Genomic DNA, 54380 nt, shown 5'->3' on the forward strand with positions numbered 1-54380 from the left:
ACGTAGCGGTATTTTGTGTCGGGGACTTCATGAAGTTCGACGGTTTCGGGCAAGGTTGAGCCGATATTGAGCTCCACTCCAGGGATTTTCACCGATGCCAGCGGCTGCTTTTTGACATACTCCCTGATGACGGTCTCCTGTTCGATGACTACGTCCTGAGCGGCAGCGGCGCCGATACCGGCCAGCAACAGAAACCCAGCGGCTGCAGTGGAAAGACGCATACTCATAAGTGCCTCCTTGATGTGAGCTCTATTGCGCTGAACGGCATCGTCTTCGCGCTAGGCTCACCAAACCTCAGGCAGCCGCAAACGTTCCTTGGTTGGGCTTCGGTCTGATTCGAGACGGGACCTAAGTCTCACCTGTTTTCGCGTAATAGCCCGGACACCGCGCCACCCGGAACTGCGGCTGCTCGTAGCAGTTGCTTGCTGTGAGCTCACGCAAGGAGCCGATGGAAAATGGCGTCCACCAAGCCCGCTGGTTACTCGCTGCGGTCTTCGCCGTCTCCATCTCGTTCCTTGGCGAACGGTCGGTGGCCAGGGAAGCCGGACTTTGACGATTGGACCAAGAATGAATTGAGATCTGCGCAGCTACGTTCCTTCCTGCGCTGATACGGACTACCCGCCATTCCTCAATTTTGTTGGCGGGTGGTCCACAATCACGACTGGCCAACTCCGCCCGGGCGAGGCCTGTCAGCGGTTCGAAGGTCGCGCGGCAGCATCACTTCACATCAGGTCTTCGGCAACCCCGTCGAATTTCCTGAGGCCCGCGCTTGGAGGCTTTTGCTCAAGAAGGCATTGTTCAGATGCGGCCGCCTCGAAAGCGGCGAACGCAGCTTGGTGACTGCAATGTCCGGCCAGGCATTCCTCGATCATTCGGATTGCTTCAAGTCGGGACGGCTTGTCCATGGATGGCCATGGTTGTTGCAGCGCTTTCGCAGCGTCGGCTATCGACGCGATCGCCATCGCTTTGCCATTCAAGGTGATTGAAATCGGGGTGAACGCCGTCATTTTTAAAGCTCGCCGGGATTGAAAGCGGCTAAACGCAAAGACAAGGCAGTGGTTGCATGGTTGTGAATTCAGAGCGCCGCTGTCCGAAACGATCGAGGCTGAACACGCACGTCCGATAGCCTTGATCGTTTCGGCGGCGCCCGCGCTGAAGTCCTGCCTGGATTCGACCGGGAAGCCCCATCGTCCTTAACCGAACTGAAAACCAGCCCAGCAGCAAATACCGTGGAACCTTTCAAAGCCGCATGCCTTGTCCGTTCTTCATGGAAGGAGGTGCGAAATGAGCCTTGACATAGGAAAAGTCGCCATAGCCTTGCTTGGCCTGCTTGCCTACAAGAATAGGGACAAGATCGGCGAGTTAATCGCCGGTAGGAACTCGACAGATGCCAAAAACGCTGGCTCCACCGGCGGGCTCGGCGACATCCTGGAGCGTCTCAAGAATGCGGGTGCGGGCGATCAAGTCGATTCTTGGGTTGGTACAGGATCGAATCGCCCCGTTCAGCGCGACCAAGTCGAGAAAGCGATCGACCCGCAAACATTGAGCGATCTCGCCGAGCAAACCGGATTGTCCCGCGAGGAACTTCTCGACCGGCTCACAAGTGAACTGCCCGACGCAGTGGACAAGCTTACTCCCGACGGCCAGATGCCTGTGAGTAAAGGTCCAAATCTCCTCGACGAGGCACCTGGAGCTAGTCGCACTTAGCACCAAGCTGAAAAATCAAAGCCCGCGCCTCCGGGCGAGGACGCGGGCCGATCAGCGCATCGCCGATACTATGTCTCCGGGCTGGACACAGAAAATGCTGGCGATCCCGACAGGATTCGAACCTGTGACCATCGGCTTAGAAGGCCGGTGCTCTATCCAGCTGAGCTACGGGACCGCTGGCCGACGCCAAGGGCCGGCTAATTTATGCGCTGGGACGGCTGCCCGGCATTTGCCGGTCAATGCGTCCAGGGCGTCCTGCGGTCATAGCGGAAATTCTCCGCATAGGAAATCTGGCGGCGCTTGGATTCCTTCGGCTCCTCGACGCGATAGGCCAGCCCCTCTTTCTCCGCATAGGCCACCGCCTCTTCCCTTGTGTCGAAGGTGAGCCTGATCTGGCTCCGCATGTCACCTGACGTGGTGTAGCCCATCAGCGGATCGATTTTCTTGCGCATCTCGGGATCGAATTCCAGCACCCAGTGGCCGGTCTTGGCCTTGCCGGACTGCATCGCGGTTTTGGCTGGGCTGAAAATGCGCGCGGACATGAACACCTCGTTGCTACGTGCAAGCGGCACCGCCGCTGTATTCCCGTCATTACTGCGCAATGCTGCCGGCGGCAAGGCCGAGCCTGCCGTACCCCTTCACGGCGGGCCACCGACGATGATCGCGCGAGGTGACGGCCGTGGACAGGACGACCGAGATCGCGCCGGGCGTTTTCTTCCCGGCGGGGACGTTTTATCCGGGTTAACGGCAGCGTGCCGCTGGACAGCAACCTGGGTGCCTGAGGTGGCGCTGCCGCGAAACCGTTGCGCCGGCCGGCATTTCCGACTCCGCTCTCGACCCGGGCCTGCCGTTTGTTGCGTTTTCGTCTTTTAGGGGTTGCGCAGCCAAGCCCGTAACCCTATACGCCGCCAAGGACTCGGAGTGTAGCGCAGCCTGGTAGCGCATCTGGTTTGGGACCAGAGGGTCGGGAGTTCGAATCTCTCCACTCCGACCATCCATTCACCGGAAATCACCGGCCGTGCTGCCGGCGCACCTGCGCCGGACAGCATCTGCGACTGACGAGCACCCAAGCGACCAACGGGCAGCCCGGACTTCCCGGAGTGCCCGCCTGAAGCTTGCGAAGCGTCAGCCCTGGATGAACGCCAGGAGATCCGGATTGATGATCTCCGGGTGGGTAGTGCACATGCCGTGCGGCAGGCCCTTGTAGACCTTGAGCGTGCCGTGCCTCACCAACTCGGCGGCAAGCAGGGCTGAGTCGGCAATCGGCACGATCTGGTCATCATCGCCGTGCATGATCAGGACGGGCACGTCGATCTTCGTCAGGTCTTCCGTGAAGTCGGTCTCGGAAAAAGCCTCGATGCAGTCGTAGTGGGCCTTGGCTCCGCCCATCATGCCCTGGCGCCACCAATTGTCGACGGCCCCTTGCGAAACCTTGGCGCCCTCGCGATTGAAGCCATAGAACGGGCCGGCCGGCACATCCCTGTAGAACTGGGCGCGGTTGGCGACCAAAGCGGCACGAAAGCCGTCGAAGACCTCGATCGGCAGGCCGCCGGGGTTGCTGTCGGTCTTGAGCATGATCGGCGGCACCGCGCCGATCAGCACCGCCTTGGCGACGCGTCCTTCGCCACCGTAGCGGGCCACGTAACGCGCCACCTCGCCGCCGCCGGTCGAATGGCCGATATGGACGGCGTTCTTGAGATCAAGATGCGCGACCAGAGCCGCGACGTCGGCGGCATAGGTGTCCATCTCGTTGCCGGTCGCGGTCTGTGTCGAGCGGCCGTGCCCGCGCCGGTCATGCGCGATGACGCGATAGCCCTTGTCGAGGAAGAACAGCATCTGGTTATCCCAGTCGTCGGCGCTCAGAGGCCAGCCGTGATGGAACACGATTGGCTGGCCTGTGCCCCAATCCTTGTAGAAAATCTCGGTGCCGTCCTGGGTGGTGAATGTGCTCATCGTCGTGCTCCTTGCTGCAGTTGGCTGGCTTGGTGGGGGGAAGGTTCGTTCCTTCTGTGGACAAGCTATTGCAACGGAGTCATGGTGAGTATTGGCAAAACAGACGTTGAACGTGGCAAAACTGACAGATGCATGCGGGGCGTGATCGGGTCGAAATCGGGCTTGTTGTGTATCCCGGCGTTCAGCAAGCGGCAGTTCTCGGTCTGACCGACCTGTTCCAGCTGGCCAACCGGCTGGCTGCCGACCGTTCGCCGGACGCGCTGAGGCTTCGCGTCAGCCATTGGCAGTGGCAGGAAGCGAGCCAAACCGTCATCCGCAGCTTCGACAGCGAGCCCGGCCCCGACAATGGACCTGCCATGGTCATCTTGCCTCCGACCCTGGGCGATCCGATCGCTCGCGAGGCGGCCGCGCCCTATGCCGACTGGCTCAGGGCCCGCCACGCTGCCGGCGCGACGCTCGGCTCGGTCTGCGCCGGCGCCTTCGTGCTTGCCGAGGCCGGTCTGCTGTCGGGTCGTGCGGCGACCACGCACTGGGCCTATCGCGACGCGCTGGCGATGCGCTTTCCCGACATCCTACTCGATGCCGACAAGCTGGTCATCGACGACGGCGACATCATCACCGCCGGCGGCTATATGGCCTGGACCGACCTTGGCCTGAAGCTCGTCGACCGGGTGCTTGGGCCGACCGTGATGATGGACACCGCCCGTTTCATGCTGGTCGACCCGCCGGGACGCGAGCAACGCTTCTACAGCCCCTTTGCACCCAGGCTGAACCATGGCGACGAGGCCATCCTCAAGGTGCAGCACTGGCTCCAGGCGAGAGGCGCTCGCGATGTAACGCTTGCCACCATGGCGGAGCATGCGGCCTTGGAGGAGCGGACTTTTTTGCGCCGCTTTCGCAACGCCACCGGCCTCAAGCCGACCGAGTATTGCCAGCACCTGCGCGTCGGCAAGGCGCGTGAGATGCTGCAAGCGACGACCCGATCCATCGACCAGATCGCCTGGGATGTCGGCTATGACGATCCCGGCTCCTTCCGCAAAGTGTTCGCCAGGATAACCGGCCTGGCGCCGGGCGATTACCGCAGGCGCTTTGGCGCGGAACGAGCGGCGGTGGTGGGCGTAGGGAGTTGAGTTATCATCTCGTTGAAGGCAAGCTCGCCGGGAAGAGAACCCCAACCGCCTCATCTCCCGGCGAGCCTACAACCTGATTTGATACGCATCAGGACCGGGGTTAGCCGGCAAGCTTGCATGTGCAAGAGAGATGCCAGTCAATGTTTCCCGAAATGGGACACCGACCGGAGCTTTTTCCTTCTCTCCTTATAGTAGAAGGTGGATCGGCGCGCCGCGCCGAGCCGGATGAGGGGTGCTGGAAGAAATGAGGCGCTGGCGATCCTGTCGCAGTGCGCCCGATTTGGACGAGGGTGTTCGCCAAGCTGGAACACCCTCATCCGGCCGCTTCGCGTCCACCTTCTCCCACAAGGGGAGAAGGGAAGTTCTCCCACCGCCTAAATCTCGAACTCGCCCTGCCCCTCATCCATGGCGCTGACGGTTTCGGCGGCGAGCGCCCTCGTGATCGGCGTCTTGCGTTCCAGTGCCGTGCGGTCGAGCCGTTCGACCACGCGCATCGCGGTGGCCAGCGAGCGCTCGATGCGGCGCACCAGGTATTGCACGACATGCGGCTCGACCTCGACCTGGCGGTCGGCGAACAGTTTGGTGATGACACCGGCCAGCAAGAGATCGTCGGGCTCGTGGATCTCGACCATCGCCGCCGCCTTCAGCCGCGATGCGAGGTCGGGGAGCCTGACACCCCAGGCGGACGGAAAGCGCCGCGCGGTCAAGAGCAAGGTCGAGCCGGCCGCGCGCACCGCGTTGATCAGATGGAACAGCCCCTCTTCATCGACCGGACCGGCATCGACATCGTCGATCAGGGCCGGCCGCGCGCCGAGGCTCGCCATGCAGTCGCCGATCCGCCCGGCGTCGACCTTCACTGCGCCGGCGCGGGCGCGCCAGATCGACGCCAGATGGGTTTTTCCACAGCCTGCGGGGCCGGCGAGCACGACCACCGGCGACGGCCAGTCCGGCCACCGATCGACCAGCGCCACCGCCTGGCTGTTGGTGCCTGAGACGACGAGTTCGTCGCGCGAATAGCCGGTTCCGTGGCCGAGATCGAGCGGCAACTGGCGCGGCGGGTCGATCTTGTTGTCCGGCATCTGGCTCAACTGCGCGGCCCACCGCTCCCGCGGCGACGCGCCGGCAGCGGCGGCACAGGTTCGGTGTTGTGGCCCTTGTAGAGCGGCGACTCGAGATAGCGGGCGATGGCAAAGCGCACCAGGACGGCAACGGCGGCCGAGGCCGGCACGGCGATCAGCAGGCCGACGAAGCCGAACAGCGCGCCGAAAGCAAACAGCGAAAACATCAGCCACACCGGATGCAGGCCGACGCTTTTTCCCACCAGCCTCGGCTGCAGGATGTTGCCCTCGATGAACTGGCCGACGAAGAACACGCCGGCCACCGCCGCGACCATGGTCCAGTCCGGCCAGAACTGGACGAAGGCGACGCCGACGGCCAGCACCAGCCCGGTCAGCGAGCCGACATAGGGAATAAAGGAGATCAGCCCGGCGAACAGCCCGATGAGGATGCCGAAATTCAGGCCGGTCAAGGTCAGCCCGGTGGCGTACATGGCGCCCAGCACCAGGCACAGCGTGCCCTGGCCGCGCACAAAGCCGGCGGTGGCGGTGTTGATGTCGTTGGCGATCGCCCTGACGGTCTGGACATAATCGCGCGGCACCCAGCTGTCGACAATCGTCACCATGCGATCCCAGTCGAGCAGCATGTAGAAGGCGACGACGGGCGTGACGACGAACAGGCTGACCACCGAGACCAGCGCCACGCCGGAACTCCAGATCGAGGTGAACACCGTGGTCAGCAGGCCGAAGCCGGAGGTCAGCAGCGAGTTCAACCCTTCGCGCAGGCCATTGGCGTCGACGCCGAATTGCTCTTCCAGCCATCTCGGATCGAAGTTGGTGATCAGGCTCTGCAGCCGGGTCAGGTATTCCGGCAGCTTGCTGGCAAAATCGGCCATCTGCGAAGCCAGCACCGGAATGAGGATGACGAAGGCCAGCACCAGAACGACGATGAAGGCAAACAGGATGACAATCGTCGCCATCAGCCTGGACAGGCCGAGCCGCTGCAGCCGGTCGGCGACCGGGTCGAGAAAGTAGGCGAGCACCATGCCGGCGACGAACGGCAGCAGGATGCCGCTGAAGACATAGAGGAAGACCGCGAGGATGATGGCGCTGATCAGCCAGAAGCGGATTTGGCGCCGAAACACGCCAGACGCGGCCGCATCGGCAGCGGCAGCTTCGGCTGCCGCGTCGATGTTCTGGTCAGGTATCCGGTTTGGAGCCTTCGCCATAGCCGCTCATATGCCTCAGCCAAGCCACGAGATAGGCCGCGGCCGAAGCCACGGTCAAGACCCCGGACAGCAATATGAGCGCCGGCCTGAGCGGATCGAGATCGACGGCGAGGGCCAGTTCGCCCAGCACCACCGCCGCCAGCCCGATCTGGACGGCGGTGTTGGCCTTCGATACGAACAGCGGCTTCATCTCGACCGGGTGGGTCATGACGGTGGACAGAACGACGGCACAGACGATCAGCGCATCGCGCGACACCATGGTGACGACCAGCCACAGCGGCAATTCACCGATGAAGCCCAGCACCACGAACACCGAGACCAGCAGCAATTTGTCGGCCATCGGATCGAGATAGGCGCCAAGCTGCGAAAACTGGTTGAAATGGCGGGCGATGAAGCCGTCGACGCCGTCGGAAATGCCGGCGATCAGGAAGCCGGCGAAAGCCCAGTCCCAGCGCCCCTGCAGCATGGCCAGCACCACGCCCGGCACCAGCACGAAACGCATGATCGTGATCATGTTGGGGATGGTCAAACGCATGTCCCGTCGCTTCTGTTTTGATGATACATGATAGAGATGAGAGGCTACGGCAAGTCAGAGCGACGCAGATGCTGCCAATCTCCGCTCGTGGGGAGAGATTGGCTATCTTCAAAGCCTTCGCCATCGCCAATGTTGGAGATTTGCCCGAGGCCTCTGTCCACGATTTTGTGATGCCGAAAATGCCTGAGCCAGCCGTTATCCTTGCGAGGCGCAGCCGTTCATGCGAAGAGCCCCGGAAAGCAGGAAAGAGTGATGAGCAAGCGCAAGAACGGGCTCACCTATGCCGAGGCGGGTGTCGACATCGATGCCGGCAACCTCATGGTCGAGAAGATCAAGCCGCTGGTGCGCGCGACGCGCCGGCCGGGCGCCGATGGCGAGATCGGCGGCTTCGGCGGCCTGTTCGACCTCAAGGCCGCCGGCTTCACCGACCCGGTGCTGGTCGCCGCCAATGACGGCGTCGGCACCAAGCTGAAGATCGCCATCGATGCCGGCAAACACGACACGATCGGCATCGACCTCGTCGCCATGTGCGTCAACGACATCGTCGTGCAGGGCGCCGAGCCATTGTTCTTCCTCGACTATTTCGCCACCGGCAAGCTCGACCCCGACCACGGTGCGGCGATCGTCGGCGGCATCGCCGAGGGCTGCCGGCAGGCCGGATGCGCGCTGATCGGCGGCGAGACGGCGGAAATGCCCGGCATGTATCACGGCAACGACTACGACCTCGCCGGCTTTGCCGTGGGCGCGGCCGAACGCGGCCAGTTGCTGCCGACCGACGATATCGTCGAGGGCGACGTGCTGTTGGGGCTGGCCTCGTCGGGCGTGCATTCAAATGGCTTTTCGCTGGTCCGCCGCATCGTCGCCACCAGCGGCCTTGCGTGGACCGATCCAGCGCCCTTCAACGATGAAGCCACGCTGGCCGAGGCGCTGCTCGAGCCGACCCGCATCTACGTCAAGTCGATCCTCAAGGCGATCCGTAACACGCATGGCATCAAGGCGCTGGCCCATATCACCGGCGGCGGTTTCCCGGAAAACATCCCGCGCGTCCTGCCGAAGGATTTTTCGGCCGAGCTCGACCTCGACGCCATCGAGGTGCCGGCGGTGTTCTCATGGCTGGCCAAGACCGGCGGCGTGGCGCCCGACGAGATGATGCGCACCTTCAACTGCGGCGTCGGCATGATCCTCGCGGTCGCCTCCGGCCAGGCGGCACAGGTTGCGGCCGTGCTGCAGGAGGCCGGCGAGACGGTGACGCCGATCGGCCGCATCGTGCCGCGTCGCGACGCCGGCGTGATCTATCGGGGCGCGATCGGCCTATGAGCATGCGCAAACGCACCGTGGTGCTGATTTCGGGACGCGGCTCCAACATGACGGCGCTGATCGCCGCGGCCACTAATCCGGGCTATCCGGCCGAGATCGTCGGCGTCATTTCCGACCGGGCCAATGCCGCTGGTCTCGGCATCGCGGCGGCGCGCGGCATCGCCACCAAGGTGATTTCGCGGGCCGACTATACCAGCAAGGAAGCGCATGACGCGGCGATCGACGCCGCGCTTGCCTCGTTCGGCGCCGAGATCGTGGCGCTGGCCGGTTATATGCGCATTCTCGGCGCGCGCTTCGTCGAGAAATGGCTGGGCCGGATGATCAACATCCACCCTGCCCTGCTGCCCGCCTTCAAGGGGCTGGATACGCATGCGCGCGCCTTGCGCGCCGGCATACGCATCCATGGCTGCACGGTGCATTTCGTCACGCTGGATATGGATGACGGCCCGATCATCGCCCAGGCTGCCGTGCCAGTAATGGTCGGCGACAATGAGGACATGCTCGCCGCGCGCGTGCTGAAGGCCGAGCACCGGCTTTATCCGCTGGCGCTCGGGCTGGTCGCCGAAGGCAAGGCGCGGATGGAAGGCGGCCGCACCGTGCTTGCCCACTTCGCCGACGATGCCGACAACAGCACCTCCGTGATCATGGCGCCCGATCCGCTGCGCGAGGAGACCGACCTCGAGCATCTGGCGCGCATCACTCCCTGAGAACCATCCTTGCCAACATGGTAGCAAATGTTGCTACCATGTTGGCAAGGAGACAGGTTGATGGCGACAGTCGAAAAGGTCAGCGTGGCGCTTTCGCCGGAACTGCTGGACATTGGTCAAGGGCGCGGTGGCCAGCGGGCAATACGGTTCGGCAAGCGAAGTGATCCGCGAGGCGCTCCGCGAATGGCGCCTTCGCCAGCCCTTGCGCGAGGCGGAAGCGGAACGGCTGCGGAAAGCCTGGACGGAAGGGCTGGGGAGCGGCCCGTTCGCGCCTTTCGACATCGAGGACATCAAACTGAAGGCGCACAGCCGGTTCAGCGACGCCAGCAAAAAACAGCGGAATGGCTGACGTCCTCATTGTCCGCAGCCCGGCCCGGAATCGGCGCCAAAAACCCAACATCGGTGCCGAAGTGCGAGCATTGACGATCGGCAATTATCTCGTGCTTTATCGCCTGGCCGAACAGCGCGTCGAGATCGTGCGCGTGGTGCATGGCGCACGCGAAGTCTCAACATTATTTTGACAGATGCAGACAGGCAAATGGATCTCTTCGACAGCGCTATGCGGGCAAAAGGTGATCTGGCCGGCGCCCTCGAGTATGCAGACGATCCAACGAATGCCATGGCATACTTCTATCTGTATCGAATCGAGGACGGGCGAACAGGTTCTGTCATCGATGCAATTCACATTCGATCGGGCGATTGGGCCATTGCTGAAGCAGACATTTCGGTCAGGTGGGATAGGGATGAACGGCGCGTAGGTTGGTTCATCTTTGGTGCGCTTTGGGCGACCTTTGATACCGCCATGGGCACAAAACATGGCGGCGGATATGGGAAAGACTTTCAGCCCGACATTCCTTGGTCTTAAATTGAACTCATGAAGCAACTCCTTCTTCTGCGTCACGCCAAATCGAGCTGGGACGATCCTGACCTCATCGACTTCGACCGGCCGCTTTCCGGGCGCGGGCTGAAGGCCGCCCCGCTGGTCGGTCGCGAACTGGCCAGCCAGGGCTGGCTGCCCGATCTGGCGCTGGTATCGCCGGCGCTGCGCAGCCGCGACACATGGCGGCTGGTTTCGGCGGAACTGCCCGCGAAAACGCCGGCCAAATTCGTCCAGGCGCTCTACGAGGCCAGTGCGGCAGACGTTCTCGCCAAGGTACGGCAGGCAAATGCGGCAACGAGCAGTCTCTTGGTGCTCGGCCATAATCCCGGCCTGGAGGAATTCGCGCGCCGACTTGCCGGCGCCGGGTCGGATGCCGCAGCACTCAAAAAGCTTGAAGAAAAATTCCCGACGGCAGCGCTCGCCCGCTTCGTTTTCGACGGTGACTGGGCGCGGCTGGCCCTCGGCGATGCGCGGCTGACACACTGCGTCTGGCCGAAGGATCTGCGCTAAACGAGGGCTGTGACTTGATATGNAAAAGCAAGAACGGCGGGCCAAGCCCGCCGCTCTTTGCGTTCCGCAGCTTGAGGATTTAGCGGCCCCAGTTGCCCCGGCCGGACTGAGGCACGACCGGTTCAGTCGTGCCGGGCTGGGTCGTCGCGTTGGTATTGACGGTATTGTGCTCCGCCGTAAACGGCTTGCGAATCGAACCCGTGAACGTGCTGTCGATATTTCCAACAGCCGCATTGCCAACAGGCGCGGCCGGCTGGTTGACGCCGTCCGAACCATAGTGGTCGCTGCCGGCAAAGGCGCTGCCTGTGGCAATGAGGATGGCGGCAGCGGTAAGAGCAATCTTGGTCATTTCAGGTACTCCAGTACTTTCATACTTTCAGTGTTGTTGTCCGTCTCGTGGCGTGCCTTGGGAGGATTTCGCGTCGCTCGGACCACACCGAGGTGGGTTGGCCATGCAGCGGTTTCCAATCACAAAGATGTTCCGGCTACGCCCTGAACCGGGTGCTTGAAATCCGCCAAAGGCTTCCTTCGCCATAATTTTTCACATTCTCTTCAATGCGTTAGGCAAATACGCCTGCCGCGTGGCGCGGCCATCTGCTGAGCCAGCGTACACTGTGTCATGCACGATCCGTCAATAGAAAACGAACCGATCGGTTCGATTTTCCGCTGACGCGCGAAGTGAAGTCATACAGCTGCCGGCTTCGTTTGCCGCTTAGACGTGCACGTCGCCAAAAGAGAGTTCGCCGTCGTCGCTGGCGGTCAGGAACGCCGTGACCAGCAGACCGGCATAGAAGGCGGCGACCAGCACGACGATGACGAGGCCGGGAATGGGCCCCAGAGCAGCGCCGGCAACCGCCTCGCGCACCGAACTGACGAAGTCGATGCGGACACCTTCGGTTAGAAGACTGGGGGTCGACAGTTTCAGGATCCAGGCCAACAGCAGGATCAGCAGCATGTGGATGTAGTTTCGACGCAGACGGCGCGCCAACGCCGCTCGTTGCGAAATGAGGAATTTTGGAGTGCGCAGACTTTCTCCGACGACCAACAGCCAATCAGACGCGAAGTCCGGCTGCGGCGAGAATATCTGCGCGAAATAGTGCCGTTCGAACTGGCGCACGCGGGCCCGGTAAACGTCGAAGAAGCGATATCGCCGCGCTTCTATCCACAGCAGCAACAGGACAAGCAGCATGGCAAAAAGCAGTACGCCGTGATGCGCGCTGGCCGTCGAAAGCGAGATGGACAACATTGCCGCGACGACCGTTATCGCCCAATTGCTCGTCCGGTCCAGGCGGTCGCGCCACCCCGTCATGCGCAGAATCTCGGCGCGATGAAAATGCGCCATCGTGGTCACGAGTTCGCCGGGCGAAAGCGTCCTTCCAACGGGGGCCGGCGCTGCCAACGCTTCTGCCATCACCATGTCTCCACCGCCACGCAAAAACGGCTGGTTGGGAATATCGTTCCGACGCTTCACTTTGCCGGGCGCAGCCACACCTTGTTGTCGTGGAACGCCGCACCGCCATAGGGCGCCGGCGCGTCGGCGCCGGTCAGGACGTTGATGCCCTCGCCGCGCTCGTGGGCGCTGTTGGGCCAGATGCCTTCGGCCACCACGACACCGCGCTTGAGGCCGTCGAACAATCTTGCGTGCAGCACAACTTCGCCGCGCGCATTGCCGATCTCGACGCGGTCGCCATTGGCCAGCCCACAGGCTGCCGCATCGTCCGGATGCAAAAGCAGTTCCGGCCGGCCCTCCTTGGCCTTCGACACCGGCGTCTCGGAAAAGGTCGAGTTGAGGAAATTGCGCGCCGGCGAGGTGGCCAGCCGGAACGGATGCGCAGCATCCGCCACCTCGATCAGATCGACGTGGTCGGGAAATTCCGGCAGGCTTGCCACCGGCCCGAACAGGCCCATGCATTTCGGCGGCCGGTTGGGCGCCGCCTGCCCGGTCCAGTCGGCGCGAAAGCGGAATTTTCCGTCCGCGTGGCCGAAGCCGTCGATAAAATGCGCCGCTTCGAAAGCCGGCTGCAAATCGAGCCACTTTTGTTCCTTGAGGCTCGAAAAACTGCCCAGCCCGCGCTTGCCCAAAATGATGTCGATATGCTGCTGCTCGGTCATGCCGAAGCCAGGCCTGTCGCCAACACCGAGCCTTTTGCCGAGTTCCTCGATTACGAAATGGTTGCTGCGCGGCCCTTCCGGCGGGTCGATCAACTTCGGCCCGAGCGTGATGTGCTGATTGCCGCCGCCCTTGTAGATATCGTCATGCTCTAGAAACATCGTCGCCGGCAGCACGACATCTCCGAGTTTTGCGGTGTCGGTCATGAACTGTTCGTGCACGCAGGAAAACAGGTCGTCGCGCAAAAAACCCTGCTTCACCAGCCGCTGCTCCGGCGCGACATTGACCGGATTGGTGTTCTGGATCAGCAGCGCCGTCACCGGCGGGCCGCCATAGAGCGCATCCTCAGCGCCGGTCAGCACCGGGCCGATGCGCGAATGGTCGAGATGGCGGATCGCCGGGTCGCGCATCCGCGTGCCTTCCAGCAGTTCCTGGTTCAGCTTGAAGATGCCCGAATTGGAATGGAAGGCGCCGCCGCCCTCATATTGCCAGCAGCCGGTGACCGCGGCGATCGAGGCGGCGGCATGCATGTTGACCGAGCCGTTGCGCTGCCGCGAAAAACCGTAGCCGAGGCGGAAATAGGTTTTCTTGGTCGTGCCGACGAGACGGGCGAAGGCCTCGATCTCATCGACGGAAAGCCCGGTGATATCAGCCGCCCATTGCGGCGTCCTCGTCTGAAGATGCGCTTCCAGACCGTGCGGATCGTCGGTGTATTTTGCCAAATAGGCGCGGTCGGCCATGCCGTCACGGAACAGCACATGCATCACCGCGCAGGCCAGCGCACCGTCGGTGCCGGGCTTCAGCACCAGGCCGAGATCGGCCTGCTTCATCGTCGCGTTCTCGTAGACGTCGATGACGACGATCTTGGCGCCGCGCTCCTTGCGCGCCTTGATCGCGTGGGTCATGACATTGACCTGGGTGACCACGGCATTGGTGCCCCAGACCACCACGCAGTCGGACTTGGCCATCTCGCGCGGGTCGGGACCGCGCAGCGCGCCGGCCCCCATCATCCAGCCGGTCCAGGCCAGATTGGTGCAGATCGAACCGAAAAAGCCGGAATATTTTTTCGCGTGGCGCAGCCGCTCGATGCCGTCGCGCTGCACCAGTCCCATCGTGCCGGCATAGTAATAGGGCCAGACCGTCTCCGAGCCGTATCTTGCCTCGGCCGCGATGAATTTTTCGGCGACCAAGTCGAGTGCGGCCTCCCAGCTCGCGTCCTTCCAAAGGCCCTCACCCTTGGCGCCCGCCCGGATCAGCGGCTTCAGCAAGCGGTCGGGATGATGGACGCGGTCGGCATAACGGGCGACCTTGGCGCAGATGACGCCAGCCGTGTAGCTGTTGGCCTTGGCGCCATGGACGCGGCCGATGCGCTTGCTGTCGAGCAGCTCGACCTCGAGCGCGCAGGTCGACGGGCAATCATGCGGACAGGCCGAATGGCCGATCCTGAGCTTGGCGTGCTGATTCATGGGGCGAGATTAGCGGGTTCCGGACACGGCGTGTAGGGCCAGCGCGTGTTCCCTTCTCCCCTTGTGGGAGAAGGTGGATCGGCGCGCAGCGCCGAGACGGATGAGGGGTGTTGGATGGAATACGGCGATGCCAAGCTGGAGCACCCCTCATCCGACCGCTTCGCGGCCACCTTCTCCCACAAGGGGAGAAGGCAGAGGGGCGTCGCGCTACTCAGCCGTGCCTTCCTCATACTCTGCCGACATCGACAGCCATTTTTCCTCATGGCCGGCCAGTGTCTGGGCCAGTTGCGAGCGCTCCTTGGCCAGCCGTGTCGCCGTCGACGGGTCCTTTTCATAGACCGCCGGATTGGCGAGCTCGTCCTCGATCAAGTCGATGCGCTTGCGGATGCGGTCCATCAGCGCTTCGGTGGCGCGGATCTCCTTGGCCAGCGGCTCGAAGGCGGCGCGGCGCGCGGCCGCGTCACGACGGCGGTCGGCCTTCGAGGCTTTTTCGGCCTCGCGCTTGCCGCGGCGGTCGCCGGACACGCCGGTGACCAGCGTCTTGTAGTCATCGAGGTCGCCGTCATAGGGGTTGACCGTCCCATCCTTGACCAGCCACAGCCGGTCGGCCGTCGCCTCGAGCAGGTGGCGGTCGTGCGAGATCAGGATGACGGCGCCGGGAAACTCGTTCAGCGCATGGATCAACGATTCGCGGCTGTCGATATCGAGATGGTTGGTCGGTTCGTCGAGGATGAACAGGTTTGGCCCCTCGAACGCCGACAGGCCCATCAACAGCCGCGCCTTCTCGCCGCCCGACAGGTCCCTGGCGGCGGTGTTCATCTTCTCGGTGGTCAGTCCGAACTGGGCGACGCGGCCGCGCACTTTCGATTCCGGTGCTTCCGGCATCAGCCGGCGGACATGCTCATAGGCGTTATCACTCGGTCGGAGATCGTCGAGCTGATGCTGGGCAAAGATCGCCACCTTCAGGCCGGGCGCCACCGTCATGGTGCCGGTCTCCTGCTTCAGGCGGCCGGACAGCAATTTGGCGAAGGTCGACTTGCCGTTGCCGTTGGCGCCGAGCAGCGCGATACGGTCGTCGGCATCGATGCGCAGCGTCATCTTCTTCAGGATCGGCTCACCCTCGACATAGCCGACATTGACGTTGTTGAGCGCAATGATCGGCGAGGCCACCGTCTTCATCGGCTCGGGAAAGGAGAACGGCCGCACGTTGTCGTTCACAATCGCGGCGATCGGCTTCATCTTCTCCAGCGCCTTGATGCGCGACTGGGCCTGTCTCGCCTTGGAAGCCTTGGCGCGGAAGCGCTCGACGAAGGACTCCATGTGCTTGCGTGCGGCTTCCTGCTTGACCCTGCCCTTCTCCTGCAATTCGCGCTGCTCGGTGAATTGGCGCTCGAACTGGTCGTAGCCGCCGCGCCAAAAGGTCAGCTTCTTCTGGTCGAGATGGACGATCGAGTTGACGGCGCGGTTGAGCAGGTCGCGGTCATGCGAGATCAGGAGCACTGTGTGCGGATATTTCGACACGTAGTTTTCCAGCCACAGCGTGCCTTCGAGGTCGAGATAGTTGGTCGGCTCGTCGAGCAGCAGCAGATCGGGCTCGGCAAACAGCACCGCGGCGAGTGCGACGCGCATGCGCCAGCCGCCGGAGAACGACGAGGCCGGCCGCCGCTGGGCGGCGTCGTCGAAGCCGAGGCCGGCGAGGATGGTGGCGGCACGAGACTCGGCCGAATGGGCGTCGATATCGGCCAGCCGCATGTGGATGTCGGCGATGCGGTGCGGATCGGTCGCCGTCGTTTCCTCATCGAGCAATGCGGAGCGTTCGAGGTCGGCCTTGAGCACGATCTCGATCAGCGGCTCCTCGGTGCCGGGAGCCTCCTGCGCCACCTGGCCGATGCGCGTGTTCTTCGGCAGGCTAATCGAGCCGGTCTCGGAGGCGAGGTCGCCGGTGATCGCCTTGAACAAAGTGGTCTTGCCGGTGCCGTTGCGGCCGACAAGCCCTGCCTTGCTGCCGGCCGGCAAAGTCAGCGAGGCATGGTCAAGAAGCAGGCGTCCGGCCATGCGGAGCGAAAGGTCGTTGATGATCAGCATGGCCGCGCTTTTGCACGGGACGTCAGCGCTTCGCAAGACCTCGAGCACCGGTTGGCCGCATAAGGCATGAAAATGGCCGCCAGCGGCAGGTTGCCTGGTGCCGCGGGCGGAGAAAGAAGACGATTGATCCGATCGCCGGCCTCAACGGATCAACGGATCAGTTGCGGGCTGAGCCGGCAACCGCTGCGATGGCGTGGCGCTTGGCGAGCATCGGCTTCTCGCAGTCGAAAACTGCACATTTGTCAGTTAATTGCCGGTGCAAGGCCGTCGTCGTCATGACGCAAAGGCAAGACTCAGCTATGTCTAGGTGTGCGGCGGACCTGATACCCGCCTGGCCGGCGTCATCGCTCCCCTCCCAAGCGGCGCCGGCCATCTTTCCTACCGGCTTCCATCACTGCGCCGGCGGCGCGGCGGGTTGACCATCGCCTGGCGTCGAGTTGGGCGCAGGGTGGACCTGCGGGTTTTGATCGGCGCCGGGAGCCTTTGTCGGTGGAATGTTGTTGTCGCAGGCCGCGACAGCCAGCGCTGCGGCCAAAACGAGCCAGGTCGGGGCCAGCAAAGTTGAGAGCTTGTTCATCGAACCTCCTGTCACCGGGCAAACGAGACGGTGCCGATTTGGTTGCACGCTCGGGCAAGAGCTTGGGACGTTTTGGAACCCCGGGAACAAAACGAGAGAGGGGAACAAAACGCCGGCTCCTCGGTTGGTCCACACCAATGGAGAAAATCATGATCCGTCTGCTCATAGCCGGGGCCGCCGTCTATGTGGCCTACCGCATCGTCAGGGAAATCGTCGACGAGGTGCCCGACGACTTCGATCCGCTGTTGCTGCCGCCTCCCGATGACGACAAGTCGCTGCCGCGGCAGTCAGCGGCGATGGGCGTGGAGCCGCAGCGCTAGTTTCGGTTCGTCAGTCGGGCGCCAGTAGCATCGAACGCATCGGTCGCACGTACGAAAGCGTTGCGAACAAAGCAGAAACGATGCTTGATGGGCAATGAACCTCGCTGCCCGTGATTCGACCTTCCGGCCTGCCTATCTCGCGAAGCTGAATGCCGAGCAGTGCGTTGCCGTCGAGCATGGCGACGGCAAGGTCGCCGGGCCGCTGCTGGTGATCGCCGGGGCCGGCTCCGGCAAGACCAGCACGCTGGCGCATCGCGTCGCGCATCTGATCGTCAGGGGCGCCGACCCGAGACGCATCCTTTTGATGACGTTTTCGCGTCGCGCCGCATCGGAATTGGCCAAGCGCGTCGAGCGCATCGCCGGCGAGGTGCTCGGCCGCGACGCTTCCGTCATCACCGATGCTCTCACCTGGGCCGGCACGTTTCACGGCATCGGCGCCAGGCTGCTGCGCGACTACGCGCTGGAGATCGGCCTCGATCCGGCCTTCACCATCCATGACCGCGAGGATTCGGCCGACCTGATGAACCTCGCCCGGCACGAACTCGGCTTCTCGAAAACCGAAGGCCGTTTTCCGACCAAGGGCACCTGCCTGGCGATCTATTCGCGTGCCGTCAACGCGCAGGCGCCGCTCGGCGAAGTTTTGGGTTCGGTGTTCCCCTGGTGCGCGGGGTGGGCAGAACAGCTCAAGGCGCTGTTCGCCCGATATGTCGAGGCCAAGCAGGCGCAGAACGTGCTCGATTACGACGACCTGCTGCTCTACTGGGCGCAGATGGCCGGCGAGCCGGAGATATCGGCGCATCTGGGTGGGCGTTTCGACCATGTGCTGGTCGACGAATACCAGGACACCAACCGGCTGCAGGCCTCGATCCTCGCGGCGCTCAAGCCGGACGGATCCGGGCTGACGGTGGTCGGCGACGATGCGCAGTCGATCTATTCGTTTCGCGCCGCGGAAGTGCGCAACATCCTCGACTTTCCAAAACAGTTCGCCCGGCCGGCCGAGATCGTCATGCTGGAGCGCAACTACCGCTCGACCGAGACCATCCTGGCCGCCGCCAATGCGGTAATCGGCGAGGCCTCGGAGCGCTTCACCAAGAACCTCTGGTCGGAGCGCAAATCGACCGAAAAGCCGAAGCTGGTCAGCGTCCGCGACGAGGCCGAGCAGGCGAGTTACGTCTGTCAGGCGATCCTGACCGAGCGCGAGGCCGGCACGGCGCTGAAGGCGCAGGCCGTGCTGTTTCGCGCCTCGCACCACAGCGGGCCGCTGGAGATCGAACTGACGCGTCGCAACATCCCGTTCGTCAAGTTCGGCGGGCTGAAGTTCCTCGACGCCGCCCATGTCAAGGACGTGCTGGCGGTCCTGCGCTTCGCCGAGAACCCGCGCGACCGCGTCGCCGGTTTTCGCGTGCTGCAGCTTTTGCCCGGCATCGGCCCTTCGGCGGCTTCGCAGATCGTCGACACCATGGCGACGTCGCTCGACGAAGCGATGGGGCTGGCGCGCTACCGCCCGCCGCAACGCGCCGCCGACGACTGGCCGGGTTTCGTCGCGCTGTTCTCGCAGCTTCGCGCCGGGTCGGGAAAATGGCCTGTTGACCTCGAACAGGTCAGGCTCTGGTATGAGCCGCATCTCGACCGCATCCACGAGGACGCAACGACACGCCGGGCCGATATTCTGCAGCTCGAACAGATCGCCTCGGGCTATGCCTCGCGCGAGCGTTTCCTCACCGAGCTGACCCTCGATCCGCCGGATGCAACCAGCGACGAGGCTGGGCCGCCGCATCGCGACGAGGACTATCTGATCCTGTCGACCATCCATTCGGCCAAGGGCCAGGAATGGAAGAACGTCTTCGTGCTCAACACCGTCGACGGGTGCATCCCGATCGATCTCGCCGTCGGCTCGAAGGAGGATATCGACGAGGAGCGCCGCCTGCTCTACGTGGCGATGACGCGGGCCAAGGACGGCCTGCACCTGGTCATGCCGCAGCGCTTTTTCGTCCACGGCCAGGCGGCGCGCGGCGATCGCCATGTTTACGCCTCGCGCACCCGCTTCATCTCGGCCTCGATCCTCGGCGCCTTCGAACAGACATCGTGGGCGAGCGTCCAGGCCAAGGATGATCCGCGCCGCCAGCCGCAAGTGCGCGTCGACCTTGGCGCCCGCATGCGCGACATGTGGAAATAGGCCGCTCTTCGGCACGACGCTCATGCCACGGAGCCTGGTGGCGAAAATCAAATTTCGGCAACATGGAACCTGATGCCGCAATCCGCGTTTCTGGGCGTCCTACCCCCGGTCGGAGAGCGGCGTCCGCCCGTCACCTCCGCCCAATTCGAGAGGCCAGAATGCACGATAAGACATTTTTCACCCCGGTCGCCGTAACCGTCGGCGCCGGCCATAAGCGCATGATCGCTTCGCTGTTCGACATGCATGAGTTCCTGACCGAGTTCCCGCCATCGCGGCGACGCCTGAGCTATGGCGCGGCGGTGAAGGCCTGCGAGGCGGCACGCGCCGGCGAGATCTCGCCCGAGGCCGCGCGCGACGCCCTGACCACCTTCGCAGTTTCGGCAGGCATTCTCTGGCCCTCGGCGCAGCCGGCAGTCTCGGTCAAGCCGATCTCCCGCGGCCAGGGCGGATACGCCGCCTGACTGGCCAGGCCTGTTTGCGACTATAGCCCGTCGAAGTTGCTGTTCGCCTTCGACGGGTTTCCTGTCAATTCGATCCGGATGATCCCAAATCATGCGTAGGCGCGGCCCTCTTCGCTGCGCTGGAACAGCGTCAGGTCGAGCGGCACCGAAGGCCGGCCGAGAATGGTCAGGATCGCGTGCGCCTGGCCGCGGTGATGGGTCTGGTGATTGAAGAAATGATCAAGCGCCGGCGCCAATCGCTGCGAGACGGTGCGCATGTCGGAGACGGTCATGTAGGAGAAGCGGCCGGACAAAGCCTTGTCGCTTAACGCCCCAACCCAGTCGACGATCCTTTTGTCTTCGGCCTCGCGCGCCAGCCGCAAGCCCGGCAGGGCGCGGTGCAGGACCGTGTCGAGCCTGGCCGGCGCGTCGCCCTCGCCGGTAAAGCGCCTCATCCAGATGCGATCGGCAGTCAGAACATGGTTGAGCGTCCCCATCATCGAGCCGAAGAAGACCCCGACGTTGCGGTGAAAATCTTCCTCGTCGAGATCGGCGGCGGCATCGTAGATGCGGCTATTGGCCCATTGATTGTAGGCCGCAAACATCATGAAGTGCTGTTTCATCGTTTTCTCCGGCCCGCGAGACCCCGTTCCGGGTGCTTACCGCAAGGCCCGAACGTCGCTCTAGTAGACCGCAGGGAAGCTGCCGCCAATGACCATTCTGCTCTATGATCTCGTCGGACGCGATGGCGCCCGTCCGTTCAGCCCGCATTGCTGGAAGGCGACGATGGCGATTGCCCACAAAAGCCTCGATATCTCAACCGTGCCGACACGCTTTCTCGAAGTGCCCACCGTTGAAGGCGGCGTTTCAAAACTCGTTCCGGTGATCCGCGACGGCGAGAAGGTGGTCGCCGATTCATTCGCCATCGCGCTCTATCTCGACGAGGCCTATCCAGAGCGACCGACATTGTTTTGCGGCGACGGCGGCAAGGCGATGGCGCGCTTCATCGAACGCTGGTCGCAACTGACCATCCACCCCTATGTCACCACTGCGGCGATCATGGACCTGCACGCCATGCAGGACGAGGCCAACGCCGCCTATTTTCGCCAAAACCGCGAGCAGCGCTTCGGCAAGAGACTGGAAGAGGTGGTGGCGGCGCGGGATGCCGGCCTTGCTGCCTTCCGTGCCTCGCTGGAGCCATTGCGCTCGATGCTGGCCTATCAGCCGTTCATCGGCGGCCAATCACCGCTGTTTGCCGACTACATCGTCTTCGGCGCGCTGCAATGGGCGCGCATCGCCTCGCCCTACCGGTTGCTCGACGACAGCGATGTGATGGCGCAGTGGTTCGAGCGCTGCCTCGACCTGCATGATGGGCTCGGCCGCACGGTGGCGGCGGCTGCTGCATAGGGGAGTAAGGCAGTAGGGCAGTAGGTATGCGCGCCGCCGTGACTTCCGTACTTCCTTACTGCTGCCTTACTACTCCCTACCCCTAGCAAAGACAGTACGAACACCATGACCTCAGACCCGGAATTCCCGGACGATTTTCGCGCCGATCTGGTCAACCTCTTCCTGTGGCGGCGGGATGTCAGGCGATTCAGGCCGACACCGCTCCCCGAAGGCGCGCTGGAACGGCTGCTTGACCTCGCCAGCCTTGCGCCCTCGGTCGGGCTGAGCCAGCCCTGGCGTTTCGTCGTGGTCGAGAGTGCGGCGTGCCGCGGCGCCGTCAGGACATGCTTCGAGCGCTGTAATGCGGAGGCGCTCGCATCGTTCGGCGGCGAACGCGCCGCGCTCTATGCGCGCCTGAAGCTTGCCGGTCTGAACGAGGCGCCTTGTCAATTCGCGGTCTTCGCCGACCGCGGGACGGAACAGGGACATGGGCTCGGCCGCCTGACCATGCCCGCGACCATCGAATATTCGGCGGTGATGGCGATCCATACTTTTTGGCTGGCGGCGCGCGCCGAAGGAATAGGCATGGGCTGGGTCTCGATCCTCGACCCGGCCGAAATGGCGACGATCCTGGACGCGCCGCCGGAGTGGACGCTGATCGGCTACTTCTGCGTCGGCTACCCCTGCGAGAACCACAGCGTGCCGGAACTGGAGCGGGAAGGCTGGGAAGTCCGGCGCGCTTCGATGGTGATAAGGCGGTAGTGCAACGGCAACGCTGCCATCCTCATGTGCAGGGAAGAATGGATATTAGGATGATTTCGCCGATCGTCGGCGTTGCCGACAAGACACCATGGCAAAGCCAGCCGTGACGGCCTTGATCTGAGGAAGGGCACAAAATGTTTCGCTACGACGTGCAGGCCGAGATCTGGGTCTATCCAGGCAAGGGCGGCTGGCATTTCGTGTCGCTGCCGCCGGAGCTTGGGGCACGGATCAAGACGGCAATGGCGGGGATGGCACGGCCCTGGGGCTCGCTTGGCGTGGAAGCCGTCATCGGCCAGACCAGATGGCGAACATCGCTGTTTCCCGACAAGAAATCCGGCAGCCTGCTGTTGCCGATCAAGACGGCGGTGCGGGTCCGCGAAGGCCTTCGGGCTGGCGACACGGCCAATCTGACGATCGAGATGCAGTTATGACAACATTGGTTTTGGCTGACGGCGACACGCTTGCGGCGGTTAAAGCGCGTCGGCGACGCGCTTAAGTTCTTGTTTTTATGCATGTCGTTATCGCAAAACCGCTGCGCACTTTGGCGCGAGATGCATTAGCGCCAGCCCCTTGGCAAGCCGGCGGGCGGCTTGTATAGAGCCCGCCACCGTGAATTCCACCCTCCATCACAAGGACGACCCCATGGCGCTCGAACGCACCTTTTCCATGATCAAGCCGGACGCAACCCGGCGCAATCTCACCGGCGCCATTACCCAGATACTCGAAGAAGCCGGCCTGCGCGTCGTCGCCTCGCGCCGGGTGTGGATGAGCCGCCGCGAGGCGGAAGGTTTTTACGCCGTCCACAAGGATCGTCCGTTCTTCGGCGAACTGGTCGACTCGATGTCGTCGGGTCCAACGGTCGTGCAGGTGCTGGAAGGCGAGAACGCCATTGCCAAAAACCGCGACGTGATGGGCGCCACCAACCCGGCCAACGCCGCCGAAGGCACCATCCGCAAGCTGCACGCGCTGTCGATCGGCGAGAATTCCGTGCACGGCTCCGACGCGCCGGAGACCGCCGCGCAGGAGATCAAATACTGGTTCTCGGACACCGAGATCGTCGGCTGAGCCGATAAGTCACCACGTCATATGGAAAAGGCCGGCGCAATGCCGGCCTTTTTCGTTGCGGCGATCCGGCACCGGACGCCGGGCGCCGACACCCGCCAACTGCGCATGATGCTCAAAAACCGAAACCGGTTATCAGCTCGCGGCGTTGAAGCGCAGGATGACGCGGTCGTCTTTGTCGACGATGATGAGCTTGCCGGCGTCGACGTGATACGATGCCGCCTTGGCCAGCGCCTCGAACAGCGCCTTTTCCTCGGCCATAGTCTCGGGCGCGCAGGCCTTGAAGGTCGAACCGATGTCACTGATGGCAATCGTCGAACCATCGACTTTGGCGGTGGCGAAGTAGACGTTGCAAGGCCCGCTGCCGCCGGCCTTGCCGGCCTCGTCGATCCTGAACGTCGCCTGCGGCTCGGCGATCACACCGATGCCGTCGATATACTCGATCAGCCAGATCTGCCCGACCACCGGGGCCGACGCCGGCTGCTCGCTCGACGTCACCATCTTCAGCGTGATGGTCTGCGGCGCGTCGCTCAGTGGATCGACCTGGTGGCGCATATCGGAGATGAACAACAGCCTGTCGTCGACGGTGATGCGCGCCTGCAGCGCATAGGTCATATGGGGCCGGATCACCTGGGGATCAAAGCTGATCTCGAACTTGATCGGCACGTGGCCGGCCGGCGCCACCTTGCGCTCGCCGATGACAGCGGCCCTCGCGTCGGCCAGCGAGACATCGGCAAGCTGCACGGAAAGCACGGCGTTGGGCGGCAGAGCGATGCGCTCGCGATACATCACCTCGCCCTTCAGGGTCTTCTCGGCGGCGACGGACAACTCAGGCACCACCAGTATACCGACGACCAGCGGCACGACACCGAAGATGAAGAACTCGGCGATCCTGCCCAGCATGATCCTGCTCCCCATAATGCGCCAAACTGGTCGGAAGGTCTCGCAGGATTGCGGTGGTTCCGTGGCGCCCCACACGGGCTGTTCACACGGCGGTGCCTTCCGGCGGCTCGTTGCCCTGTGGTCGGCCTCCTTGGCGTGACAGGCGAAATATTGCTCACGCCAAGTCCCCTGGCGATCACGAAGTCGTGTTCCAAAAAGATGTAACGCAGGGAACCTCCGGACCGAACTGACCAATGCGCGCTTGAGGAATGGCGCGCGCAACAACCCAATCGGAGGTGAAATCATGTCAACAAGATCAACCGTGAGCGCGGCCTTCCTGGCCGGCGCCGTTGCCACGGCTCTTGCTTCTTTTGCGACGGCCGCGCCGCTGTCCGAGGCAGAGGCCAAGGCGGCGATGGATGCCGGCAAGGAGAAGTGCTTTGGCGTCGCCCTGAAGGGGCAGAACGACTGCGCGGCAGGACCTGGCACCACCTGCCAAGGCACCTCGACTGTCGATTACCAGGGCAACGCCTGGAAGTTCGTCGACGGCGGCACCTGTACGACGATGGACCTGCCCGGCGACCGCAAGGGCTCGCCCACGGCGCTGACCCGTGACATCCCGTCCTAAGCAATGCAAGCTACCCGGAAAGCGGAGACGAAGATGAACGGACTGGCCCCGGCATCCCGCATATCGAAAACCTCGCGCTTTCCGGCGCACCCGATCGCCGGCCTTGCCGGCACCAGTTTCAAGCACGAGCATCTGCACGCGATCCTTGGCGACGGCCCAAAGGACGGCTTCTTCGAGGTCCACGCCGAAAACTACATGGGCGCCGGCGGTCCGCCGCACGATGCGCTGGCCAGGATTCGCCGCGACTATCCCGTTTCGCTGCACGGGGTGTGCATGTCGATCGGCGGACCGCGGCCGCTCGACAAAGTGCATCTCGGCCGTTTCAAGGCGCTCGTCGACCGCTATGAGCCGGCGCTCGTTTCCGAGCATCTCGCCTGGTCGACCCACGACACCACCTATTACAACGACCTGCTTCCCCTGCCCTATACGCCGGCAACGGTTTCGCGCGTGGCGGATCACATCGATGAAATGCAGGAGACGATCGCCCGCCCGATCCTGCTCGAAAACCCCTCGACCTACGTCCTTTTCGCGGAATCGACGATGAGCGAGACGGATTTCATCGGCGCGCTGGTGCAGCGCACCGGTTGCGGCCTGCTGCTCGACGTCAACAATGTCTTCGTTTCGGCCACCAATCACGGCTATTCAGCCCTTTCCTACCTCGCGGATTTCCCGCTCGATCATGTCGGGGAAATCCATCTGGCCGGGCACGCCGAGCAGGAGGATGACGAGGGCGACCTGCTGCTCATCGACAGCCATGACGGGCCGGTCGCCGACGCGGTCTGGAAGCTCTTCGATATCGTCATCGGCCGATGCGGACCGCTGCCGACGCTGATCGAGTGGGACAGCAACATTCCCGACTGGTCGGTGCTCAAGGCGGAGGCCGCCGCCGCCCAAGCGATTCTCGACCATCATGGCGACAGCCACCAAGTGTTCGGAAAAGCCCATGCCGCAGGATGAACTCCAGTCGGGCGATCTTGGCCACCGGTTCGACTATGCCGCGGCATTCACCGCCGGTTTGCTCGATCCTGACCGTGTCCCGCCCGACGCTGTCTCGGGGCCGAACGGCAAGGCAGCGGTCAAACGATACGCCGTCTACCGCAACAACGTCGCGGTCAGCCTGATCGATGCGCTGGCCGCCAGCTTTCCAGCGACGCTGCGCATCACCGGCCCGGACTTCTTTCGGGCGATGGCGCGCTTCCATGTCCGCGAAACGCCACCCACTTCGCCGCTTCTGTTCGAATACGGCCACGACTTTCCCGACTTCATCGAGCGCTACGACTATGCGCGGCCGATGCCATGGCTGGCTGACGTGGCGCGCCTGGAGCGGGCCTGGCTCGACGCCTATCATGCCGCCGACGCGGAACCGCTGGCTTGCGTAGCACTGGGCTCGATCCCGCCTGAACGGCTGGCCGATACCGTGTTCGTGCCACACCCGGCAACGCGTGCGATGCGCTCGCGCTATCCGGTCGTGACGATCTTTGCGGCGAACCGGCGCGACCGCCCTGTCGGGCGGATCGAGGCGGACCGCCCTGAAGATGCGCTGGTCACGCGGCCCGGGCTCGAAGTCTTTGTTCGCCATCTGCCGCCCGGCGGCGCAGCTTTTCTGGATCGTCTGATGGCGGGCGAGCCGCTCGGCGCGGCGGCCGCGGCAGCATTTGCGGAAACTGCCGAATTCGACCTTGCCGCCAACATTGCCGGCCTGCTGCAAGCAGGCGCCTTCACAGCGGCAGACCAGGGAGGGTGAGCATGACGAACCATGGATGGAACGCCAGCACCGAGCCGCGAGGGGCTGCCACCCTCGTCGAGAGGGTGAATGCCGCGCTGCGCACGAGCGCCAGACCGTCGCTGACGCAACTCGTCCTGCGCTGCGCCCTCGCTGTCCCGTTCTGGCGGTCCGGCGTCAACAAATGGGACGGTTTTTTGCAGCTGAACGATGTGGCCGTGCTGCTTTTCAGTTCGGAACTCAAGCTGCATCTGCCCGGCGGCCCCTACAATTTTCCGGCGCCTGGGCTGGTGGCCTTCGTCTCAGGATCGGCGGAAATCTTGCTGCCAATTCTCCTCGTTCTCGGCCTGGCGACACGCCTGGCGGCATTCGGCCTGCTCGTGATGACGCTGGTCATACAACTCACCGTGCCGGACGGCTGGCCGCTGCACATCACCTGGGCGGCGATGGCGCTCGGCATCATGGCGTGGGGACCCGGCCGGGTTGCGCTCGATCACTGGATCGGCACTGACAAGGCTGATGGGGGGCCGAGGGGTGATCGGGGTTGATGTGAACCTCGCCCTCCAGCGGTGACGCGACGCATCAATTTCGTTTCGGCACGGCCTGCTTCCAGCGGCTTGCGGCCTCGTCGTCGGCCTCCTTGGCGTCGACCCAGCCGCCTTGCGAGCCGTCGGTGTGGTGTTCCTTCTTCCAGAACGGCGCGCGCGATTTGAGATAATCCATGAGGAAGTTCGCCGCCTCGAACGCCGCCTGCCGGTGGGCGGAGGCAGCGACCACCAGCACGATGTTCTCACCGGGCGCGATCCTGCCGTAGCGATGGATCGCGGTGAGCCCCTGCAGCGGCCAGCGCTGAACCGCCTCGGCGGCGATGCGGCCGATCTCGGCCTCGGCCATGCCGGGATAATGTTCGAGCTCGAGTGCCGCGAGCCTGCCCGCTTCATCGCGGCAGAGACCCGAGAAAGTCACCACGGCGCCGATGTCGGCGCGGCCTTGCGTCATCCTGGCGATCTCGGCGGCGACATCGAAATCCTCCGCCTGGATGCGCACCGTCGGCACCACCGCGCCGGGCATTTCAGCCACCCGTCATCGGCGGGAACAGCGCGATCTCGCGCGCGCCTGATATCTTCTCGCGGTGCTCGACATGTTCCTGGTTGATGGCGACGCGGATCACGTCAGGATATTGCAGCGCGTGCTCGTACTCCTCGCCGCGCGATTTCAGCCAGCGCAGCAGGTCGGCCACCGTCTCGATGCCGGCGGGCAATTCGACGTCCTCTTGCGGCTTGCCGATCCGCTCGCGCACCCAGGCGAAATAAATGAGCCTCGTCGACATGCTACTCGTCCATGATGTGCTTGAGGCCGGCGCGGAAATAGTCGTAGCCGGTGTAGAGCGTCACCAGCGCGGCGATCCACAGCAGCACAAGCCCGACCTGCGTGGTCAGCGGGAAGATCTTGTCGCCGGCAGGTCCGGCGAGCAGGAAGGCGATGGCGATCATCTGGATGGTGGTCTTCCACTTCGCCAGCTGCGTCACCGGTACCGAGACCTTCAGCGCCGCCAGATACTCGCGCAGGCCCGAAACGAGGATTTCGCGGCACAGGATGATGATCGCTGCCCACAGCGACCAGCCGGCGATGCCGGCATGCCTATCGGTATCAGCCGCCAGCAGCAGCAGGCACGTGGCGACCAGCAACTTGTCGGCGATCGGATCGAGCATCTTGCCGATATTCGAGGTCTGCTGCCAGGCGCGCGCCAGATAGCCGTCGAAATAATCGGTGATCGAGGCGAGCAGGAAAATGACCAGCGCCGACCAGCGGGCGAAGTCGCTCGACTTCAGATGCCCTTCGAGAAAAAAACACAGCACAACCAGCGGCACCGCGAGGATGCGGACGTAAGTGAGCATGTTGGGCAGGTTGAATGCGCGCTGGGCCATTTCTTTGGAACTCTTTCTACCTGCCTACTCAAATCAGAAGCGAATGTGGGGGGTCAACAGATGATAGTCGATGGACCAGCCGAAAATAGCCGAATCATCAGCTCTCGTGAAAATGGTTGTAGACCAGCTTGGCGACCTGCTCGGATATGCCATCGACCTTGACCAGATCCTCGATCGCGGCTCGACTGACCGCCTTGGCGGTGCCGAAATGCATGAGCAGCGCGCGCTTGCGACCGGGACCGATGCCGCTGATCTCGTCAAGCGGGCTCTTGACCATCTCCTTCTTGCGGCGGGCGCGGTGCGAGCCGATGGCGAAGCGATGGACCTCGTCGCGCAGCCGCTGAACGAAATAGAGCACGGGGTCGCGCACGGGGAGCGAAAACGGTGGCTTGCCCCTGACGAAGAAGCGTTCGCGGCCGGCGTCACGGTCCTGGCCCTTGGCGATGCCGATGGCCTGGACACGGTCCTCGATGCCGAGGTCGGCGAGGATTTGTCGCACCGCCGTCATCTGGCCCTGGCCGCCATCGATGAGGATGACGTCTGGCCAGGCCGGGAAGCCGCCTGCATCCTCGATATCGTCGCTCTGTTCGGCCAGGATGTCGTCCGCCGCCAGTTCGCTCCGCGGCACATCGCCATGTTCCTTCAGCAGGCGGGAGAAACGCCGCTCCATCACCTCGCGCATCATGCCGAAATCGTCTCCCGGCGTGATCTCGGTCGAGCGGATGTTGAATTTCCGGTACTGGTTCTTCACGAAGCCTTCCGGCCCGGCGACCACCATGGCGCCGACGGCGTTGGTGCCCATGATGTGGGAGTTGTCGTAGACCTCGATGCGCACCGGCGGTTTCTTCAGGCCGAAAGTCTCGGCGAAACCGGTGAGCAACCGCCCTTGCGTCGAGGTCTCGGCCAGCCGGCGGCCGAGCGCCTCACGGGCATTCTGCAGGGCGTTGTCGGTCAAATCCTTCTTCTCGCCGCGCTGCGGCACCGAGATCGCCACCTTGCGACCCGCGCGGGTGGAGAGCGCCTCAGCCAGCAATTCCTGGTCCTCGACGCCATGCGACAACAGGATGGCGCGCGGCGTCGGCTTGTCGTCATAGAATTGCGCCAGGAACGAGCCCAGCACCTCGGCCGCCTCCATCGCCGGATCGGCCTTGGGGAAATAGGCGCGGTTGCCCCAGTTCTGGCCGGTGCGGAAGAAGAAGACCTGGATGCAGACCTGGCCGCCTTCCTGATGGATGGCGAAGACATCGGCCTCGTCGACGGTCTGCGGGTTGATGCCCTGATGGCTCTGCACATGCGACAACGCCGCCAGCCGGTCGCGATAGATTGCGGCGCGCTCGAAATCGAGATTCTCCGCGGCCTGCTGCATGGCGGCGGAGATGTCGGTCTTCACCTTCTGGCTGCGGCCGGACAGGAAGTCCTTCGCCTCGGCGACCAGCCTGGCATAGTCACTATGCGAGATTTCGCCGGTGCACGGGCCGGCGCATCGCTTGATCTGGAACAGCAGGCACGGCCGGGTGCGGTTCTCGTAGAAGGAGTTGGTGCAACTCCTGAGCAGGAAGGCGCGCTGCAGCGAGTTGATGGTGCGGCCGACGGCGCCGGCCGAGGCGAAGGGGCCGAAATAGTCGCCCTTGCGCGAGCGCGCGCCGCGATGCTTGTAGATGCCGGGCGAGACATGATCGCCGGTCAAAAGGATGTAGGGAAACGACTTGTCGTCCCGCATCAGCACATTGAAACGCGGCCGCAAGCGCTTGATAAGATTTGCTTCCAGCAGCAGCGCTTCGATCTCGGTGCGGGTGACGACGAACTCCATCGTCGCCGTCTCGCGCACCATGCGGCCGATGCGGCTGGTGTGGAAGCGGCCTTGTGCGTAATTGGTCACCCGCTTCTTCAGGCTGCGCGCCTTGCCGACATAGAGCACGTCGCCTGCGGCATTCATCATGCGGTAGACGCCGGGCGCGTTGGGCAGCCGTTTGACCAGCGTCTGGATGACTTCGGCGCCGACCATGCCGTCGGCATCGCCGGCATGCGGCGTCCAATCGATGGCGGTGAAGGCGACGTCAGGGCCACCGGGACCGGGCGTTGACGGTTCGACGATCTCCTCCGCCACCTCGTCCTCGAGGTCGACATCGGGCGGCAGGTCTACGGCAGCGCCGACACGTTTGGGTTTCTGGTCCATGGGACTCATTCGACAATGCCTGTCACATCGGGAGTCTGCCACGCAAGGTGCTGGCCGCCGTCGAGCGCGATCATCTGGCCGGTGACCGAGCTTGCGCCCCAGAGATAGCGGATGGTGGCGCCGAATTCAGGCAATTCCGGGCCGCGCTTCAGGATCAGGCCGTCGACCTGCGCGGCAAAGTCGCTGTCTTGCTGACGCGCGCTCTTCAGCGTCGGGCCGGGACCGATGGCATTGACGCGAATGCGGGGTGCTAGCGCCTGCGCCATCATCTGCGTCTGCGTCCACAATGTCGATTTCGACAGCGCATAGGAGAAATAGCGGGGCGTCGGGCGCCAGACGCGCTGGTCGATCATATTGACGATCAGCCCTTCCTCGCCTTCCGGCAGCGCGCGGGCGAATTGTTGCGCCAAAAATGCCGGCGCCTTCACGTGGATGGCGAAGTGACGGTCCCAGGCACGCCAGTCGACGTCCTGAACCGTATCGTCCACGAACAGCGACGCATTGTTGACCAGCAGTGTAACAGGCCCGAGCGCGGCTTCGGCGCGGCCAACGAGGTCCTCGACCGCGGCAATGTCGGTCAGGTCGGCGGCGACCACAGCAGCGCGGCCACCCTGGCCAAAATGACCGCCGTTGATCCGCGCGGCCAATGCTTCCGCCTCGGCCCGTGAGCGGTTGCAATGGATGGCGACGGCAAAACCGTTCGCGGCGAGATCCTCGACGATCGCCTTGCCGATCCGCTGGCCCCCGCCCGTCACCAGCGCCGTTCCAGCGGCCTTACTCATCCTGTCAATCCTCAATGGGGCTCGATTTTGAGCCTGCCGGCAAAATATGGCCGGCGAAGCGTTAAATGCCGTTCGGACCTTGGGCAGCATTGTGGCAAAGCGGCCGGATCGGTCTTTCGACTGTGGCCGGGACTCGGCCTGCCAGCCGCAATATAGGACTACGGACCCCTTGCTCCAAGCGTCGTTCAGCGCGGCACGGCTAAGCCTCCTGACACCATCTGTTGCGCAGATGCAACGTCAAAGTTCAGCCTTATTCGTGCCAGGTAATGACCCAAGTTCAGGTTCGCTTCAGCCGTATTTTGACACGACATTCGGAACCGTTGAGCGCCAGACCCGTTTTTCCCCCCGGCGGGTTGAGGGCGCTTGTGAAAAGCAAGCCTGTGCCTGTGGCTTAAGGAGTAAAGAACAATGCAAGCCAATCTTAAATTTGCGCGACCGCTGGCGGTGGCGTTCGGGCTCTTCGCCCTCGGCGGAACCGCCTATGCTGCTGACGTCATCGCGGAAGAGCCGCCGGCCCCCGCCCCGATCGCCGAACTTCCGGTCGCTTCCTGGGCCGGTCCCTATGCCGGTGTGAGCGTCGGCTACGGCTTCAGCGGTCACGCCGATGCCGAGGATATCGGCACCGACGTCGACACCGATGGTTTTGTCGGCGGCGTCTTCGGCGGCTATCAGTGGCAGCAAGAGAACTTCGTCTACGGTGCTGAAGCCGATATCGGCTATAGCGGCATCGAGGGCGACGATGGCGGCGTCGAGGCCAAGGGCGGCTTCGAAGGCTCGCTGCGCGCCCGCCTCGGCTACGCCGTCACCCCGGAAATCCTGCTCTACGGCACCGCCGGTGGCGCGCTCAAGAACCAGGAGATCGAAGCGGCCGGCGCCAGCGACGAAAACACCATGCTCGGCTGGACGGCCGGCGTCGGTACCGACATCAAGATCACCGACAATGTGTTCGGCCGTGTCGAGTATCGCTACACCGACTTCGGCGACAAGGACTTTGACGGTATCGGCAAGGTCAAGTCGACCGACAACCGCGTCACCTTCGGCGTCGGTATGAAGTTCTAAAATCGTCCAAGCCACGACACGAAAAAGCCGGGCCTCGTGCCCGGCTTTTTTATGCCCCCTTCTCTGGCAGCCGCTCACGCCGGGACGCAGGGTTTCAGATCGGGAAACTTCTCGTCAAATCGCGCCGCCCAGCGGATCAGCCGATTGCGGCCCTTTTCCCATTTTCCGGGAAAGCGCAGTGAGAGATAGCCAAGGCAGGCGCGCAGCGCCAGCTGGCCGGCGGTGATCTTCTTTGGCAGTTTTGGCGGATTGGCGTTGAGCAGATCGAGCGCGCTGGTGATCTTCGCCCACTGGCGGTCAAGCCACGGCTGATAGACCATATCCTCGGGGCGCGTGCGCCGCTCATAGACCATCGACAGCGCGCAGTCGCAGATGCCGTCGGCCAGTGCCTCAAGCACTTCCGCCTCGAGGCGCTTGTCGGGATTGCGTGGAAACAGCGCGTTCTTCGATATGCGGTTGAGATGCTGGGTAATGGCGCGGCTATCGTGGATCGAGCGGCCGTCGTCGAGCACCAGCACCGGGATCTTGCCGAGTGGATTGGCGTCGATCAGATCAGCCGGTTTGTCTTCGGTTTTTATCGGCACGAGCTCGACGGCGATGCCGGCATAAAGCGCGGCCATGCGCACTTTGGAACTATAGGGCGACGTGGACGCGTAGAGCAGTCTGGGCATGATCGGGTTCCTGTTTGCCGAGTGAGTACAGAGCATGGACGCGCAAATGACGCTGTAGCACTTTGAATTTGCGTGTGATCCATTTCCGCGACACTGTTGGCCGGACATCCCGAGATGATCAACAGCCCACAGGCGGAAAACCGGGCGCCACGGCGAACGACCCTCCTCTTCCACGATCCGCAGGCAGATGAGCGGTACAAGTTCCAGCCTGAGAGCATCTGAGCAGGTCAGACGGGTTCGACACCGAGCCAACTCGGTCTTGCACCAAGAATTTCTCTCCGGGCACAGAGAAATGCCCCACCGGACTTCGCCGTAAGGCGAAGTCCTGGGAGCTGCGAAAAGCTGTCTTCCCTCCGCCTCTGTTGCCGCCCGAGCACTGACCCTGCGAGCGAGGCGCCTATCCGGCACCCGCCCTCAACCGTCTTCAGCACTGTCCTCCGCGAGCGAAGAAACGCGATTACTTCTTGGCCTTCGCGGTCGCGGCCTTCGCCTTTGGCTTGGCCGCAGGCGCTGCTTTCTTCACCGCTACCGAAGACTTCGCTGCCGCCGCTTTCTTTGCCGGCGCAGCCTTCTTTGCGGGTGCAGTCTTGGCAGGCGCAGCTTTCTTCGCTGCGGGCTTGGCCGCGGCCTTTGCAGCCGGCTTCTTGGCCGGCGCTGCTTTTGCCTTGGCGGGCGCAGCCTTGGCCGGTGCTGCCTTCTTCACTGCCGGTTTTGCCGCAGCCTTCGCAGCCGGCTTCTTGGCGGGCGCTGCTTTTGCCTTGGCCGCGGCGGCCTTCGGCTTGGCAGCAGGAGCTGCTTTCTTCACAGCGGCTGCGGCCTTTGCCGCCACTGCCTTTACTGGTGCTTTCTTTGCCGGTGCCTGCTTTGCCGGTGACTTGGATGCCGGCGCTTTGGATGACTGTTTAGCCATATCATGCCCCTTAGTTGTGCCGACGGCCGTTAATGACCCGGCGCGTAATGCATATCTGACTCGCGCTTGTCTAGCCAGCGAAGCATCAGGATGATTTTCGAAGTTTAAGTTTCGGTTACACGCGACACTACGCTCGTGCTGATTTCGCAAAATGCCGGCGCTGCTCTTCGAGCTTTGCCGACCGTTTGCGACAGACATTCTGCGCGCATTGCCGGAACCAATCCCACTTCAAGGCGCTGAAGCTTAGCAAGCCTTTCTTGTTCGTTGATCGTCGACCGACACCACCATGACGGCTGCTTCATCGATCTCATCTTCTTGTTCTAGCAGGCGATCTACACAAGCTGCAAAAGCAAAGCGCGGCAATTCCGCTGCCATGATTTGTCCGCGGTTGACAGATTACTCTATTTGGCAGAGTATTCTGAATCATCTGGAAGAGCGCATGTCATTCGCGTAATATCGGGCGGCGCTGACCCAGATCAGTGAGACTGAACGCCGGACACCACAGCAGGCCCGATAATGGCTGCCGACGAAATCATCCACCAGAGCGTGCGGCTCAGGATCATGGCGGCGCTGAATTCTTTGGAACGGCGCGAAGCGCTGGAATTCACCCGATTGAAGCTCATCGTCAATGGGACCGACGGCAATCTCGGCTCGCATATCGATACGCTTGCCACGGCGGGCTATGTCGATGTCGAGAAGCTGTTTGTCGGACGTCGACCGCAGACGCGGGTCAGGGCGACGTCAATCGGACGGCGCGCCTTTCGCGGTCACGCCGCTTTCCTTCGCGCCATCCTCGATGAGGCGGAGCAGCCCGGGAAACGCGTTCAGCGCAGGACGCGGCAGCGGCCGTTGTAGACCATCCAGCGGTCGAAGCCCGCGACGCAGAATTCGACATTATCGCCGACCGAGGCAAAGCCCTGCCCTTCCTCGATCAGATACCAGATGTTGCGGGCGTGGCCGTCGGACAGGCTGACGGTGGCGCCGCAATAGCGGCGGCCGATCGGCCAGGTTTCGTTGGCTGGCAGATAGCGATGCTGGTGGATGCCCTGGAAATCGACAATCTCGACGTCGGGCAGATTCGGCACGTGGTGCACCTGGTAGGAGAAGCGGCTGGTGATCTTGTTTAGCACCCAGGCCTCACCGCAAACGCCGCTGTCTTCGTCGGAATAGATGGCAAGGTCGGCCGCCTTTGCTGTCTGGGTGACAGCGAGGGACGTGCCGAGCGGCGTGCAAAGGGCAATCAGTGCGGCAAGGGCGGATTGGGCGAAGCGAGTCATGGCAGCCTCTTATGTCGATTGTGCGCACTGTGCGGATTCGCTTGCGCGCGGTCAAGCGGTTGTAGAGACGATGGTTTCTTAGTTCGGAATCGCCTTCAACCGAGGCAGGCGCGCGGATACCTCTGCCGGCCTACGCCGCCAGCCATTCCAGCGTCCAGTGCGCCGGTTTTTCAATGACAAGCAATTTGTGCAAGGCCGGCAACAGCGTGCGCAATTCGCCTTCCAGCGTGAACGGCGGGTTGACCACCACCATGCCGCTGCCGTCGAGGCTGGGCTCGGCGGATGGCGGCCTGATCTCGAAGCCGATGTCGAGCAGCTTCGGGATGCCTGACTGCACCAGCGCCTTGCGGAAGGCGGCGACCGCCTTGCGGTCCTTGACCGGATACCACAGCGCATAAATGCCGCCCGGCCAGCGCTTGCGGGCTTTCTGCAGCCCGTCGATCAGGCGGGCGAACTCGCCCTCCTCCTCGAAGGGCGGATCGACCAGCACGAGGCCGCGCTTTTCCTTCGGCGGCAGATGCGCGCCGAGCGCCAGCCAGCCGTCGAGCTCGATCACCCGGGTCTGGAAATCGCCAGCGAATAGCGCCCTCAGCTTCGCGGCGTCCTGGAATTGCAACTCGATCGCCGACAGCCGGTCCTGCTTGCGCATGAGATGACGCGCGATCAGCGGTGAGCCCGGATATTTTTTCACGCCACCTTCAGGATTGAGCGAACGGACAGCTTCCAGATAAGGCGCCAGTAGTGCTGCCGCCGGTGCGTCAAGCGCGGCATCGACCAGTCGGCCGATACCGCCTTGCCATTCACCGGTCTTTTGCGCTTCAGTCGACGACAGGTCGTAGCGGCCGATGCCGGCATGGGTGTCGATGACGCGAAAGGCCTTGTCCTTTTGCTTCAGATATTCGACGAGCCGGCTCAGCACGACATGCTTGACGACATCGGCGAAGTTTCCGGCGTGATAGGCGTGGCGGTAATTCACGATCTAGTTCGAGCCCCTGCCCCAGCGTGGCGGTGGCGGCTGCGAGTTCGGATTTTGCGGCCGGCGGCCGCCGAAACGCAACGCCAACAGCAGCCCGATCAGGCCGGCCGCTATCAGCGAGAAGCCAACCGGCCGCGCCCGGCGATCGATCTCGCCGACGCCGGAACGCAGCACGAGGTCCACCGCCCGCATCTCGATGCCTTCGGCGTCGCCCGGGCCGATGGTGAAGAGGTACGGGCCGGGGCTGACCTTCGCGATCAGGCCGGCTTCGTCGCGAAAGATCTTGTCCGGCAGTTGCGGGCTGACCTGGCGCGGATTTTCCGAATGATTGAATTGCAGCGTCGAGGCGAGCACCGTCCTGCCGCCGGTGGCGGCGGTCAGCGTCAGCACCGTGCGTTGTTGCGAGACGACGATGCGTTCGGTTCTCGCGGTGAGGTCGACCAGCACCCGCACCGGCGCGTCGCGAGCGGCCAGCGGCACCGTCGCCGGCATGAACCGACCCTGCTCGTAGACCCGCCATGTGCCGATCTCATGGCCGGAGAAATTGGTCATCGCCCAGGGATAGACGACGCCGATGCCGATGCCGGCGAGCAGGATCAGAAGAAACAGAAAGCGCATGCGCTCAACTACCTAGCCCGGATATTAGCATTGGCGCCGTCGCGGGCGCGTTCCATCTCGTCCAAACAGCATGTCGAGGCCGAGATCGAATGTCGTATCGAATTCGGCGGTCCCAAGATAGACAATAGCATCGGACCCAAAGGTGGGAGCCGGTTTTGGGAGAATCCGAATGATCTGAGCGCCCGATAAGGACGATCAGCCTTTTTCCTGCTGGAGGCTCGTTTCCAATGCGCGCATTCCAGTCTCGCCGAACAAATGCAGATGTTGCGGCGGGAAAGCCACCGTCACCGTCGGGCCAGCCGTCAGCGCCGCCCTGTCCAGCGTGAAGACGTTGAATGGCAGGCCATGCAGGCCGAGATGCAGGATGATGCCGAAGCCGGTCGGCTCGATCAAGTCGACCGTCGCCCTCAGGCTGCTCTCCGATGCCGGCGACATCTCGACATGCTCCGGCCGGATGCCGAGCGTCACCGCCGCGCCCTCCTCGAGTTGATAGGCTGACGAAAGCCCAATCAGCGTTCCGTCAGGCAATCGTGCGCCGGCCGTGCCTGCGCCGACCTCATAGCGCGCCGACAGAAAATTCATCGCCGGCGATCCGATGAAGCCGGCGACGAACAGGTTGGCAGGGCGGTCGTAAAGCTCCAGCGGACTACCGACCTGCTGCACCACGCCCTCATGCATGGCGACGATCCGGTCGGCCAGTGTCATCGCCTCGATCTGGTCGTGAGTGACATAGATCGAGGTCGCGCCGAGATCGCGGTGCAGCTTCTTGATCTCTGCCCGCATCTGCTCACGCAAGCGCGCATCGAGATTGGACAGCGGCTCGTCGAACAGGAATGCCTTGGGTTGTCGCACGATCGCGCGGCCCATCGCCACGCGCTGACGCTGACCGCCCGACAGTGCCTTCGGCCGCCGCGCAAGCAGCGGCTGCAGCTCAAGCTTCCTGGCTGCATTGCTGACGGCGGACCTGATCTTCTCGCGGGCAGCCTTCCGGATGCGCAGGCCGTAGCTCATGTTCTCGGCGACATTCATGTGCGGATAGAGCGCGTAGGACTGGAACACCATGGCGATGTCGCGGTCCTTGGGCGCCCGCTCATTGACGCGCATGCCGTCGATCCGAATCTCACCTTCGGTCACCTCCTCGAGCCCGGCGATCATGCGCAGCAGCGTGCTCTTGCCGCAGCCCGACGGCCCCACCAGCACCACGAACTCGCCGTTCTCTATCGACAGGTCGACGCCATGCAGCACGGAGACGACGCCGAAATTCTTGCGGACGTTGCGGATGTCGATCGATGCCATGGAACCTCACTCAGCCCTTGACCGCGCCGGCCGTCAGGCCCTGGACCAGATAGCGCTGGATGAACAGGAAGAAGAGGCAGGCCGGGACCAGTGCCAGCACGCCGGCCGCCATCATCTGCCCGAAATCGACCGAAAACTTCGACACGAAGGTGAGCAGACCGACCGGAAACGTGGCGGCGCTGTTGCCCGAAATCAGCATCAGCGCGAACAGCAGTTCGCTCCATGCGGCGGTGAATACAAAACCCAGCGTCGCCGCAATGCCGGGCAGCGTCAGCGGCAGGACGATCTGGCGAAACGCCATGAACTGCGTGGCGCCATCGATCTTGGCCGCCTCCTCCAACTCCTTGGGAATGCCGTCGAAAAACGACTGCATCAGGAACGTCGCGAAGGGGATGTTGAAGGCGGTGTAGACGACCACCAGCCCGGTCAGGCTGTTGGTCAGCCCGAGTGGCGAGAGCATCTTGAAGATCGGCGCGACCAGCATCACCAATGGAAACATCTGGGTGAGCAGCATCAGCGCGACCAGCCAGTACTTGCCGCGGAAGGTGAAGCGCGACAGCGCATAGCCGGAGAGAGACGCAAGCAGCGTCACGATCACGGCCGTCGCGCCGGCAACGATCATGCTGTTCCTGAAGAAGACCGGGAATGCGCTGTGGGCCAGCACGAAGCGAAAATGTTCAAAGCTCATCCGCGACGGCCACATGCGGACGCCCTCGGAATAGAGCAGGTCGTTCGGCGTGACCGATACTTTCAACAGCCAGAACAGCGGGAACAGTGCAAAGAGGACGTAGCAAAGGATCGCCAGGCGGTGCAGCGCGGTGCCGAAGATCGAATAGCTGTTCATCTGGTCATCCCGATCAGGCCCGATCCATCAGGACTTGCCGCAGCATGACGATCAGCATCGAATAGGCGAGCAACAGGACGAGCAGCACCAGCGCAATGGCCGAGGCATAGCCGAAATCCAGGGCCCTGAAGGCTTGCGTGAAGATGTAGCTCGCGACGATCTGGGTGCGGTCGGCAGGCCCGCCGCTGGTCATGACGATGATCAGGTCGGCGAAGTTCGAGATCCAGACGGTGCGCAACAGCACGGTGATCGCAATGGTCGGCGCAAGGAACGGCAAGGTGATCGACGTGAACCGCCTGAATGCCCCGGCGCCGTCGATCGCCGCCGCCTCGTAGAGGTCGCGCGGGATGGCCTGGAGCGCGGCCAGCAGCGTGATGGCAAAGAAGGGAATGCCCCACCAGACGTTGGCGATGATCGGTCCCCACATGGCAAGCTGCGGATTGGAAAGGATGTTGGCCGGTTCATTCATGAGGCCGAGCGCATAAAGCCAATGCGGCAGCGGTCCGATGACGGGGTTGAACAGCCACGCCCAGTTGAGCCCGGTGAGGAAAGTCGGTACCGCCCAGGGCAGGAACACCAGCGCCTGCGCTATGGCGCGGCCGGCGAACGGCCGGTCGAGCAACAGCGCCAGGATCAGGCCGAACACGAATTGCAGCAAGACGGACGCGCCGGTCCACCACAGCGTGTTGCGCAGCGCTCGATAGAAATTGTCGTCGTCATAAAGGGTGCGAAAATGATCAAGCCCGACATAGCCGCCGGAGAAGGGATTGAGCAAGTGCACGTCGCGGAAGGCGTAGGACAGGCCTAGCACTAGCGGCGCCAGCATGATGGTGACGATCAGAATCAGCGCCGGGGCGGTGTAAAGATATGGCTCGGCGTGGCGCGTGATCCGGTCGACCAGCGACCGGCGGCGCGATTCGGGGAACCCGGCGGTGGCGTCAAAAACCATCAGCTAACGCATTCGCTCCAATTGGCCATCCGTCCAATCGACCATCCTTCCAACCGACCTTGGACGAGAGCCATCGGAGCCGCCCGCGATGGGCGGCTCCGATGCCTGGCGTCCGCCGTTTATTTCTTGGCCAGGTATTTCTGCTGCGCCTTGGTCAGATAGTCGGCCCACTGGTTGGCCATTTCCTCTGGCGTGATATCGCCAAGCAGTGCCTGTTGACTGGTCTTGATGACCATCGAGTCCTTGAAGAAGGCGAACTCCTCGAGATAGGTCGGCATGACCGTTGGCACTGCATCCTTGTCCTCGAGTTCAGCGAACCAGCCCTTGAACTGCTCGCTTGCGTAGAAGGGATCCTTTTCGGCCGACTTGTGGACCGGCAGCGCTCCGGTGCGTTTGTTCCATTCGACATTGCCCTCGGGCCCTTCGAGCGTTTCGATCAGCTTCCAGGAGAGGTCCTTGTTCTGGCTGGCCGCCATCATCGACCAACCGGCATAGCCGATGGTCGGGAACGTCTTGCCGCTCGGCCCCTTCGGCATGGTCGTGACGCCGTAGTCTTCCGGCTTCATCCGCTCGGCTATCGCGATCAGCGCGTCTGGATCCTGATCAAGCATTGCGCAGGTGCCGGTGTAGAATCCCGCGACGATTTCGTTAAAACCCCAGTTGACGCTGTCCTTCGGCGCCAATCCCTTCTTGTACAGATCGACGACCCAGGTCAGTCCCTTGACCCAGCCCTCGCTGTTCATGGTCGAGGTGCCGTCCTCATTGAAGAACTTGTTGGAGCCGGCCATGGTTGCGCCGAACATGATCCAGCCGTTGAGGCCACCCGGCCCGCCGCGCAGGCAGTAGCCATATTTGCCTGGAAGCTTGGATACTTTCTCCGATGCCGCCACGAACTCGTCCATTGTCTTGGGCGGCTCGGTGACACCAGCCTCCTTGAACAGCTTCTTGTTGTAGAACATCGCCCGCAGATAGAAGCCGTAGGGCAGCATGTAGGCGGTGTTGTTCACGTCGCGGCCGAGTTCGAGCGCGCGATCGGTGAGGCCCGAGGTGTGCTCCCATTTGGCAAGATAGGGTTCGAGGCTTTCGAGAAGGCCGTTGTTGGCATAGAGCGACAGCCAGGTGTCCGGCATCTCCATGACGTCGGGGATTTCGCCGGCAGACACCATGGTCGCGAATTTCTGGAACGCCTCGCCCCAAGGCAGCGAGATCACCTCGACCTTGGTGCCCGGGTTGGCCGCCTCGAACTTGGCGACGACCGACTTCAGGGTTTCGGTACGCTCGGGGCTGGTGATCACCTCCACGAGCTTCAACGTCGTGTCGGCGAGTGCAGCACCCGACATCAGTACGGTGGCGAATGCGGCGATAAGAAGCTTCTTCATTTTCCGTTCCCTTCTTGTCTGGTTGCTTCAGGTCTTTTCTTCGGAAGCGGCGTCGATCGCCGTTTCCAGGTCACTCCACAACGCCTCGGTTCCCTCGAGGCCGACATGGAGACGCACGGACCGCGGATGGACGCCGAACGCCATCGCGGAATTGGGTTGGGCCTTCTGCTGCAGCACGACCTCGCCGGGCACGATGAGGCTTTCGTGGCCGCCCCACGACACGCCCAGCTTGAACAGCTTGAGGCGGTCGGCAAAGGTGCGGATGTCGATGCCGTCGCGGAAGACAAATGAGAACAGGCCCGACGTGCCGGTGAGCCCCGCGGGAAGCAGGTTGGCCAACCCTGGATGGCAGACCCTCTCAACGATTGGATGATCCCGCAGGCGCCGTGCGATTTCGAGGCTGGAGGCCTGATGAGCGCGCATCCGAATCGGCAGTGTGCGCAAGCCGCGAATCAAGAGCCAGGCATCGAATGGCGACAGCTTGCCGCCGAGATATGGATAGGCTTCGCCGCGGATGCGGCCGATCAATTCCTTCGAGCCCGCGACCACGCCGGCCACCACGTCGCTGTGGCCGCCCAGGTACTTGGATGCGGAGTGGACCACAACGTCGACGCCGAGCGACAGTGGCCGCTGAAAGACCGGGCTGGCCCAGCTGTTATCGATGATGGTCGGGATGCCGCGGGACTTTGCCAGCGCAGCGAGCGCGCCGATGTCATGCGTTTCCATGACCCAGCTGGTCGGGCTTTCCATATAGAACAGCCTGGCGCCAGGCAGGGCGCTCGCGACAGCCGCCTCGTCGCGCCCGTCGACATAGGTCACCTCGATGCGCATGCGCGCGAGCAACGTCCCGAACAGTCTGAACGCGTCCGGGTAGATATGCCTGACCGCGACAATGCGGTCGCCCGGTTCGACGAAGCTCAGCACTGCCGATGAGATAGCGGACATGCCGCTTGCAAAACCGATCGCGTCCTCGGCGCCCTCCAGCTTCGCCAGCATTTCCTCGAACATGCGCACGGTCGGGTTCAGCCCGCGCGTGTAGGTCGGCCGCACTTTTTCGCCGCGGTATGTTTCGAGCATCTCGTCATAATTCGAGAAGGTGAAGAGCGAGGTCTGCACGATCGGCGGGACGACGGCATCGAAGGCGTTGCCCTCGTCGTGGGCGGCGATCAGCGAGGCCTGGTCGAAAAAATCCGGGCCATTCATTTCGACATTTCCTCGATATCCTGTTCCACGATCTCGAGGATCTTCAGCGTTTTTCCGCGCGCCAGTTCCGCGTCCCCGGCGACGATGGCATCGAACAGCTCACGGTGATACGGGAACGATCGCCGCGCGAAATCCTGCCGGTCGAAAGGATGGTCCCAGAAGCGCTCGAACGCTTCGCGCATCTGCCCCAGGAGCTGCCGGAAAAGCGGGTTGTGCGTGGCATCGTAGACCGCCAGGTGAAAGGCCAGGTCTTCCGGCCCCGACGTGCCGGTGGCGAGATGGACGCGCTCCATCTCGATGAGTTTTTCCTCGATCGTCCGCAGATCGTCGACTGTCCGCCGCCGCGCCGCAACCATGCTTGCCTCGGCCTCGATGCCGCGGCGCACCTCGAGGGTATGCAAGAGACCGTCGCGCAGCTCAGCCGTATTGAGCGACAGCGGCAGATGGATCGTGCCGGCGGATATCGGCTTGAGAAGATAGGTGCCGCTGCCTTTGCGGGTCTCGGTGACGCCGAGCGCTTCGAAACGCCCCATCGCCTCGCGAATCGTCGAACGCCCCACGGAAAGCGCGGCCATCAGTTCGCGTTCGGTCGGAAGCCGGTCACCGCTCTTCAGCGCAGCGCGCTCGACATAGTCTGCCAGCGCTTCCATGACTTGTTTGCCGCGGTCCAACGGCGGGAGCGTGGCGATTGCCACACGCGTGGCAGGTGCCCCGGGCAGTTCGCCGCGCATTCGCATGGGTACCTACGCCCAAAATTGGTCTGACATCCTATCAGTTTTGCGCGCCACCGGCCTTTCGTCAAGTGGCCTCGGCAGTGCAGAGGTTGCATTTCGGATCACACCCATTGCGGAACCTTGGACGTTGCCGCGTCTTCTGCGACCTTGCAAAAATCAGCTGCAAAACTGTGACTTTAATCAGCGATTTTGCGACAGTCGCTTTCAGCCAAAGCTACCGTTCAGCCTCATTTTGGAGAGAGGCCATCGAGCAGGAAGCCGAGGCCATTCCTGAAAGCGCCGTCCCAATCATTGTCCAACAGCAGACGAGAGCGTTCGATTGTCGGATAACGTTCGCTGAGACGTGTAAGGCGCTGCTGCGCAGCGGCCCTGTCGTCGTCCGAGAGGTCGAAGCTCGCCCGGGTGATGGTGGCGCCCATCACATAGTTCCAGAGCGACCATATCGCAACGTTCACATCTGCGTCCGCAACGCCGGCTCTGGACAACGTCTTGCTCAGCAGTTCCAAGCGACCGAGGATGTTCGGGCCGAGCGCCCGGCGCGGCAACAGCGTTGCCGACCAAGGGTGGCGCAGCATGCTGGCGCGCCAGTCTTCAAGCACATGAACGACTTCTCCGCGCCAGTCTTGAGCTATTTGCGACGGTCCGCGATATTCAAGCACCGAGTCGAGCGCCAGATCAAAGACATCCTCCTTGTTGTCGACGTGCCAATACAGGCTCATCACGCCCGAGCCGAGGCGATCGGCCAGCCGACGCATCGTCAATCCGTCGACGCCTTGAGCGTCAAGCAGTTCCACCGCGGTCGCCACGATACGTTCCCGAGAGAGCGGCGGTTCACTGCGCGGCTCCTGCAAGGGCTGGAGCCGCTCATTTATCCCTCGTTTGCTCCGGCCGCTGCGTTTGGCAGCCATCCGTCTTCCTCGCTGTTCAGAACGTCGATTTTGACCGGCAACGCGAACGAATGTCGATCTGAACGATTGACTCGTACGGCGTACCATACGATGACTCGTACGTCGCACGAGCCATAGTATGGGCGATACGGTTAAAGTTCAATAATGCCGGCCGCGAGGGTACGTTGCTCGCGTAGCCAAGAGAAAATCATGTCACGCGCAATCAAGCATCTGCTTATCGAAGGGCTAATCATCATGACCATGGGAGTTCCCACTGCCACGACAGCCAATGAGAAGGATCTCAAGCTGACCATAGTCAATCCACAAAACCTCTACGACCCGTCGCCAAATGGCTACAGCACGGCGGTGATCACGCCGCGCGGAGCCCGGGTGGCCTACATCTCCGGACAGGGCGGGCAAAACAGCACGGGAGCCTTGTCGCCCGACTTCGCTGTCCAGGTTGAGCAGGCCTACACAAATTTGCGCACCGCCCTCGATGCGCTCGGTGCGAGGCCGGATCAGGTCGCCAAGCTCACCGTCTTCGTGGTCGATCACGATATGTCCAAGCTCGAGGTGTTGACCAAGAACGTCAAAAAAATGTTCGGTGAAGCGCTGCCGGCGCAGACCCTGATTCCCGTTCCTAAGCTTGCAATTGACCCCATGCTCTTCGAGGTGGAGGCCGTCGTCATTCTGGAATAGTGGTGCCGCTCGCCTTTCGCAATTGTCATGAGCTTCGCGGAATTACGAATTAAGGATCGCGGTAGGGACGCCCAGCAATGGGCGTCCCTACCGCGATCAGCAATTAGACGCATCAACATCAAAACCGGACAACCGGCATTTCCGAGATCATGCCATAACCGGACATTTTGCTGATTTGCCTCCCTGACCGCGCTACAACAAGGCACAGATGGTGCTTAACGGGGTCTGCATGATGCGGGCAATCCGATCCACCTTGGCAATCGTCCTACTCTCCGTTTCCGCTTTCGGAGCCAATAATTCTCCTGGAGGGGATGCGATCAGGAGCCTCCTTATCAGACCGAATACCTGGACGATGTACTTGGAGTTCACGGACGCGGCGATGCCCAGCGACCGAGCCCAGAAGATGATCTGGGAGTACTTTCAGCGTGATCAAAAGGTAATGGGACGCCGGGTCGGCCTCGCATTTGGAGGCTGCGATCTTGAACTCTCGTTGAGAAACGACGGGTTCAGCTTTCGTTGGTGCCCGCCCCTCGACGCCAGCGGGCCATCACTCGTTTACGATCCGAGTGATCCACAATACCCCTTCAAGGGTCACGGTCCGCAAAAGATCTGGCTCAAGGCAAACGAATGAAGGAGGGTCGGCGCGATGGTGGCGCCCGCCACCCTTCCGCTCATGCCGGTACGGGGTTGTTGCCGGCGCCCAGGCCACTGGAATATCGGTGACAGTGCCCTTTGTCTATTTTGCAATCTAATTTGCACAGCCGTCCTCGCGCGTAAGCCCGACCGCATCGCCGAGCAAATTGGCAAGGCTGTGAAACGGGGAAAACGAGGCAGGCGACGAAAGAAAAATAGTGTGCGGATCAAGGAGCCGAATGTGATGGCATTGGATGGCGTATGTGCGTTGGTATTCGACGTGTTCGGCACTGTCGTCGATTGGCGCAGCGGCGTGGCGCGCGAAGCTGAGCCGTTCCTGCAGCGGCATGGAGCAGTATCCGCTATTCCTACCGCTTTCGCGGATGCGTGGCGCCGCCGTTACTCCCCAGCGATGGAGGAGGTGCGCAGCGGCCGGCGGCCCTTTAGACGGCTCGACGTGCTGCATCGGGAGAATCTGGAAGCCGTTTTGCCAGAATTCGGGATCGACCCGGCTTCGGTGCCGGCGTCCGAGCTGGACGAACTGAACCTGGCATGGCACCGATTGGAGCCATGGCCGGACGTGGTGGCCGGCCTTACACGGCTCAGGGCCCGCTATATCATCGCGCCGCTCTCGAACGGCAACATCGCCCTCATGCTCAACATGGCGAAGCGGAGTCGCATCCCCTGGGATGCGATCCTCGGCGCCGAAGTCGTGCAAGCCTACAAGCCTGCGCCGGAAGCCTATCTTCGCACCGCTGACGTCCTGGCAATGAAGCCGGATGAGATCTGTCTTGTGGCCGCCCACAATGGCGACCTTGCAGCGGCTCGGGCATGCGGATTGCGAACAGCCTTTGTCCCGCGTCCGACCGAGCACGGGGTAGCGCAGACCACGGATATGCACCCTGATCAAGCCTGGGACCTGGTGGCCAGCGACTTCATTGACTTGGCTGAACGACTTCAGTTGTAGCAACCCCAGGTTGCGGATCGCCCAGGCGGCAGGCTTTACTACGCCTTGCGTTCCCAGCGCCGGTCTGAGGTCTGCTGCCAGTAGGTGACTGCGTGGCCGGCTTCCTTCATCGTCTTCCAGTGCGTGCGCGCCGCCTCGAGCTGGGCCGCATCGTGGCCGTCGAACAGGAACACGGCGCGCTCATAACCGGCAAGCTTCGGCGGCACCGCGCCGTCAACCAGGAAGCGTATCTGCGCCTCGTTCGGATTGTCATGACCGGTTGTCAAAAGGATCGGCTGCTCGGCCAGGTAGGATTCGCGGTCCGTCGCATGCGCCAGGAAGGAATCGTCCCTGAAGGTCCAAAGATGCTGATCCAGCGCGTCGCGCCGTTCTTCGGAGCCGGTCTGTACCACGGCGCGCCAACCGCGATCGACACTGCGCTCAAGCAGGCCGGGCAACGCATCCTCCAGAGTCGATTCGGTCAGGTGGTAGAACAGGACGTCGGCCATGATCGCGCCTTGAAGGGCATCACTCCTCATAGTTGTCGCGAACCAGCCGGTCGAGCAGCCTGACGCCGAAGCCGGAGGCCCATGACTGGTTGATCTCGCTGGACGGCGCGCCCATCGCGGTGCCGGCGATGTCGAGATGCGCCCAAGGTGTATCCCTGACGAAGCGCTGCAGGAACTGCGCCGCGATGATGGCGCCGCCATAGCGGCCGCCGATGTTCTTCATGTCGGCATTTTTCGAATCGATCAGCTTGTCGTATTCGGTGCCGAGCGGCATCCGCCACACTCGTTCCTGCGTCGCCTGCCCGGCGCTCGTCAGCCTGTTCGCCAATTCGTCATTGTTGGAGAACAGCCCGGCATAGTGCTGGCCGAGCGCGACCATGGTGGCGCCGGTCAGCGTCGCCAGATTGACCATGAATTTCGGCTGGAAGCGATCGCTGCAGTACCACAGCGCATCGGCCAGAACGAGGCGGCCTTCGGCGTCGGTGTTGAGCACCTCGATGGTCTGGCCCGACATCGAAGTGACGATGTCGCCGGGGCGCTGCGCGTGGCCGTCGACGGCATTTTCCACCAGCCCGATGATGCCGACGACATTGGCCTTGGCCTTGCGCGCGGCCAGCGCGTGCATCAGCCCGGTCACCGCGGCCGCACCGCCCATATCGCCCTTCATGTCCTCCATGCCGGAGGCCGTCTTTATCGAATTGCCGCCGGTGTCGAAAGTGACGCCTTTGCCGACGAAGGCAATCGGGCTGTCCTTGGCCTTGCCGCCGTTCCATCGCATGACGGCCAGGCGCGCGCCACGCGGCGAGCCTTGTGCGACGCCGAGCAGCGCGCCCATGCCGAGCTTCTTCATCTCCTTCTCGACCAGGATCTCGACCGCGACGCCGAGCGCCTCCAGTTCGTTGACGCGGGCGGCGAATTCCACCGGCCCCAGTATATTGGCCGGTTCGTTGACCAGATCGCGCGCCAGGAGCACGCCGTCGATCACCGCCACCTCGTCGGCGAAGGCCTTTTTCGCCGCCGCCGGATCGGCGGTATGGATGGTCACCTTAACCGGCTTTTTGGGCTCGGCCTTGTTGCCGTCGCGCTGGCCGTCGCCATTGTCCTTTTTCGTCTTGTACTTGTCGAAAGCATAGCTGCGCAGGAGAATGCCCGCGGCAAGCTGTGCCGCTTGCCTGCCGCCGACGTCAGCACCCGGCAGATCGAGCATGACCGCCACCTCCGTCGCCTTGCGCAAGGATGCAGCGATGGTGCCGCCAAGCTTGAGCCAGGCATAGTCGTCGAGCGCCGAGACCTTGCCGGCGCCGACCGCAACCAGCCGGTCGAGCGATGTGCCCTCCGGCGCCAGCACCTCGACCAGGCCGGCGAACTTGCCGGAAAAGTCGGCCACCGGAAACGCCCGCTCCAGGGTCTTTGCCGGATCGCAAGCCTTTGCCGCGTCGCCGAGACCGCCATCATTGGCCGCCAGCATGAAGACGCTGCCTTTTTTGGGCACTGCGAACCTGGCAAAGGCGATCGAAGGTCTCGAAGTCATCATGTCCTGCTTTCGGGAAGGGCCTTGGGTTTTCGGGGGAGTGCCTTGACGAAACTAGATATTTGGCTGTTTCCGACCGGAAGCACCACCCCCATTTTCAATCATCGCCCCTGCCTGGCGATCTGCTGCGTGATTGCGTTGGCCTGGATGCTGGCATTGGCGAAGCAACCGAAAATGCTTGGGCGCAATTTTTGGGTCGGTCACGGGAGTGCCTGCGGGATAGTCGACGCCAGGCAGTGTCGAAGATCGCGAGGCGAGTTGAGATGCAGGCGCTGGTGCCGCCGATACCACAGTTCGGCAAGCCGGCTTTCCTTTCCAGGACAAGCGTCGGCACGCCCGCCTTCTTCAGCGCATGGGCGGCGGCCAGCCCTCGCCGCGCCGGCGCCGATCACGATCGCACCGTGAAAAATCGATTACTGGCCGGTTTGGCTACGCAATTCTGTTACTTCTGCTTTCATGCCTGTACCTGTCGCAGCCGCAGCGGCCATGTCAGTGATTGGCGCGACATTTGGTCGTTTTCCGGCATTTGGCAAGACTTTGCCGGAATCCGATCCCATATGGCAGATGGAATCGATGGCGATTCGTCGCGGCACGGCCCCGCTTTACTGCCGCAACCTGTTGTTAACCATTGATGTTCGCCCTTTCTTATCCAATGCCGCCGACACTCCGGCCACCGGAAACAACGATGTGGGACGGGAACCAGATCGAACCGCCAACGGACCGGTTGTGCAGGCGTCGCCGGGCGACTACCTTGTCTGGAGGCATGATGCCGTTCGGCAAAATCGAGAAAAGCCTTCATGAAGGTCGTTGAACGCTACATCATGCGTCGTGCGTTGGCGGTCTTCCTCGCAGCGCTCATTTGGACGCTGGCGATCGTGTGGACGACGCAGGTGCTCGCCCGCATCGATCTCGTGACCGACAGCGGGCAGTCGGCGCTGACCTTCTTCGAGGTCGCTGCGCTGATCATTCCGTCGATCGTCCCGATCGTCGTGCCCTTCGCCCTGGTGGTCGCGGTCGCGCAGACGCTGAGCGCGATGAATTCCGATTCTGAGCTTGCCGTCTTGAACGCCGCCGGCGCTTCGCGCTGGACCATCGTCCGGCCGATCATGCTCCTGGCGCTGGCGGCCAGTGTATTTTCGTTCGCCGTCGACAACGGCGTCGACCCCTATGCACGACAGAAAAACCGCGAGCTGGTGGCGTCGTCGCGCGCCGATCTTCTGTCGCTCATCATCCAGGAAGGCACCTTCCGCAAGATCGACGACGGCCTGTTCCTGCAGATCGGCGAGCGGCTTCCGGACAACCGCCTTGGCGGCATTTTTGTCGCCGATTCACGCGAAGAAGGCGTCAACCTCATCTACTACGCCAAGAGCGGCGCCATCATCGAAAGCGGCGACGAGCGGGTGCTGATGATGAACGACGGCGTCATCCATCGCAAAACGCTGGCCGGCGATCTTTCGGTCATCCGGTTCACCTCCTATGCCTTCGACCTGTCGGCCTTCATGTCGGCCTCATCGGAGGTATTGCTCTTGCCGAAGGACCGGACGACACAGTACCTGCTCAATCCCAGTCCGAACGACAAGATGTTCCAGAAAAGGCCGAACAAGTACCTGGCCGAGGTCCACCAGCGTTTCTCCGAATGGTCCTATTCACTCGTTTTCGCGCTGATCGCGCTTGCGGTCGCGGGAGACGCGCGCTCCCATCGCGAGGCGCGCATTCATCCGCTGATCACGTCTATCGCGATTGCCCTTTTCGTGCGCTGGCTCGGTTTCTTTGCCGCTGGGAAGGCCGACAACATTCCGCAATACGCCTATATGGTCTACGGCGTTCCTATTGTGGCGTCCGCAGTCGCGACATGGTTCATCGTCTCCAACCGGACCATGGAATTGCCGGTCGCCTGGGCCGACTGGATGACGAATTTCGCTGGCCGCTTCGGTGACGGCTGGAGCGCCCTGAAGCTCCGCTTCGCCAGGCGCGGCGCTTCTGGCCAAGAGGCCGGCTGATGGGCTGGACACGCTAATGGGCTGGACTCTGGGCAGATACTTCTTCTTCCGCTACGTGACGATCACCATCTGGTTCTTCATCGGCCTCCTGGCGCTTGTGTTCCTGATCGACTTCACCGAGCTTTCCGGCCGCACGACCGGCTTGCCGGGTTTTACCTACGGCACGGCGTTTGCCATCTCAGGGTTGCGAATGCCGATGATCATGCTGCAGACGGTGCCGTTCGTCGGCCTGTTCTCGGCGATGGCGACGCTGGTCTCGCTTAATCGCAGGTATGAACTGGTCATCGCGCGTTCCGCCGGCGTATCCGCATGGCAATTCCTGCTGCCGTGCTGCATCGGGGCGCTGCTGTTCGGGGTGTTGTCGGTCGGCGTCATCAATCCGATCGCCGCGTATGCGTTTTCCTGGTCCGAAAAAATCGAAACCCAGCTCCGCTCCGGCAAGTCGAACACCGTGTCAGCTGACGCCGAGCCCTGGATCCGGCAGAAAACCAGTTCCGGCGATACTATCATCGGCGCGCGCGCCATCCTCAATCAGGGCCTGGAGATGGCCGACGCCGCCTTCTTCGTCCTCAACCCGCAAGGCGACATCGTCGAACGCAAGGACGCAGCGCACGCCTATTTGCGGGATGGCTACTGGGAACTGCAGGACGTCAAGGTTTTCCGGGACGGCAACATCCAATCGGTGGCAACCGACCGCATACCGACCGATCTCAAGCCCGAGTTCGTGCAAGAGCGGCTGGCGCGCCCGGAAACCATCCCCTTCTACGATCTGCCCGGCAAGATCGAGGTTGCCCGCTCCTTCGGCCTCAAGGCAAATGCCTTTGCCATGCAGTTTGATTCATTGGTAGCGTTGCCGTTCCTTCTCGTCGCCATGACTTTGATCGCCGCAACGGTGTCAATGCGATTTGCGAGGATGGGACAATCCGCGACGATGATTCTGGGTGGCATCCTGGCCGGGTTTCTGCTTTATGTCGTGACAGTGCTGGTCAAGGCATTCGGCGTGGCGGGATTCGTACCCACAGTCGTCGCTGCATGGGTTCCGGTTGTCGTGGCTATGTTCTTCGGGGTGACTTTCTTGCTGTACAAGGAAGACGGCTAGTGAGGGGGGCGGTTTTGCGCATCCATAGGCAGGCCGATTCGGCGCGCCTCTATGGGGCGAGCGCCTTGGCGTGCCTGCTCGCTTGCGTCGTTCCGAGTATCCCGGCTTTTGCCCAGGATATCAGCGGCATGGCAGCCGACGTTCCCACCGGTTCGCAAATGCTGCTGGCGGCAGATACGCTGGTCTATGACAATGACAACCAGACCGTAACGGCCGTCGGCGGCGTGCAGATCGATTATGGCGGCAACCGCCTCGTCGCCCAGCGGGTGGAATACAATCGCAACACCAAGCGGCTCGTCGCCAGCGGCAATGTCGAGGTCATCAACAGCGACGGCACCAAGATCTATTCGCAGCATGTCGACATCACCGACGATTTCGCCGACGGCTTCGTCAACGCGCTGCGTGTCGAAACCGTCGACAAGACCTATTTCGCCGCCGAAAGCGCGGAACGCATGGGCGGTGTGCTGACGACGTTCCACAACGGCGTCTACACGGCCTGCGAGCCGTGCGAGGACAAGCCGGACAAAGCGCCGACTTGGCGCATCAAGGCCAGAAAGATCATCTGGAACGGCGAAAAGAAGACGGTTCGCTTCGAGAATTCGAATTTCGAGTTCTTCGGCTTTCCGCTCGCCTATCTTCCGGCCTTCGAGATTGCCGACCCGACCGTCAAGCGCAAGAGCGGCTTCCTGATCCCCAGCATCGCTTACAAGAGCGACCTCGGCCTCGGCGTCAAAGTCCCCTATTATTTCGCGCTCTCACCAACCTACGACCTCACCGTCACCGGCAGCGGTTATACCAAGCAGGGCTTTCTCGGCGAAGCCGAGTGGCGCCAGCGCTTCAACAACGGCCAGTACAGTCTGAAGATCGCCGGCATCCGGCAAGAGGATCCCGACGAGTTCATCGACGACGACGGGCACAATGTCGATTCGGGTGCGGCCGGCGACCCGAACGAGTTCCGCGGCATGATGGGCACCAAGGGCCAGTTCGCTATCAATCCGCGCTGGGACTTCGGCTGGGATGTCCTGCTGCAGACCGACAAGAACTTCTCACGCACCTACGCCATCGAAGACTTCGGCGACAGCGTGCATCGCTCCTCGATCTACCTGACCGGCCTCAACGGCCGCAACTATTTCGACGTGCGCGCCATGCGCTTTGTGGTCCAGGAAGAGGCACTCCCTGACGATCCGACCGCGCGCGCCGGCAAACAGCCCTGGGTGCTGCCCTCGCTCGACTACGCCTACATCCCCGACATGGCGGTGGGCGGCGGGCAGCTGTCGCTCAATGTCAACGCGCAGGCTATCAGCCGCGACAGGCTGGATAGGGCCCTTGCCGATTCGAACAACACTGCGTCCGTCACCAGTGTACGCGGCATCGAGGGCCAATCGGGCCGTCTCACTGCCGAAGCGGAATGGAAGCGCACCTTCACCACCGATGGCGGGCTGCTGCTGACGCCCCTGCTGGCGCTGCGCGGCGATGCCGGCTATGTCAACGCCTCTTCGGGATCGCTCAATGCCATCAATCAGATGGCGTCTAACCTCGGCGTCGACGACGATACGCGATCGTCGCTCGCCCGCTTCATGGCAACCGCCGGACTGGAAATGCGCTGGCCGGTGCTGTTCTCGTCGACCAGTTCCAGTCACATCTTCGAGCCGATGGCGCAGGTGTTCGTGCGTCCGAACGAGCAATATGTCGGCGGCCTCGCTGTTCCCAACGAGGACGCGCAGAGCTTCGTCTTTGATGCCACGACATTGTTCGAGCGCGACAAGTTCTCCGGTTACGACCGCTTGGAAGGCGGCACGCGTGCCAATGTCGGGCTGCGCTATTCCGGCGCCTATGACAATGGCTGGAGCACCAACGCGCTGTTCGGCCAATCCTACCAGCTTGACGGCCAGAACTCCTTCGACGCGCCGGATCTGGTCAACGTCGGCGAAGATTCGGGCCTGGAGACCGCGAGCTCCGATTATGTCGGCCTTGTCGGCTTCAACAGCCCCAGCGGGCTTTCCGGCTCGGTCAGCGGCCGCTTCGACGAGCAGAGCTTCGAGATTCGCCGCGCCGAGGTGAAGGCAGCCTATTCCGGCCTGCCGATTTCGTTCAGCGCCAAATACGCCTTCATCCAGGCTCAGCCGCTCTATGGTTTTACGACCGATCGTCACGAGGTCACGCTCGGCGCCTCGGCGCAACTTGCCGAGAACTGGCGTGTCTTCGGTACCGGCACCTACGATCTCGAGCAAAGCGTCCTCGTCAAGGACGGGGTCGGCTTTGCCTATAGTGATGATTGCTTCACCTACTTGATGACGTTCTCGGAATCCCGCGACCTGAGCACCAAGGAAGTGTCGCAGAATATCGGTTTCAACCTGTCGTTTCGCACGCTCGGCGATTTCGGCTCGACGCAAAGCTCCTTCAACACTGTCCAGTAGCAGACCACTGGCCAATAACGGACGGGCGGAACGGGCGGCCGGCCAACGCATAGGCCGAAAAATCCAAAGTGTTTGAGCGTACTTCGTGCGTCAAAGTGGACGCACATCGCAGCTAACGACATCGTTTCGCCGCATAGGGCAGGCACGGGTTCCAGTTCCCTCAAAATGCGATAAAATTGGGCCGCAACCGAGATAGGATTGGGATGCTTTCGATGAG

Annotated in this window: 63 protein-coding genes and 2 tRNA genes (1 of these 65 running past the window's edge); 30 read left to right on the forward strand and 35 right to left on the reverse strand. The window is 62.8% G+C overall.

Annotated features, from left to right (window positions below; translation table 11 throughout):
* Both M727_RS0110245 and M727_RS36195 read right to left on the reverse strand, forming a co-directional pair.
* Positions 1–227, reverse strand: a 227-nt coding sequence (locus M727_RS0110245; RefSeq protein WP_036262090.1) for a DUF1236 domain-containing protein, incomplete at its 3' end; no start/stop codon positions are given.
* A gap of 495 nt (positions 228–722) precedes the next feature.
* On the reverse strand, positions 723–1007 hold the full coding sequence (locus M727_RS36195; RefSeq protein WP_036262054.1) for a DUF982 domain-containing protein: 285 nt from the start codon (positions 1005–1007) through the stop codon (positions 723–725).
* A 277-nt stretch (positions 1008–1284) separates the two neighbouring features.
* On the opposite strand from M727_RS36195, the gene M727_RS0110255 reads away from it, so the two are divergent.
* Positions 1285–1707, forward strand: a complete 423-nt coding sequence (locus M727_RS0110255) for a YidB family protein (protein ID WP_027152614.1) — start codon at positions 1285–1287, stop codon at positions 1705–1707.
* A 98-nt stretch (positions 1708–1805) separates the two neighbouring features.
* Here the strand turns inward: M727_RS0110255 and M727_RS0110260 are convergent.
* Together M727_RS0110260 and M727_RS0110265 are read right to left on the reverse strand one after the other, a co-directional pair.
* Positions 1806–1882 (reverse strand) — tRNA-Arg (locus M727_RS0110260).
* A 61-nt stretch (positions 1883–1943) separates the two neighbouring features.
* Positions 1944–2249, reverse strand: a complete 306-nt coding sequence (locus M727_RS0110265) for an ETC complex I subunit (RefSeq protein WP_027152615.1) — start codon at positions 2247–2249, stop codon at positions 1944–1946.
* Between the two features lie 375 nt (positions 2250–2624).
* Here M727_RS0110265 and M727_RS0110270 point away from each other — a divergent pair.
* Positions 2625–2701: transfer RNA gene (locus tag M727_RS0110270), tRNA-Pro, on the forward strand.
* Positions 2702–2832: 131 nt separating this feature from the next.
* On the opposite strand, the gene M727_RS0110275 is transcribed toward M727_RS0110270, so the two are convergent.
* The gene (locus M727_RS0110275; protein WP_027152616.1) at positions 2833–3660 is read right to left on the reverse strand and encodes an alpha/beta hydrolase; all 828 of its coding nucleotides are present in this window, start codon (positions 3658–3660) and stop codon (positions 2833–2835) included.
* A gap of 128 nt (positions 3661–3788) precedes the next feature.
* On the opposite strand from M727_RS0110275, the gene M727_RS0110280 reads away from it, so the two are divergent.
* Positions 3789–4790 (forward strand): GlxA family transcriptional regulator, encoded by a 1002-nt coding sequence (locus M727_RS0110280; RefSeq protein WP_027152617.1) that lies wholly within the window; start codon positions 3789–3791, stop codon positions 4788–4790.
* A gap of 374 nt (positions 4791–5164) precedes the next feature.
* Here the strand turns inward: M727_RS0110280 and hdaA are convergent, their stop codons facing one another.
* The 3 genes from hdaA to M727_RS0110295 are packed head-to-tail and all read right to left on the reverse strand — an operon-like array spanning position 5165 to position 7603.
* Positions 5165–5869, reverse strand: a complete 705-nt coding sequence (gene hdaA / locus M727_RS0110285) for a DnaA regulatory inactivator HdaA (protein WP_023800641.1) — start codon at positions 5867–5869, stop codon at positions 5165–5167.
* A gap of 5 nt (positions 5870–5874) precedes the next feature.
* Entirely contained in the window at positions 5875–7074 is a 1200-nt protein-coding gene (locus M727_RS0110290; RefSeq protein ID WP_027152618.1) for an AI-2E family transporter, read from the reverse strand.
* A complete protein-coding gene (locus M727_RS0110295; protein WP_027152619.1) occupies positions 7046–7603 on the reverse strand; it encodes a CDP-alcohol phosphatidyltransferase family protein in 558 nt (185 codons plus the stop codon). The genes M727_RS0110290 and M727_RS0110295 overlap by 29 nt, the downstream gene beginning before the upstream one ends.
* Positions 7604–7861: 258 nt before the next feature.
* Between M727_RS0110295 and purM the strand changes: the two genes are divergently transcribed.
* The 6 genes from purM (at position 7862) to M727_RS0110325 (ending at position 11023) form a co-directional block, all read left to right on the forward strand.
* Positions 7862–8926, forward strand: a complete 1065-nt coding sequence (gene purM, locus M727_RS0110300) for a phosphoribosylformylglycinamidine cyclo-ligase (protein WP_027152620.1) — start codon at positions 7862–7864, stop codon at positions 8924–8926.
* Entirely contained in the window at positions 8923–9633 is a 711-nt protein-coding gene (gene purN / locus M727_RS0110305) for a phosphoribosylglycinamide formyltransferase (RefSeq protein ID WP_027152621.1), read from the forward strand. Before purM ends, purN begins: the two co-directional genes overlap by 4 nt.
* A gap of 112 nt (positions 9634–9745) precedes the next feature.
* Positions 9746–9982 carry a type II toxin-antitoxin system ParD family antitoxin gene (locus M727_RS36200; protein ID WP_245268523.1) on the forward strand — a complete coding sequence of 79 codons (237 nt, stop codon included), beginning with the start codon at positions 9746–9748 and terminating at the stop codon, positions 9980–9982.
* Positions 9975–10154: a type II toxin-antitoxin system RelE/ParE family toxin gene (locus M727_RS36205; protein WP_051505586.1), complete on the forward strand. Its 180-nt coding sequence runs from the start codon at positions 9975–9977 to the stop codon at positions 10152–10154. The genes M727_RS36200 and M727_RS36205 overlap by 8 nt, the downstream gene beginning before the upstream one ends.
* A 17-nt stretch (positions 10155–10171) precedes the next feature.
* Positions 10172–10498, forward strand: a complete 327-nt coding sequence (locus M727_RS0110320; RefSeq protein ID WP_027152622.1) for a hypothetical protein — start codon at positions 10172–10174, stop codon at positions 10496–10498.
* A gap of 9 nt (positions 10499–10507) precedes the next feature.
* Entirely contained in the window at positions 10508–11023 is a 516-nt protein-coding gene (locus tag M727_RS0110325; protein WP_027152623.1) for a histidine phosphatase family protein, read from the forward strand.
* Between the two features lie 79 nt (positions 11024–11102).
* Here M727_RS0110325 and M727_RS0110330 read toward each other — a convergent pair whose 3' ends face one another.
* The 5 genes from M727_RS0110330 to M727_RS0110355 all read right to left on the reverse strand — a co-directional run bounded on the left by M727_RS0110330 (position 11103) and on the right by M727_RS0110355 (position 17261).
* Positions 11103–11372 (reverse strand): DUF680 domain-containing protein, encoded by a 270-nt coding sequence (locus tag M727_RS0110330; RefSeq protein WP_027152624.1) that lies wholly within the window; start codon positions 11370–11372, stop codon positions 11103–11105.
* 363 nt (positions 11373–11735) lie between these two features.
* Positions 11736–12434 (reverse strand): DUF2270 domain-containing protein, encoded by a 699-nt coding sequence (locus M727_RS0110335; RefSeq protein ID WP_023800651.1) that lies wholly within the window; start codon positions 12432–12434, stop codon positions 11736–11738.
* 56 nt (positions 12435–12490) lie between these two features.
* On the reverse strand, positions 12491–14599 hold the full coding sequence (locus tag M727_RS0110340) for a molybdopterin oxidoreductase family protein (protein ID WP_027152625.1): 2109 nt from the start codon (positions 14597–14599) through the stop codon (positions 12491–12493).
* A 207-nt stretch (positions 14600–14806) separates the two neighbouring features.
* Positions 14807–16684, reverse strand: coding sequence for an ABC-F family ATP-binding cassette domain-containing protein (locus tag M727_RS0110345; RefSeq protein ID WP_027152626.1), 1878 nt, complete (start codon positions 16682–16684; stop codon positions 14807–14809).
* Between the two features lie 391 nt (positions 16685–17075).
* Positions 17076–17261: a hypothetical protein gene (locus tag M727_RS0110355; protein ID WP_027152628.1), complete on the reverse strand. Its 186-nt coding sequence runs from the start codon at positions 17259–17261 to the stop codon at positions 17076–17078.
* 149 nt (positions 17262–17410) lie between these two features.
* On the opposite strand from M727_RS0110355, the gene M727_RS42335 reads away from it, so the two are divergent.
* From M727_RS42335 to M727_RS0110370, 3 genes are all read left to right on the forward strand, one after another.
* The gene (locus tag M727_RS42335) at positions 17411–17581 is read left to right on the forward strand and encodes a hypothetical protein (RefSeq protein ID WP_077375704.1); all 171 of its coding nucleotides are present in this window, start codon (positions 17411–17413) and stop codon (positions 17579–17581) included.
* A gap of 94 nt (positions 17582–17675) precedes the next feature.
* Positions 17676–19757: an ATP-dependent helicase gene (locus M727_RS0110365; protein WP_027152629.1), complete on the forward strand. Its 2082-nt coding sequence runs from the start codon at positions 17676–17678 to the stop codon at positions 19755–19757.
* Positions 19758–19915: 158 nt separating this feature from the next.
* Positions 19916–20218 (forward strand): DUF982 domain-containing protein, encoded by a 303-nt coding sequence (locus M727_RS0110370; RefSeq protein WP_023800658.1) that lies wholly within the window; start codon positions 19916–19918, stop codon positions 20216–20218.
* Positions 20219–20307: 89 nt separating this feature from the next.
* Here the strand turns inward: M727_RS0110370 and M727_RS0110375 are convergent, their stop codons facing one another.
* A complete protein-coding gene (locus tag M727_RS0110375) occupies positions 20308–20820 on the reverse strand; it encodes a DinB family protein (protein ID WP_023800659.1) in 513 nt (170 codons plus the stop codon).
* 88 nt (positions 20821–20908) lie between these two features.
* On the opposite strand from M727_RS0110375, the gene M727_RS0110380 reads away from it, so the two are divergent.
* The 4 genes from M727_RS0110380 to ndk all read left to right on the forward strand — a co-directional run bounded on the left by M727_RS0110380 (position 20909) and on the right by ndk (position 23410).
* A complete protein-coding gene (locus tag M727_RS0110380; protein WP_027152630.1) occupies positions 20909–21604 on the forward strand; it encodes a glutathione S-transferase family protein in 696 nt (231 codons plus the stop codon).
* A 105-nt stretch (positions 21605–21709) separates the two neighbouring features.
* Positions 21710–22345: a 5,6-dimethylbenzimidazole synthase gene (gene bluB, locus M727_RS0110385; RefSeq protein WP_027152631.1), complete on the forward strand. Its 636-nt coding sequence runs from the start codon at positions 21710–21712 to the stop codon at positions 22343–22345.
* 134 nt (positions 22346–22479) lie between these two features.
* Entirely contained in the window at positions 22480–22776 is a 297-nt protein-coding gene (locus M727_RS36215) for a DUF1905 domain-containing protein (RefSeq protein ID WP_036262060.1), read from the forward strand.
* Between the two features lie 211 nt (positions 22777–22987).
* Entirely contained in the window at positions 22988–23410 is a 423-nt protein-coding gene (gene ndk, locus M727_RS0110395; RefSeq protein WP_027152632.1) for a nucleoside-diphosphate kinase, read from the forward strand.
* 132 nt (positions 23411–23542) lie between these two features.
* Here the strand turns inward: ndk and M727_RS0110400 are convergent, their stop codons facing one another.
* Positions 23543–24310: a YbaY family lipoprotein gene (locus tag M727_RS0110400; protein WP_027152633.1), complete on the reverse strand. Its 768-nt coding sequence runs from the start codon at positions 24308–24310 to the stop codon at positions 23543–23545.
* Between the two features lie 283 nt (positions 24311–24593).
* On the opposite strand from M727_RS0110400, the gene M727_RS0110405 reads away from it, so the two are divergent.
* Genes M727_RS0110405 through M727_RS0110420 form a run of 4 tightly spaced genes read left to right on the forward strand, consistent with a single transcriptional unit; the run spans position 24594 to position 27188 of the window.
* A complete protein-coding gene (locus M727_RS0110405; RefSeq protein ID WP_027152634.1) occupies positions 24594–24917 on the forward strand; it encodes a DUF2282 domain-containing protein in 324 nt (107 codons plus the stop codon).
* Between the two features lie 33 nt (positions 24918–24950).
* Entirely contained in the window at positions 24951–25874 is a 924-nt protein-coding gene (locus tag M727_RS0110410) for a DUF692 domain-containing protein (RefSeq protein ID WP_027152635.1), read from the forward strand.
* Positions 25861–26661 carry a DNA-binding domain-containing protein gene (locus tag M727_RS0110415; RefSeq protein WP_027152636.1) on the forward strand — a complete coding sequence of 267 codons (801 nt, stop codon included), beginning with the start codon at positions 25861–25863 and terminating at the stop codon, positions 26659–26661. The genes M727_RS0110410 and M727_RS0110415 overlap by 14 nt, the downstream gene beginning before the upstream one ends.
* Positions 26662–26663: 2 nt before the next feature.
* Positions 26664–27188, forward strand: coding sequence for a DoxX family protein (locus M727_RS0110420; protein WP_027152637.1), 525 nt, complete (start codon positions 26664–26666; stop codon positions 27186–27188).
* 34 nt (positions 27189–27222) lie between these two features.
* Here M727_RS0110420 and M727_RS0110425 read toward each other — a convergent pair whose 3' ends face one another.
* From M727_RS0110425 to M727_RS0110445, 5 genes are all read right to left on the reverse strand, one after another.
* Positions 27223–27711 (reverse strand): molybdenum cofactor biosynthesis protein MoaE, encoded by a 489-nt coding sequence (locus tag M727_RS0110425; protein WP_027152638.1) that lies wholly within the window; start codon positions 27709–27711, stop codon positions 27223–27225.
* Position 27712: 1 nt separating this feature from the next.
* Positions 27713–27970, reverse strand: a complete 258-nt coding sequence (gene moaD / locus M727_RS0110430) for a molybdopterin converting factor subunit 1 (RefSeq protein ID WP_023800670.1) — start codon at positions 27968–27970, stop codon at positions 27713–27715.
* Position 27971: 1 nt separating this feature from the next.
* On the reverse strand, positions 27972–28568 hold the full coding sequence (pgsA, locus tag M727_RS0110435; protein WP_027152639.1) for a CDP-diacylglycerol--glycerol-3-phosphate 3-phosphatidyltransferase: 597 nt from the start codon (positions 28566–28568) through the stop codon (positions 27972–27974).
* Positions 28569–28665: 97 nt separating this feature from the next.
* Positions 28666–30753 carry an excinuclease ABC subunit UvrC gene (gene uvrC / locus M727_RS0110440; protein WP_027152640.1) on the reverse strand — a complete coding sequence of 696 codons (2088 nt, stop codon included), beginning with the start codon at positions 30751–30753 and terminating at the stop codon, positions 28666–28668.
* Positions 30750–31526, reverse strand: coding sequence for an SDR family oxidoreductase (locus M727_RS0110445; protein WP_027152641.1), 777 nt, complete (start codon positions 31524–31526; stop codon positions 30750–30752). Before M727_RS0110445 ends, uvrC begins: the two co-directional genes overlap by 4 nt.
* Before the next feature lie 408 nt (positions 31527–31934).
* Between M727_RS0110445 and M727_RS0110450 the strand changes: the two genes are divergently transcribed.
* Positions 31935–32585, forward strand: coding sequence for an outer membrane protein (locus tag M727_RS0110450; RefSeq protein ID WP_027152642.1), 651 nt, complete (start codon positions 31935–31937; stop codon positions 32583–32585).
* A 74-nt stretch (positions 32586–32659) separates the two neighbouring features.
* Here M727_RS0110450 and M727_RS0110455 read toward each other — a convergent pair whose 3' ends face one another.
* The 3 genes from M727_RS0110455 to M727_RS43770 all read right to left on the reverse strand — a co-directional run bounded on the left by M727_RS0110455 (position 32660) and on the right by M727_RS43770 (position 34541).
* On the reverse strand, positions 32660–33256 hold the full coding sequence (locus tag M727_RS0110455; protein WP_027152643.1) for a glutathione S-transferase family protein: 597 nt from the start codon (positions 33254–33256) through the stop codon (positions 32660–32662).
* A gap of 457 nt (positions 33257–33713) precedes the next feature.
* Positions 33714–34364, reverse strand: coding sequence for a hypothetical protein (locus M727_RS0110465; RefSeq protein ID WP_198032631.1), 651 nt, complete (start codon positions 34362–34364; stop codon positions 33714–33716).
* A gap of 45 nt (positions 34365–34409) precedes the next feature.
* Positions 34410–34541, reverse strand: coding sequence for a hypothetical protein (locus M727_RS43770; RefSeq protein WP_280944150.1), 132 nt, complete (start codon positions 34539–34541; stop codon positions 34410–34412).
* 141 nt (positions 34542–34682) lie between these two features.
* Here M727_RS43770 and M727_RS0110470 point away from each other — a divergent pair, with 141 nt between their 5' ends.
* Positions 34683–35021 carry a transcriptional regulator gene (locus M727_RS0110470; protein ID WP_027152645.1) on the forward strand — a complete coding sequence of 113 codons (339 nt, stop codon included), beginning with the start codon at positions 34683–34685 and terminating at the stop codon, positions 35019–35021.
* Here the strand turns inward: M727_RS0110470 and M727_RS0110475 are convergent.
* From M727_RS0110475 to M727_RS0110520, 10 genes are all read right to left on the reverse strand, one after another.
* Entirely contained in the window at positions 34991–35443 is a 453-nt protein-coding gene (locus M727_RS0110475; RefSeq protein WP_027152646.1) for a hypothetical protein, read from the reverse strand. The genes M727_RS0110470 and M727_RS0110475 overlap by 31 nt on opposite strands.
* Before the next feature lie 130 nt (positions 35444–35573).
* The gene (locus tag M727_RS0110480; protein WP_027152647.1) at positions 35574–36419 is read right to left on the reverse strand and encodes a 23S rRNA (adenine(2030)-N(6))-methyltransferase RlmJ; all 846 of its coding nucleotides are present in this window, start codon (positions 36417–36419) and stop codon (positions 35574–35576) included.
* A gap of 3 nt (positions 36420–36422) precedes the next feature.
* Positions 36423–37037: a hypothetical protein gene (locus M727_RS0110485; protein ID WP_027152648.1), complete on the reverse strand. Its 615-nt coding sequence runs from the start codon at positions 37035–37037 to the stop codon at positions 36423–36425.
* A 195-nt stretch (positions 37038–37232) separates the two neighbouring features.
* Positions 37233–38333, reverse strand: a complete 1101-nt coding sequence (gene ugpC, locus M727_RS0110490) for a sn-glycerol-3-phosphate ABC transporter ATP-binding protein UgpC (protein ID WP_027152649.1) — start codon at positions 38331–38333, stop codon at positions 37233–37235.
* Positions 38334–38343: 10 nt separating this feature from the next.
* On the reverse strand, positions 38344–39177 hold the full coding sequence (locus tag M727_RS0110495; RefSeq protein WP_027152650.1) for a carbohydrate ABC transporter permease: 834 nt from the start codon (positions 39175–39177) through the stop codon (positions 38344–38346).
* A gap of 13 nt (positions 39178–39190) precedes the next feature.
* Entirely contained in the window at positions 39191–40126 is a 936-nt protein-coding gene (locus tag M727_RS0110500) for a sugar ABC transporter permease (protein ID WP_027152651.1), read from the reverse strand.
* A 119-nt stretch (positions 40127–40245) separates the two neighbouring features.
* A complete protein-coding gene (locus M727_RS0110505) occupies positions 40246–41505 on the reverse strand; it encodes a sugar ABC transporter substrate-binding protein (protein WP_027152652.1) in 1260 nt (419 codons plus the stop codon).
* Positions 41506–41532: 27 nt separating this feature from the next.
* Complete coding sequence (locus M727_RS0110510) at positions 41533–42708, reverse strand: PLP-dependent transferase (RefSeq protein WP_027152653.1); 1176 nt, start codon at positions 42706–42708, stop codon at positions 41533–41535.
* Positions 42705–43439, reverse strand: a complete 735-nt coding sequence (locus tag M727_RS0110515; RefSeq protein WP_051505587.1) for a FadR/GntR family transcriptional regulator — start codon at positions 43437–43439, stop codon at positions 42705–42707. The genes M727_RS0110510 and M727_RS0110515 overlap by 4 nt, the downstream gene beginning before the upstream one ends.
* Positions 43440–43669: 230 nt before the next feature.
* Complete coding sequence (locus M727_RS0110520; RefSeq protein ID WP_027152655.1) at positions 43670–44350, reverse strand: TetR/AcrR family transcriptional regulator C-terminal domain-containing protein; 681 nt, start codon at positions 44348–44350, stop codon at positions 43670–43672.
* A gap of 189 nt (positions 44351–44539) precedes the next feature.
* Here M727_RS0110520 and M727_RS0110525 point away from each other — a divergent pair, with 189 nt between their 5' ends.
* The 3 genes from M727_RS0110525 to M727_RS0110535 all read left to right on the forward strand — a co-directional run bounded on the left by M727_RS0110525 (position 44540) and on the right by M727_RS0110535 (position 46628).
* Positions 44540–45028 (forward strand): RidA family protein, encoded by a 489-nt coding sequence (locus M727_RS0110525; RefSeq protein WP_027152656.1) that lies wholly within the window; start codon positions 44540–44542, stop codon positions 45026–45028.
* 358 nt (positions 45029–45386) lie between these two features.
* Positions 45387–45659: a hypothetical protein gene (locus M727_RS41445; RefSeq protein ID WP_156941514.1), complete on the forward strand. Its 273-nt coding sequence runs from the start codon at positions 45387–45389 to the stop codon at positions 45657–45659.
* Between the two features lie 15 nt (positions 45660–45674).
* The gene (locus tag M727_RS0110535) at positions 45675–46628 is read left to right on the forward strand and encodes a haloacid dehalogenase type II (protein WP_348627157.1); all 954 of its coding nucleotides are present in this window, start codon (positions 45675–45677) and stop codon (positions 46626–46628) included.
* 38 nt (positions 46629–46666) lie between these two features.
* Here M727_RS0110535 and M727_RS0110540 read toward each other — a convergent pair whose 3' ends face one another.
* A complete protein-coding gene (locus tag M727_RS0110540) occupies positions 46667–47116 on the reverse strand; it encodes a DNA polymerase III subunit chi (RefSeq protein ID WP_027152659.1) in 450 nt (149 codons plus the stop codon).
* A gap of 19 nt (positions 47117–47135) precedes the next feature.
* Positions 47136–48647: a leucyl aminopeptidase gene (locus M727_RS0110545; protein ID WP_027152660.1), complete on the reverse strand. Its 1512-nt coding sequence runs from the start codon at positions 48645–48647 to the stop codon at positions 47136–47138.
* A gap of 62 nt (positions 48648–48709) precedes the next feature.
* On the opposite strand from M727_RS0110545, the gene M727_RS41450 reads away from it, so the two are divergent.
* The 5 genes from M727_RS41450 to M727_RS0110570 form a co-directional block, all read left to right on the forward strand.
* On the forward strand, positions 48710–49279 hold the full coding sequence (locus tag M727_RS41450; protein WP_156941515.1) for a hypothetical protein: 570 nt from the start codon (positions 48710–48712) through the stop codon (positions 49277–49279).
* A 165-nt stretch (positions 49280–49444) separates the two neighbouring features.
* A complete protein-coding gene (lptF, locus tag M727_RS0110555) occupies positions 49445–50647 on the forward strand; it encodes an LPS export ABC transporter permease LptF (protein WP_027152662.1) in 1203 nt (400 codons plus the stop codon).
* Positions 50648–50663: 16 nt separating this feature from the next.
* A complete protein-coding gene (gene lptG / locus M727_RS0110560; protein WP_027152663.1) occupies positions 50664–51746 on the forward strand; it encodes an LPS export ABC transporter permease LptG in 1083 nt (360 codons plus the stop codon).
* Complete coding sequence (locus tag M727_RS0110565) at positions 51746–54163, forward strand: LPS-assembly protein LptD (RefSeq protein WP_027152664.1); 2418 nt, start codon at positions 51746–51748, stop codon at positions 54161–54163. Before lptG ends, M727_RS0110565 begins: the two co-directional genes overlap by 1 nt.
* Before the next feature lie 203 nt (positions 54164–54366).
* Positions 54367–54380, forward strand: the 5' end (the start) of a protein-coding gene (locus tag M727_RS0110570) for a peptidylprolyl isomerase (protein ID WP_027152665.1). Its footprint extends 919 nt past the window's final position; 14 of the gene's 933 nt are visible here — the first part of the coding sequence; the start codon lies at positions 54367–54369; its stop codon lies off the right edge, out of view.

The sequence above is a fragment of the Mesorhizobium sp. WSM2561 genome, from assembly GCF_000513915.1.
GTDB classification, from domain to species: domain Bacteria; phylum Pseudomonadota; class Alphaproteobacteria; order Rhizobiales; family Rhizobiaceae; genus Mesorhizobium; species Mesorhizobium muleiense.

Coding starts and splice junctions, on each gene's coding strand:
- M727_RS36195 (WP_036262054.1), bottom strand. CDS start 1,007: ATGACGGCGTTCACCCCGATTTCAATCACCTTGAATGGCAAAGCGATG.
- bluB (WP_027152631.1), top strand. CDS start 21,710: ATGACCTCAGACCCGGAATTCCCGGACGATTTTCGCGCCGATCTGGTC.
- M727_RS0110290 (WP_027152618.1), bottom strand. CDS start 7,074: ATGGCGAAGGCTCCAAACCGGATACCTGACCAGAACATCGACGCGGCA.
- M727_RS0110275 (WP_027152616.1), bottom strand. CDS start 3,660: ATGAGCACATTCACCACCCAGGACGGCACCGAGATTTTCTACAAGGAT.
- M727_RS0110515 (WP_051505587.1), bottom strand. CDS start 43,439: ATGCGCGGCGAACTGCCCGGGGCACCTGCCACGCGTGTGGCAATCGCC.
- M727_RS0110320 (WP_027152622.1), top strand. CDS start 10,172: ATGGATCTCTTCGACAGCGCTATGCGGGCAAAAGGTGATCTGGCCGGC.
- M727_RS0110525 (WP_027152656.1), top strand. CDS start 44,540: ATGTCACGCGCAATCAAGCATCTGCTTATCGAAGGGCTAATCATCATG.
- M727_RS0110465 (WP_198032631.1), bottom strand. CDS start 34,364: ATGTCTGTCGCAAACGGTCGGCAAAGCTCGAAGAGCAGCGCCGGCATT.
- M727_RS0110330 (WP_027152624.1), bottom strand. CDS start 11,372: ATGACCAAGATTGCTCTTACCGCTGCCGCCATCCTCATTGCCACAGGC.
- M727_RS0110415 (WP_027152636.1), top strand. CDS start 25,861: ATGCCGCAGGATGAACTCCAGTCGGGCGATCTTGGCCACCGGTTCGAC.
- M727_RS0110380 (WP_027152630.1), top strand. CDS start 20,909: ATGACCATTCTGCTCTATGATCTCGTCGGACGCGATGGCGCCCGTCCG.
- M727_RS0110355 (WP_027152628.1), bottom strand. CDS start 17,261: ATGAACAAGCTCTCAACTTTGCTGGCCCCGACCTGGCTCGTTTTGGCC.
- M727_RS0110540 (WP_027152659.1), bottom strand. CDS start 47,116: ATGGCCGACGTCCTGTTCTACCACCTGACCGAATCGACTCTGGAGGAT.
- M727_RS0110375 (WP_023800659.1), bottom strand. CDS start 20,820: ATGAAACAGCACTTCATGATGTTTGCGGCCTACAATCAATGGGCCAAT.
- M727_RS0110420 (WP_027152637.1), top strand. CDS start 26,664: ATGACGAACCATGGATGGAACGCCAGCACCGAGCCGCGAGGGGCTGCC.
- purM (WP_027152620.1), top strand. CDS start 7,862: ATGAGCAAGCGCAAGAACGGGCTCACCTATGCCGAGGCGGGTGTCGAC.
- M727_RS36215 (WP_036262060.1), top strand. CDS start 22,480: ATGTTTCGCTACGACGTGCAGGCCGAGATCTGGGTCTATCCAGGCAAG.
- M727_RS0110485 (WP_027152648.1), bottom strand. CDS start 37,037: ATGCGCTTTCTGTTTCTTCTGATCCTGCTCGCCGGCATCGGCATCGGC.
- M727_RS43770 (WP_280944150.1), bottom strand. CDS start 34,541: ATGGCAGCGGAATTGCCGCGCTTTGCTTTTGCAGCTTGTGTAGATCGC.
- uvrC (WP_027152640.1), bottom strand. CDS start 30,753: ATGAGTCCCATGGACCAGAAACCCAAACGTGTCGGCGCTGCCGTAGAC.
- M727_RS0110510 (WP_027152653.1), bottom strand. CDS start 42,708: ATGAATGGCCCGGATTTTTTCGACCAGGCCTCGCTGATCGCCGCCCAC.
- purN (WP_027152621.1), top strand. CDS start 8,923: ATGAGCATGCGCAAACGCACCGTGGTGCTGATTTCGGGACGCGGCTCC.
- M727_RS0110255 (WP_027152614.1), top strand. CDS start 1,285: ATGAGCCTTGACATAGGAAAAGTCGCCATAGCCTTGCTTGGCCTGCTT.
- M727_RS42335 (WP_077375704.1), top strand. CDS start 17,411: ATGATCCGTCTGCTCATAGCCGGGGCCGCCGTCTATGTGGCCTACCGC.
- ndk (WP_027152632.1), top strand. CDS start 22,988: ATGGCGCTCGAACGCACCTTTTCCATGATCAAGCCGGACGCAACCCGG.
- M727_RS0110470 (WP_027152645.1), top strand. CDS start 34,683: ATGGCTGCCGACGAAATCATCCACCAGAGCGTGCGGCTCAGGATCATG.
- lptF (WP_027152662.1), top strand. CDS start 49,445: ATGAAGGTCGTTGAACGCTACATCATGCGTCGTGCGTTGGCGGTCTTC.
- M727_RS0110535 (WP_348627157.1), top strand. CDS start 45,675: ATGGTGGCGCCCGCCACCCTTCCGCTCATGCCGGTACGGGGTTGTTGC.
- M727_RS0110345 (WP_027152626.1), bottom strand. CDS start 16,684: ATGCTGATCATCAACGACCTTTCGCTCCGCATGGCCGGACGCCTGCTT.
- pgsA (WP_027152639.1), bottom strand. CDS start 28,568: ATGGCCCAGCGCGCATTCAACCTGCCCAACATGCTCACTTACGTCCGC.
- M727_RS36205 (WP_051505586.1), top strand. CDS start 9,975: ATGGCTGACGTCCTCATTGTCCGCAGCCCGGCCCGGAATCGGCGCCAA.
- lptG (WP_027152663.1), top strand. CDS start 50,664: ATGGGCTGGACTCTGGGCAGATACTTCTTCTTCCGCTACGTGACGATC.
- M727_RS0110400 (WP_027152633.1), bottom strand. CDS start 24,310: ATGCTGGGCAGGATCGCCGAGTTCTTCATCTTCGGTGTCGTGCCGCTG.
- M727_RS0110545 (WP_027152660.1), bottom strand. CDS start 48,647: ATGACTTCGAGACCTTCGATCGCCTTTGCCAGGTTCGCAGTGCCCAAA.
- hdaA (WP_023800641.1), bottom strand. CDS start 5,869: ATGCCGGACAACAAGATCGACCCGCCGCGCCAGTTGCCGCTCGATCTC.
- M727_RS0110335 (WP_023800651.1), bottom strand. CDS start 12,434: ATGGCAGAAGCGTTGGCAGCGCCGGCCCCCGTTGGAAGGACGCTTTCG.
- M727_RS0110325 (WP_027152623.1), top strand. CDS start 10,508: ATGAAGCAACTCCTTCTTCTGCGTCACGCCAAATCGAGCTGGGACGAT.
- M727_RS0110445 (WP_027152641.1), bottom strand. CDS start 31,526: ATGAGTAAGGCCGCTGGAACGGCGCTGGTGACGGGCGGGGGCCAGCGG.
- M727_RS0110450 (WP_027152642.1), top strand. CDS start 31,935: ATGCAAGCCAATCTTAAATTTGCGCGACCGCTGGCGGTGGCGTTCGGG.
- M727_RS0110405 (WP_027152634.1), top strand. CDS start 24,594: ATGTCAACAAGATCAACCGTGAGCGCGGCCTTCCTGGCCGGCGCCGTT.
- M727_RS0110500 (WP_027152651.1), bottom strand. CDS start 40,126: ATGGTTTTTGACGCCACCGCCGGGTTCCCCGAATCGCGCCGCCGGTCG.
- M727_RS0110520 (WP_027152655.1), bottom strand. CDS start 44,350: ATGGCTGCCAAACGCAGCGGCCGGAGCAAACGAGGGATAAATGAGCGG.
- M727_RS0110495 (WP_027152650.1), bottom strand. CDS start 39,177: ATGAACAGCTATTCGATCTTCGGCACCGCGCTGCACCGCCTGGCGATC.
- M727_RS0110370 (WP_023800658.1), top strand. CDS start 19,916: ATGCACGATAAGACATTTTTCACCCCGGTCGCCGTAACCGTCGGCGCC.
- M727_RS0110425 (WP_027152638.1), bottom strand. CDS start 27,711: ATGCCCGGCGCGGTGGTGCCGACGGTGCGCATCCAGGCGGAGGATTTC.
- M727_RS0110475 (WP_027152646.1), bottom strand. CDS start 35,443: ATGACTCGCTTCGCCCAATCCGCCCTTGCCGCACTGATTGCCCTTTGC.
- M727_RS0110505 (WP_027152652.1), bottom strand. CDS start 41,505: ATGAAGAAGCTTCTTATCGCCGCATTCGCCACCGTACTGATGTCGGGT.
- M727_RS0110340 (WP_027152625.1), bottom strand. CDS start 14,599: ATGAATCAGCACGCCAAGCTCAGGATCGGCCATTCGGCCTGTCCGCAT.
- M727_RS0110265 (WP_027152615.1), bottom strand. CDS start 2,249: ATGTCCGCGCGCATTTTCAGCCCAGCCAAAACCGCGATGCAGTCCGGC.
- moaD (WP_023800670.1), bottom strand. CDS start 27,970: ATGTCGACGAGGCTCATTTATTTCGCCTGGGTGCGCGAGCGGATCGGC.
- M727_RS0110365 (WP_027152629.1), top strand. CDS start 17,676: ATGAACCTCGCTGCCCGTGATTCGACCTTCCGGCCTGCCTATCTCGCG.
- ugpC (WP_027152649.1), bottom strand. CDS start 38,333: ATGGCATCGATCGACATCCGCAACGTCCGCAAGAATTTCGGCGTCGTC.
- M727_RS0110410 (WP_027152635.1), top strand. CDS start 24,951: ATGAACGGACTGGCCCCGGCATCCCGCATATCGAAAACCTCGCGCTTT.
- M727_RS0110280 (WP_027152617.1), top strand. CDS start 3,789: ATGCATGCGGGGCGTGATCGGGTCGAAATCGGGCTTGTTGTGTATCCC.
- M727_RS0110455 (WP_027152643.1), bottom strand. CDS start 33,256: ATGCCCAGACTGCTCTACGCGTCCACGTCGCCCTATAGTTCCAAAGTG.